Source organism: Cedecea davisae, from assembly GCF_044095835.1.
GTDB lineage: Bacteria > Pseudomonadota > Gammaproteobacteria > Enterobacterales > Enterobacteriaceae > Cedecea > Cedecea davisae.
Genome location: NZ_CP172054.1, coordinates 4,513,625 through 4,571,295 on the forward strand (window position 1 = coordinate 4,513,625; position 57,671 = coordinate 4,571,295).

Sequence of the window (57,671 nt, forward strand, 5' to 3'; positions counted from 1 at the left end):
CGGGCCGCCCTTTTTTATTCGCGTTTCAGGCGCTGGCTGTTGCAAAGCCAGAGGGTTATCACCAGCAGCAGGATCGCACCGGAGTAGATAAGAACATCGCTCGGCGACTTATGATCGATGATGATCAGCCGCACAATCGCGGTAATGCCGATATAGATGAAGTAGCGCAGCGGGAAGTGATAGCCCGACTGAAAATACTTCACTATCAAGGCGATAAATTCAAAATAGAGAAAATAGACCACCAGCCCTTCGATAAACAGATAGGAGCTGGCCTCATCGCCCGGCGTAAACAGCACGGTGGCAAGGTGAATAGTCTCTTTGCCGAGGAAGATAATCAGGATCAGGCCCAGCGCAAGCAGGCCAAGGTTAAGTACCGTCTGCATGACGGTAGAGATCCAGGCAAAACGCGGTGTCGCAGGCATAACAGCCTCTCATTATTATTGTGGTATCAGGAGGCTGTTATACGTTGAAAGTGTGATCTGGATCTAGCTTATTTACTTATCCTCACTAACGGAAATTCTCGCTGCGATCGCTGGTGACGCCGTAGAGATCGAACTTACGGCCCAGCATTTGCCCGCCGTCACGCGTCAGCGGCGTCCAGGTCACCTGCGCGCGGCTGCGGGTTGGGTAGGCGGAGAAGATATCCAGCGGGACGTTGATGTAGAAGCCTTTAGTAAAGTCCCCTTCCCCGTACTCTTTCTTCGATACGTTGGTGATGGTGGCATAAGTGCCAACTACCACGCCGCTGTCGAAGTGTTTGGAGATCTCCAGCGTGCCGCCCTTATCCTGCGCCAGATATTGGCCGATGCTGAGTTTCACTAAAACATCCTGAGCAAATGGCGGCGTCCAGTAGCCGGTGATATGCCCTGTTTTGGCGCTGTAGTCGGTAAATTTCATCATATCCTGCGAGCTGCGCCAGTCGCGCTGCTTCACATAGTTGCCGTTCACGCCAATTGCCCAGTTGCTGTCCACCGGGCGATAAAGCAGTTCGGCCCCCGCACCGCCGTACATGGTTTCCAGATAGCCCGCATAAACCTGGCCGTAAATGCCATGGCCGAAGTACTGGAAGTAGTTAGCCTGTAGATTATTGATATAGATATCATTCTCTACGTACTCACGCACATGCGTACGCACGCGCGGCAGCGAAGAGTCATTTGGCGGGTTGGTGTAATTGAATTTGTCGTAGTTATTCGCCACGTTGGCAAAGATGCTGCCGCTGGTTAACAGATGATCCGTCAGCCAGAAATCAGCATTGCCCATTATCCCGACCTGGTACATATAGAAGCTTTCCGGGCCGCCGATAGATTGGTTGAGAATCGGGTCTATCGAATAGTTAAAGCGTGATTTCTCAATGTAGTAGCCCTGTTCGGTGCTGTCCGGCACAATCGGCTCAACACGTTTTTGCACCAACTCTGTTTCATGCCCGAGCGGCTCACCGGCAAGGTGATTGCGCAGGCTGGCAACGTCGGTTTCGGTTGTCACCTGCGGCATATTGATGCGGCTTTCGGTAATGCGAATGGTGCGAATATTGTCCGGCAAATTATTCATCACGATGCGGTTTGCACGTTCGATACCTTCACGGGAGTTGCGGTATTTCACCTGCTCTCCCGTGACATACAGCGTGTCACCTTTGATCTGAATATTTGGATTAACCAGCCCGGCGTTGTATTTCAGGTCCGTAAGCTGGTTCGCCACCACGCTATGTTGCAGGATTTCATCCTGCGGGTGAGGCTGGTATTCAGGGCGACGAGCGTCGTTATAGCCTGGTTTCAGCTTATTGAAATTGGTTCGCAGCGTGACGCCAAACATAAAGGTATTGCCGCGTTCATAGCTCATGTTCACATCGGCCCAGTCGGTTACGCGGTAGATAGCACCGACGTTTACGCTGCTGCGCTGTTCTATTTTCCCCGCAAATTCATGGCTGTAGTTGTTGCCTTCATACTCCACTTTAAGGCGCAGCGGCTGCCAGGGTGTCTGATATTCCACGCCGCCAAACAGCGAGGTTGGGCCGTGGAACATGTTGCTGAAGTCAAACGAGCCGGCCATGTTATAGCTGTTATCGCGGTAGCAATATTTATTGCTGTATTCGCACAGCGGGTTCTTGATGTTGCCGCTGGTGCCTAAATAGCCCCAGCCCATGCCCAGGCTGAAATCGAACGGGCCCCAGCCTTTGCTTGCCACCACATATTCGCCGTCAAACAGGCCGGTGCCGCCTAAATCGCGTATCCCGGCAGAAACCTGCGGCAGCCAGTAACTCTCTTCCCAAAGCCGCAGCTTGACGTCGAAGGCCTTATCTTTATAGGTCTGGTCGCCCGAGAATGCCTGCACGCTGCTATAGCGTCGAGTACGCACGTCGGTATAACGCAGCGTGGTTTCCAGCCACGGGAACAGCTGCATCGAGGCCGAATAGAAGCGGTACTGATCGTTATCGCGATAGTTGAGGTTTAACTCCCCTTCCGGTGCCATGCGGGCGGTAGGCGTTTGCAGCAGCCCAACGCCGCCAAAGTCAGCCTGAGAGGGACCAACGGGTGCCGGATACGTTTCGGCGCGGCAGGCGGTAGTCACGGCCAGCGCAATCAGACTATACAGGTAACGTTTTTTCATTAATCCGGTATCCGATGGGTCAGGGAATTAAGAACTTGCTGGTTCAGCTCGTCAAAAGTGGAGCTGAAAAGATGGCTGGAGAAACCAACAAAAATAATGCTGCCGGGAGAGGGTTCGATATGGCGCCTGTTCCAGTAAGCCACTGGCGCTTTTTCCGTTTTGCCGTCGGGATAAATAACCCAGGCATAACTGTTATCCGCCCCGCTGAGGAGGCTGGTCTCGTCAAGGTATTCATCGACGCTGCGCCCCGGCTTGAACGGCTTAACGCCCGGCGCGCTGACCAGCCCCACCAGCGTAATCGTCGTCGGTTGAGGGCCGGTCCACAGGCTGTATTCCCCATGCAGCGGCACGTTGGCCTGCGGGCGCAGACGAACCCAGTCAGGGTCAAGGTTCACAAACTGCCGCCCGGTGACATAAATTGCGTTCAGCTGCTGGCGCAGCCCGTTAATGGCCGCCCCGTCATCGCCGCCTTCATCAGCGGCCAGCTCGCCAAGGCGGGTCAGCAGCTGCTGGTGTTTTTGCTCCTGAACGGCTGTTGCCTGACGCTCGCTAATTACCGCCGCGGGCCACCAGCTGCGGCTGAGATCGGGGCGTGTGACTAAATCGGCAAGCCGCCCGGCATCGTTGATGACTACCGGCTGGGCCTGCGGGGTGGCATAAACGGTAACGGTGCTTTCGGCATAGCCAAATGGGCTTATGAAGGCCAGCGCGAGGAAGATTTTTTTCATTGCTTTGCCGCCTTCACAAGAAGCGTGGTAATCGGCCAGTAGCCCGGGCCAAGGTACTGTTTTGATTTACGGATTTGTCCGTCATCATCAACCCAATAGCGGTTAGTCCAGCTTTTACCCAACGCGGTGACTTCTTCTTCCAGCACCCGAACTTTGGTGACGCTGCTACCGACTTTTATCGTGTCGGTGCCGTCATAGCTGAAGGTCGAGCTGGCGGTGGCATAGCGCACCTGCTGATGCTCGGTCCATGCAATCTGCCGCGTCCAGCCAGCGCCTTCGGTTATCTGTTTTACCTTCGCCAGAGGGTCATTACCCAGGTTCGTTGTCTCGGTCAGGTTGTCGCCAAGCCCGCTGGTTTTCACGATGCGTCCATTCTGCGTGACGATAACCGCCCGGTCCTGGGTGACCCATTTCTGCTGGTCATTTTCGTTGTAGGCCAGCACCACAAAAAGCTGCGGACCGTTGTTAATACTCATGTACTGGCTGGCGTAGCGCATCCCGGCGATTTCATCATCGGTGAGCTGCACGCCACCCCCTCCGGCAACGCTGTGCCAGAGCGAGGCACCAAGCCCCCGGGTTGTAGCTGAGCAGCCCTGAAGTAACAGGCAGACAAAAAGTATTGCGAGTCGCGACACGATGATTCCCCGGTTTAAAATAACCACACCGAAGTGTGGTTATGGTTAAAAACACCCGCAGCGTTAGCGGGTGGTGGTGCTGGTGGTGGTGGTTGTGGTGGTCCCGGTGTTAGAACCGTCGCCGCCACCGGTTGCGGCTAACGCCACACCGACCGCCGACCCAACAGTGCTGGCGCTGGTTGCAGCGGAACTGCCTGCAGACACAGAGGTCGCCTGCGCGCCGGCCGCATCACCCACTGCTACGGGATCAGCATTCGCCGCGCCGGCGGCTGCCAGCGTAAATATGGCTAAAGCGCCATAAAGGGTTTTTCTCATCACAATTTCCCTTCATTGAATGAATGGAGATTTGCCCGAAAAGGCTTTCAGGCGCCATCGAGTATACACAACACAATGTGATGATCCGGCTTGCGGGAAATAAGGAGTGAACTTTAAGAAAAAGAGTAAAAACCAAAGCGTAAGGGTTATTTAATTAAAAATAAAACGATATAAAACATATTGTTATTATTATTTTATACAGAAATATAATTCCAATTACTCTTAAATTTAAGGCCTGTGTTTAATAATGACAATCTAATTTTAGGATTAACCTCAGGTTGGCAAAATCATAAATTATGACGGCAAGGGGATAACTCTTATAAAAAATATGCCAGCACAAGGCTGGCATATTTCATACTCACGGTTTAATTAATCACGCCAGGACTTATAGCGGTTAATCAGGCCGTTGGTAGAGCTGTCGTGGCTCTCGATTTGCTTATCGTCGCCCAGCTCCGGCAGGATGCGGTTAGCCAGCTGTTTGCCAAGCTCTACGCCCCACTGGTCAAAGGTGAAGATGTTCAGGATTGCGCCCTGGGTGAAGATCTTGTGCTCATACAGCGCAATCAGCGCACCGAGGCTGAACGGAGTGATTTCACGCAGCAGGATGGAGTTGGTCGGGCGATTGCCTTCAAACACCTTGAACGGCACAACGTGATCCAGGGTTGCAGGATCTTTACCCTGGTCGCGATATTCCTGCTCAACCACTTCGCGAGATTTGCCGAACGCCAGCGCTTCGGTCTGCGCGAAGAAGTTAGACAGCAGCTTAGGATGATGGTCGGACAGCGCGTTGTGGCTAATGGCCGGTGCGATAAAGTCGCAAGGAACCATTTTGGTGCCCTGGTGAATCAGCTGATAGAACGCGTGCTGGCCGTTAGTGCCCGGCTCGCCCCAGATGATTGGGCCAGTCTGGTAATCAACCGCGTTGCCATTACGGTCAACGTACTTGCCGTTAGACTCCATGTTGCCCTGCTGGAAATAAGCAGCAAAGCGGTGCATGTATTGGTCGTACGGCAGAATCGCTTCGGTTTCAGCGCCGAAGAAATTGTTGTACCAGATACCAATCAGCGCCAGCAGCACCGGCAGGTTCTGCTCGGCTGGCGTGGTGCTGAAGTGCTTGTCCATGGCATGCGCGCCGGAAAGCAGCTCAACAAAGTTGTCGAAGCCAACGGACAGGATGATGGACAGGCCAATCGCGGACCACAGGGAATAACGACCGCCCACCCAGTCCCAGAACTCGAACATGTTGGCAGTGTCGATACCGAACTCGCCTACGGCTTTACCGTTGGTAGACAGCGCGGCGAAGTGTTTCGCTACGTGTTTTTCATCACCGGCGGCACGCAGGAACCAGTCACGCGCGCTGTGGGCGTTGGTCATGGTTTCTTGAGTGGTAAAGGTTTTTGAAGCCACCAGGAACAGCGTTGTTTCCGGGTTAACCTTTTTCAGCACTTCGGCGATGTGGGTGCCATCGACGTTGGAAACAAAGTGCATATTGAGGTGGTTTTTGTACGGACGCAGCGCTTCGGTCACCATGAATGGGCCGAGGTCGGAGCCGCCGATACCGATGTTAACTACGTCGGTAATTGCTTTGCCGGTGTAACCTTTCCAGCTGCCGCTGATAATGCTTTCAGAGAAGGCTTTCATCTTCTCCAGCACCGCGTTCACTTCCGGCATCACGTCTTTGCCGTCTACCACAATCGGCGTATTGCTGCGGTTACGCAGGGCAACGTGCAGCACCGCACGGTCTTCGGTGCGGTTGATTTTTTCACCGGCGAACATGGATTTGATGGCGCTCTGCAGGTCGGTCTCTTTTGCAAGAGCCTGCAGTTTTTCGAGGGTTTCGGTCGTGATGCGGTTTTTGGAGAAGTCCACCAGCATTAAATCATCGAAGGTGGCGGAGAATTTGGTGAAGCGGTCGTTATCTTTCGCGAAAAGCTCGGAGAGAGTAACGTCTTTCATCTCATCGTAGTGTTTCTGGAGCGCCTGCCAGGCAGAGGTCTGCTTCGGGTTGATGTTTTTCATAGCAATACTCTTCTGATTTGAGAATTGTGACTTCGGTCGATTGTAGCGCCTGCAGGCGAAAATTGTGATGGTTTTTATGCCATTAACCGGCGCTTTACCGTAACCCTCTAAAAAGCGCCAAAAAAGCGCCTGTTATAAGTTAAATTCCTGGTTATCGATTGAACATGAAAAATCCGCATAACCCCGACGTTGACATGCCATCGCCGAAGCTTTATTTATTAGGCGCTACCTGCGCATGCGCAGGCCAGAAGAGGCGCGTTGCCCAGATAATCGTATCCGAGGAACCAGTACTGTGAAGATACGTGAGGGGGAGCAACGCCGAGATGATGGAGCGTCTGGTCACGCTTATTGTCGGCTGCAGGGGCTGAATCCTCTGGGTTGTCACCAGGAACGTTCGCAGTCGAGCGTTTCATATTCGGCGCAGTCAGCCGGATAGACAAGGTGGAGCACTTCTGGGTGATCTCGTAGTTCTCCTGCTCTGCGCCCACCCGTTTATCGCTCTTCCCTTGTGCCAAGGCTGAATATTTTATTGCCAGTTGAATGGCCCCTGACACGAGGTAGTTATGTCCCAAACCGTAGTAGCCAAATTTGGCGGTACCAGCGTTGCCGACTTCGACGCGATGAACCGCAGCGCCGACGTTGTGCTTGCCGATAATAACGTCCGCGTAGTGGTGCTTTCCGCTTCCGCTGGCGTGACCAACCTGCTGGTCGCTCTTGCTGAGGGACTTGAGGCTACCGAACGCTTCGTCAAGCTCGATGCTATCCGTAAAATTCAGTACGACATCGTCGAGCGTCTGGCTAACCCGCACGTTATTCGTGAAGAGATTGAGCGCCTGCTTGAGAACATCACCACGCTCGCGGAAGCCGCATCCCTTGCCACCTCTACCGCGCTGACCGACGAGTTAGTTAGCCACGGCGAACTGATGTCTACCCTGCTGTTTGTTGAGATCCTGCGCGAGCGCAGCGTTGAGGCCCAGTGGTTCGACATCCGTAAAATCATGCGCACCAGCGACCGCTTTGGCCGCGCCGAGCCTGATATTGAGGCCCTGGCTGAATTAGCCGGGCAACAGTTGCTCCCGCGCCTTAACGACGCGCTGGTGATTACTCAGGGCTTTATCGGCAGCGAAGAAAAAGGCCGTACCACCACGCTTGGCCGCGGCGGCAGCGACTATACCGCCGCCCTGCTTGGCGAAGCGCTACATGCCGCTCGTGTAGATATCTGGACCGACGTTCCGGGGATTTACACTACCGACCCGCGCGTTGTTCCGGCGGCAAAACGAATCGACCGCATTGCGTTTGAAGAGGCCGCCGAGATGGCAACTTTTGGCGCGAAGGTGCTGCACCCCGCGACATTGCTGCCCGCCGTGCGCTGTGATATTCCGGTGTTCGTTGGTTCCAGCAAAGATCCGGCAGCCGGCGGCACGCTGGTGTGCAAAAAAACCGAAAATCCACCGCTGTTCCGCGCCCTGGCATTACGCCGCAAGCAGACGCTGTTAACTCTGCACAGCCTGACCATGCTGCACTCCCAGGGCTTCCTGGCTGAAGTGTTCAGTATCCTGGCGCGCCATAATATTTCGGTAGACCTGATAACCACTTCAGAAGTGAGCATCGCCCTGACGCTGGATACCACCGGCTCCACCTCAACCGGCGACAGCCTGCTGACCAGCGCCCTGCTGACCGAGCTTTCATCGCTGTGTCGCGTAGAAGTGGAAGAGAATCTGGCTCTGGTCGCCATCATCGGCAACAAGCTGTCCCAGGCCTGCGGCGTGGGTAAAGAGGTGTTTGGCGTGCTCGACCCGTTCAATATCCGCATGATTTGCTACGGGGCTTCCAGCTATAACCTCTGCTTCCTGGTGCCGGGCGATGACGCAGAACAGGTGGTGAAAAAGCTTCATCACAACCTGTTTGAATAATCCACCGCGCCAGAGATTCCGATAAAAGCCCGCCGATGCGGGCTTTTTTGTTTCAGTAAATCAGAAGGTTTGCTTTACACTGAAAGTCCTTTCCCAGGAGGTTTCAACGATGGCCACAGCCAGACTGACACAGCAGGACATGACGGAAAGCGAGCAGCGAGAATTAAAGACGCTGCTGGATCGCGCCCGCATTGCACACGGTCGTACGTTGACCAACTCAGAAACCAATCAGGTAAAAAAAGAGTACATCGACAAACTGATGGCGGAACGAGAGCTGGCGGCTAAAAAAGCTCGCCAGCTGAAGAAGAAAAATGCCTTAAAGCCGGATACTTCGGCGACCTTTTCATGGTCGGCCAACACCCACACGCGCGGTAAGCGCTAGTTTAACGGCCTTTTTTCTTACGGCCCGGGGCGGCAAAGCGTTTACGGGAAGCAAGCTCAGCAGGCGTTTTGGCTGAGCTTTTCGGCCCGCTGACCTGCGGCTTTTTCACCGCGGCCGTGGTAGCTTTTGGTTTCGCCTTTTTTTGAGCCGGTTTGGCTTCAGAAGAAGAATTCTCAATCAGCTTAAACAGCTCAATCAGTTCATCATCGGTCAGGTCACGCCATTCACCCAGCGGTATCCCGGAAAGACTGACGTTCATGATGCGCGTGCGCTCAAGCTTCGTCACTTCATAACCAAAATGTTCGCACATGCGGCGGATCTGGCGGTTTAATCCCTGAACCAGCGTGATGCGAAACGCAAACGGCGCTTCTTTTTTCACTTTGCATTTTTTGGTCACGGTGCCGAGGATCGGCACGCCCGCGCCCATGCCGCGAATAAACTCGTCGGTCACAGGCTTATTCACCGTTACCACGTACTCTTTTTCGTGGTCATTACCGGCGCGCAGGATCTTGTTGACCAGGTCGCCGTGATTAGTGAGGAAAATCAGCCCCTGGGAATCTTTGTCGAGACGGCCAATTGGAAACACGCGCTTGCTGTGGTTCACGTAATCCACGATGTTGTCTTTCTCACCGTCCTCGGTGGTACTCACGATGCCCACCGGCTTATTCAGCGCAATCAGCACCAGGTCTTCTTCGTCGCGAGGCTCGATTAACTGACCATTCACCTTCACGCTATCGCCGGCAAAAACCTGATCGCCCACTTTGGCGCGTTTGCCGTTGATAAAAACGTTGCCCTGTTCGATGTAGCGATCGGCGTCACGGCGCGAGCAGATACCGCTCTCGCTGATGTATTTGTTAAGACGAATAGATGAATTAGTCAGCATGGCTCCTCCGAAAACCCAGGACTATACCTTACCCGCAGGGCGTTGCGAACAGCCTTTCTGTGATTGCCCCGCGATCTTAGCCCGGCATGCGCTTTAAGCGCCTTCGTCATGAAGGCGCGGCTTAATCAATACTCGTCCCGCTCATCGTCGTCGTCCGGCTGGTCCAGCACGCTATAGGCCACCGAACAGAACAAGGAGTTCAGGCGTTTCATATCGCCCAGTAGCCCAAGGTGCAGCGAGCTGGTTTCGATGCTCTGCACGTTTTGCTGATGCAGGCGGTCAACGTGCGCGTGGGAGAAGCGGCGGTTCATAATGCGGAAGCGATGCTTGTTGCGGCGCAGGCGGCGGGCGCTACCCAGGTCGCTTGAGAAAAATACCGACAGGCTAAGCTGCAGGTTGCTGATCAACTGCTGGAGCAGGTTATCCAGCTCGGTCAGGCCATCCGGCGAGAAGGCGCGACGGGCGGCAAGGGATTTATCCGCAACTTCGCTGCCCATACGCTCAATGATATCCGCCGCCTGCTCAAGGTTAAGCGACATCTCAATAATTTCCGCCCAGCGGCGCGATTCCATTTCCGCCAAATCTTCCTTCGGCATTTGAGCAAGGTAGAGCTTGATGGCGGTATAAAGCACGTCTACGTCGTCGGCCAGCTTGCGCAGCTCTTTTTCCTGGCGCGGCTCGCCGTGCATCACCTTGCTCCAGGTCTCCAGCATCTGCTCCAGCACGTCGCCCATTCGGAGAGTTTCGCGCGCAGCGTTAGACAAACCGAGCGCCGGAGTATCCAGCGCGGTTGGGTCAAGGTGCTTCGGCTTCATGCGGGCATCCACTTCCGGCTCCTCGCTAATAACCCGGCGGCAGAAACGCGCCATGGGCTCGGCAAAGGGCACCATCACCAGGCAGCGGATCAGGTTGTAGAAGACGTGGAAGTAGATAACCAGCTCGGACTCAGGCAGCGGCAGGTGGTGCATCAGCCGGGCAAGGATATGCACAAACGGCAGCACCAGCAGGCTCCCCACCAGCTTAAACAGCAGGCTACCGAGCGCAACGCGACGAGCGGCAGCGTTAGCCGCGCTGTTATTGATCATCGCCAGCAGGCCGGAGCCGAGGTTTGCGCCAATGACCAGACAAAGCGCGACGTCAAACGAGATAACGCCGGTAGAGGTCAGCGTGGCGGTTAACAGCACGGCAGCAAGGCTTGAGTAACTGATAATCGCGAACATAGCGCCGATAAGCGCATCCAGCATGATGTCGCCGGTCAAAGAGGCGAAAATCACCTGCACGCCGTTGGCCTGGGTCATCGGCGTGACGGCCGAAACAATCAGCTCCAGCGCCAGCAGGATCAGGCCAAGGCCAATCCCCACGCGGCCAAGCTGCCCGGCACGGGTTTGCTTGCGGCTGAGGAAGAAAATGACGCCGATAAATATCAGCAGCGGCGAAAGCCACGAGAGATCGAAGGTCAGGACCCTCGCCATCAGCGCGGTCCCTACGTCGGCCCCCAGCACAATTACCAGCGCAGGCGTCAGCGCCACCAGATCCTGAGCCACGAAGGACGTGACCAGCATAGTGGTTGCGTTGCTGCTCTGCACCAGAGCGGTAACGCCGATACCGGCGCAGAAGGCGAGCGGTTTCTTTTCTACGCTGCGGCTAAGCACGCTGCGCAGGTTGGCACCGTATACCCGCATAATGCCGGTACGCACGATATGCGTGCCCCAAACCAGCAGCGAGACGGCGGACAGCAGGTGTAACAATGTCAGCACGGATTCTTGTTCTCCTTATAGTTTTTAGGGTTCCTGAGGCAAAAATAGCCACCATCCTTCAGTATAAGGGTTTAACTTCAATAAAGAGACAAGGCGCTCACAGAGCGCCTTGTAAGTTGTAAGGAAAGGTTATTTTTGGCGACTAGTCTGCGTCGTAACCCAGGTTAGGTGCCAGCCAGCGTTCTACCTCGCTAACCGGCATCCCTTTGCGCCGCGCATAGTCTTCTACCTGGTCACGCTGGATCTGCGCCACGGCGAAGTATTTGCTATCGGGGTGGCTGAAGTACCAGCCGGAAACCGACGCGCCGGGCCACATGGCGTAGGACTCGGTCAGCTTCATGCCGATAACGTTTTCCACGTCGAGCAGCGCCCAGATAGCCGCTTTCTCGGTATGTTCGGGACAGGCCGGGTAGCCGGGCGCGGGGCGAATGCCCTGGTAATTTTCGCGAATAAGCTCCTCGTTGCTGAGATTTTCCGTTGCCGCATAGCCCCAGTAAACTTTACGCACGCGCTCGTGAAGATATTCTGCAAATGCTTCAGCCAGGCGGTCCGCCACCGCTTTCACCATGATTTTGTTGTAATCATCATGTTGGGCATCATAAGCCTCCGCCAGCGCGTCCTCCTCGATGCCGCCGGTAACCGCGAACGCGCCGATGTAGTCCGCTTTGCCACTATATTTAGGCGCAACGAAGTCGGCGATGCAGTAATTTGGGAAACCGGTTTTTTCAGTTTGCTGGCGCAGATGACGGCTCACGGCCTTAACCTGGGTGCGTGTCTCGTCGGCGTAAACTTCCACGTCATCGCCCACCCGGTTTGCCGGGAACAGGCCGACCACGCCGCGCGGCGTCATCGCCTTAGTGTTATGAAGCATGTCGAGCATTTCGTTGGCGTCTTTAAACAGCCGCTTCGCCTCTTCCCCCACCACTTCATCTTCCAGGATACGCGGGTATTTACCGGCCAGAGACCAGGTCATAAAGAACGGCGTCCAGTCGATGTAGTTGCGCAGCGTTTCGATACTGGCGGTGACTTCCTGGACACCCAGGCGATGGGCAACCGGCGGGGTGTAGCTTTCCCAGTCGAAGGCGAGGTCGTTCTCACGCGCGGCCTGGAGCGTTACCGGCGGCGTGCGCGGTTTTTTGCGGGCATGCTGGGTACGCACAACCTCATACTCTTTGCGCGTGCGGGCGACAAAATCATCGTGCTGAGTTTCTGAAAGCAGGGAGGAGACTACGCCGACGGTGCGGGAGGCATTCTGCACATACACCGTCGGACCGCTGTAGTTTTGCTCGATTTTCACCGCCGTGTGGGCTTTGGAAGTCGTCGCCCCGCCAATCAACAGCGGCAGCTTAAAGCCCTGGCGCTCCATCTCTTTGGCGACGTTAACCATCTCGTCCAGCGACGGCGTAATCAGCCCGGAGAGGCCGATAATATCCGCGCCGACTTCACGGGCGGTCTTCAAAATCTTCTCACCCGGCACCATCACGCCGAGGTCGATAATTTCGTAGTTATTACATTGCAGCACCACGCCAACGATGTTTTTCCCGATGTCGTGTACGTCGCCTTTTACCGTGGCAAGCACGATTTTGCCATTCGTCGAGCCTTTTTCCTTGCTGGCTTCGATGTAAGGCTCCAGATAAGCCACCGCCTGCTTCATCACGCGGGCTGACTTCACCACCTGCGGAAGGAACATTTTCCCTTCGCCGAACAAGTCGCCAACCACGTTCATTCCCGCCATCAGCGGGCCTTCGATAACCTCTATCGGGCGCGTGGACTGCTGGCGCGCTTCTTCTGTGTCCGCTTCGATAAATTCGGTGATGCCTTTCACCAGCGAATACTCCAGGCGCTTAACAACGTCCCAGCTGCGCCATTCAGCCTGCTGCGCGTTGGCGGCTTCATCGCTTTTGCTGCCGCGATATTTCTCGGCCAGATCCAGCAGTCGCTCGGTACTGTCGTCGCGACGGTTGAGAACAACGTCCTCCACCGCGTCCCGCAGCTCGGCAGGCAGATCGTCGTAAATCGCCAACTGCCCGGCGTTAACAATACCCATATCCATACCGTTGCGGATAGCGTAGTAGAGGAAGACCGCGTGGATGGCTTCGCGCACCGGCTCATTGCCGCGGAACGAGAAAGAAACGTTGGAAACGCCGCCGGAAATCATCGCATGCGGGAGCTCACGCTTAATGTCTTCGCAGGCGCCAATAAAGTCCTGAGCGTAGTTGTTGTGTTCTTCGATGCCGGTCGCCACGGCGAAGATATTTGGGTCAAAAATAATATCTTCAGGCGGGAAACCGACCTCTTCGGTAAGGATCTTGTAGGCGCGGCGGCAAATATCAATTTTGCGCTCGCGGGTATCCGCCTGGCCGACTTCATCAAACGCCATGACTACCATGGCCGCGCCGTAGCGCCGTACCAGCCGGGCATGGTGGATAAACGGCTCAATCCCTTCTTTCATGGAAATAGAGTTGACGATGCCTTTGCCCTGGATGCATTTCAGCCCTTTTTCGATGACCTCCCATTTTGAGGAGTCGATCATAATCGGCACCCGGGCAATGTCCGGCTCACCGGCAATCAGATTCAGGAAACGCACCATTGCCGCTTCGGCATCGAGCATTCCTTCATCCATGTTGATGTCGATGATTTGTGCCCCGCTGGCGACCTGTTGCAGGGCCACGTCCAGCGCTTCGTTATATTTTTCTTCTTTAATCAGCCGCTTAAATTTTGCAGAGCCGGTCACGTTGGTACGCTCCCCGACGTTCACAAACAGGCTTTCCGCGCTGATATTGAGCGGCTCCAGCCCGGCAAGACGGCAGGCAACCGGCAGCTCGGGAAGCTTGCGTGGGGCAACGCCTTCCACCGCTTTGCTCATCGCGGCAATGTGCGCAGGCGTAGTGCCGCAGCAGCCGCCGACGATATTCAGGAAACCCGCCTGCGCCCATTCTCCAATCTGCAGGGCCATTACGTCAGCGTCGAGATCGTACTCGCCGAAGGCATTTGGCAGCCCGGCGTTAGGGTGTGCGGTAACGTAGCATTCGGCAATGCGTGACAGCTCGGCAACGTACTGGCGCAGCTCGTCCGGCCCCAAAGCACAGTTAAGGCCAAAGCTGAGCGCATCCGCATGGCGCAGCGAGTTGTAGAATGCCTCGGTCGTCTGCCCGGAAAGCGTACGGCCTGAAGCGTCGGTAATGGTGCCGGAAATCATGATGGGCAACTCGACGCCAAGCGCTTCAAATTCTGTTTTAACGGCGAATATCGCCGCTTTTGCGTTCAGGGTGTCGAACACCGTTTCGATCATAATCAGGTCAGCCCCGCCTTCCACCAGCGCTCGGGTGGATTCGCGGTAAGCTTCTACCAGTTGATCAAAAGTGATGTTACGGAATGCGGGATCGTTAACGTTAGGAGAAATTGATGCGGTACGGTTTGTGGGGCCAAGCACCCCGGCAACATAGCGCGGTTTTTCCGGCGTTCTCGCCGTCCATTCATCGGCGCAGGCTCGTGCCAGCTTCGCCGCTTCGTAGTTAATTTCTGCCGACAGGGATTCCATCTGGTAGTCGGCCATGGCGATGGTGGTGGAGTTGAAGGTGTTGGTTTCAACGATATCCGCCCCGGCCTCGAAGTAGGCGTAGTGGATCGCGGCGATAACCTCGGGCTTGCTTAGCACCAGCAGGTCGTTGTTGCCTTTCAGGTCGCACGGCCAGTCGGCAAAGCGCTCTCCTCTGAAATCACTTTCATCAAGACGATAGCTCTGGATCATAGTGCCCATGCCGCCGTCCAGTACCAGAATGCGTTCGCTTAATTGCTGATGAAGCCGTTCTACGTTGTTGCTCACTCTCACTCCCACCTGTTTTCCCGGGCCAGACAGACCTGCAGACCCATACTTGCACAAACTGCAGGGGCGGAAAAGTCGCTAGTCGGTAACATGAGAGATGTTCAGCATCACTCCTCCGATCAGTCTGCTTAGCGGTTGCAAAATCGCCAAATAAAACGAAAATGATTTCCACGATACGAAAAAGGAGTCCGCTATGGTTGCCACCGTTCCCGCTAAACGAGGTAAAAAACCGCGTGCCGCCGCCGCTGCGGCCCCACCGGCTACCGGGCAGGTTCAATCCCTCACCCGCGGGCTAAAACTGCTGGAATGGATTGCCGAGTCTCACGGCAGCGTGGCGCTCACCGAGCTGGCTCAGCAGGCTGGTTTACCGAACTCCACCACGCACCGCCTGCTGACCACTATGCAGCAGCTGGGCTTTGTTCGCCAGATTGGCGACCTTGGCCACTGGACGATTGGCGCCCACGCTTTTGTGGTTGGCAGCAGCTTCCTGCAAAGCCGTAATCTGCTGGCGATTGTTCACCCTATCCTGCGCAAGCTGATGGAAGATTCCGGCGAAACGGTTAACCTTGCCGTGCTCGACAGCAGCGACCATCAGGCGATTATTATCGACCAGGTTCAGTGTACCCAATTGATGCGCATGTCGGCTCCCATTGGCGGCAAGCTGCCGATGCATGCTTCCGGAGCCGGGAAAGCGTTTCTGGCGCACCTTAGCGACGATGAAGTTGCCGGGCTGCTGCACCGCAAAGGGCTGCACAGCTACACCCCAGCCACCCTCACCTCGCCCCTGCATCTGAAAGAAGATTTAGCCCAGACGCGCAAGCGCGGCTATTCGTTTGATGATGAAGAGCACGCCCTGGGCCTACGCTGCGTGGCCTCATGTATTTATGATGAGCATCGAGAAGCGTTTGCCGCTATTTCTATTTCCGGCCCGATTTCCCGCGTGACCGACGACCGAGTTACGGAGCTGGGCGCGCTGGTGATTAAGGCGGCGAAAGAAATTACTCAGGCTTACGGCGGCGGGCGCTAACCCGCCCGTTTTACCTCGCCAAATCGCAGGCTGAAACGCTGGCGGCGGCGATAGGCAAAGACATCTTCGACGTGGCCATTACGAATGCGGGTTTGCAGGGCACGCCAGAACTCAGCGCGGAAAAGGTCGCCGTGCATTTCATCAAATAGCGGCCGAATGCGCGGGTCAGCGCAGAGATAGTGGCGAAACTCTTCGGGGAAAACGTCGCCCGGTGAGATGCTGTACCACGGCTCAGCCGAAAGCTCGTCTTCCGGGTAGCGCGGCGGCGGGATATCGCGAAAATTCACCTCCGTCATATAACAAATCTCATCGTAATCGTAGAACACCACCCGCCCGTGGCGCGTAACGCCAAAGTTCTTAAACAGCATATCGCCCGGAAAGATATTAGCCGCCGCGAGCTGGCGAATGGCATTGCCATACTCTTCTACCGCATCACGCAGCTGCTGGCCTTCAACCTGCTCCAGCCACAGGTTAAGCGGCACCATACGCCTCTCAATGTAGAGATGGCTGATGGCGATGCGTTCACCCAAATCAGTGAGTTTCTCCGGCACTTCCTGGCGTAGCAGGGCCATTAGCTCGGGGCCTATCTGGCGTTTCTCCAGCACAAAGTTTTCAAACTCCTGGGTGTCCGCCATGCGCCCGACGCGATCGTGCTCTTTAACCAGCTGATAGCAGGCCCGCACTCTCTCAGCGCTGACCTCCTTCTGCGGCGCAAATTTATCTTTAATCACCTTAAAAACGCGGTCAAAGCCCGGCAGGGTGAACACCAGCATCACCATGCCGCGAATGCCCGGCGCCTCGATAAACTGCTCGTCCGTACCCGTAATATAAGTCAGGTATTCGCGGTAGCTTTCCGTTTTCCCGTGCTTCTGGCAGCCAATCGCCATATACAGCTCGGCGGTGGTTTTACCCGGCAGCAGCTCGCGCAGCCACTCCACCAGTGCGGCAGGGAATGGGGCGTACACCATAAAATACGAACGAGCGAAGCCGAAGACGATACTCGCCTCCGCGGAACTGGTCAGGCAGGTATCGACCATCAGCTGTCCGTCGTCGGTACGGTGGATGGGCAATAAGAAAGGGATTTTGCCCTCCGGCAGCACCAGCTTACCGACCAACCACGCCGCCTTATTGCGATAAAACAGTTCATTAGCCACTTCCAGAGACGCATGACTCAGCGCCTGGGCATCAACGGTTTCAGTAAGATGGGCAGTAATATAACTAACGTCACGAGCCAGGTCCTGCCACGGAAGGCGCAGCGGGAGGTCGGCAAGCAGAGTTGTCAGCAATTTGTTCCATCCCTGCTCGGGGAAGAAGATTTTCGCCAGCGGACGAGGCAGCGGCCGGAGCTGCTTTCCTGCCTGCGAGCTAAAAATAAAAAGCCGCTCGGGAGTAAGCGAGCGGTGGTCGAACAGCCGACAATAGACAGAGTTGAAGAAGCTCTCGGCAATTTCGAAACGAGGATAATCCGGCAATAGTCCGGTGTACTGCTCTTTCACACGCAGCAAAAAGGCCGCGTCGGTGTTCTGCCCGCCGGTGATGCAGCGAAGTTGCTCCACCACCAGGCCAACGTGATGGTCATAAAGATTGATACGGCTTTTCATCGCCTGCTGGACGGCGTGCCAGTCGGCCTGCTCAAAGCGCTGCTGAGCGCCGGCGGTCACTTCAAGGAATCGACCATATTGCGCGTCGAACCCCTGCAGGATGGTGTGGGCAATCAGAAGTTCCAGGCCGCGCGTCATAGGCTTCTCCGCCAGATTGCTCCCTCTCCCCGTAGAGAGAGGGATTTTAGGATCAGAACTGCTCTTCTTCAGTGGAGCCGGTGAGCGCGGTGACAGAGGAAGCGCCGCCCTGGATGATGGTGGTCACCCGGTCAAAGTAGCCGGTGCCAACTTCCTGCTGATGAGAAACAAAGGTGTAGCCTTCAGAAGCCGCGGCAAATTCTGGCTGCTGCACTTTCTCGACGTAGTGCCTCATCCCCTCGCCCTGAGCGTAGGCATGGGCCAGGTCGAACATGTTGAACCACATGCTATGGATACCGGCCAGGGTAATGAACTGGTATTTGTAGCCCATATTCGACAGTTCCTGCTGGAAGGCCGCGATGGTTTTGTCATCAAGGTTTTTCTTCCAGTTAAACGACGGCGAACAGTTGTAGGCCAGCAGTTTGCCCGGGAAGCGAGCATGAATAGCATCCGCAAAGCGCTTAGCCTGATCCAGATCCGGTTTAGAGGTTTCACACCAGACGAGGTCGGCATAAGGCGCGTAGGCCAGACCGCGGCTGATAGCCTGCTCAATACCGGCGCGGGTGTGATAGAAGCCTTCCTGAGTACGTTCGCCGGTCACAAACTCGCGGTCGTATTCATCGCAGTCGGAAGTGATCAGGTCGGCCGCATCGGCGTCGGTACGGGCAATCAGCAGAGTCGGAACGCCCATTACGTCAGCCGCCAAACGAGCAGCAATCAGCTTCTGAATAGCTTCCTGGGTCGGTACCAGCACTTTGCCACCCATATGCCCGCATTTCTTCACCGAGGCCAGCTGGTCTTCAAAGTGAACCCCGGCAGCACCGGCCTGAATCATCGATTTCATCAGCTCGAAAGCATTAAGTACGCCGCCGAAACCGGCTTCCGCATCGGCAACGATCGGCAGGAAGTAGTCGACATGGCGCGGATCGCCCGGCTCGATGTTTGAAGCCCACTGGATCTGATCCGCACGCTGGAAGCTGTTGTTGATCCGATCGACCACGGACGGAACCGAGTTCGCCGGGTAGAGCGATTGATCCGGGTACATGCTGGAGGCGAGGTTTGCGTCCGCCGCGACCTGCCAGCCGGAAAGATAGATAGCCTCAATACCCGCTTTTGCCTGCTGTAAAGCCTGGCCACCGGTTAATGCCCCGAGGCTGTTGACGTAACCTTTTTTCGACTCCCCGTGCAGCAGGCGCCAGAGCTTAGCCGCTCCGTGCTGCGCCAGCGTGCATTCCGGGTTCAGCGAGCCGCGCAGTTTCACCACGTCTTCGGCGCTATAGGTACGCTGAATACCTTCCCAACGAGGCTGCGTCCATTCTTGCTGTAATTGTTGAATCTGTTGGCTACGTGAGGTTTTCATTTCAGATGCTCCATATTTGTAGGGTTAGGTTCAGGCAAGCAGGCGGTAGCCCGGCAGCGTCAGGAAGTCGATTAATTCTTCTGAGGTGGTAATTTGTTCCATCAGCCGCGCAGCTTCGTCGAAGCGCCCCTGGCTAAAACGCTGGTCGCCCAGCTCTTCCTGAATCACCAACATCTCTTCGGCAAGCATCTGGCGGAACAGCGCTTTGGTCACGGTCTGGCCGTTACTCAGCGTCTTTTGGTGATGTATCCACTGCCAGATTGAAGTACGGGAAATTTCAGCGGTCGCGGCATCCTCCATCAAGCCGTAGATAGGCACGCAGCCGTTGCCGGAGATCCACGCTTCGATGTACTGAACGGCAACGCGAATATTGGCGCGCATCCCTTCTTCGGTGCGCTCTCCGGGGCAAGGCTCAAGCAGCTGAGCCGCGGTAATCGGCGCGTCTTCGCGGCGCTTAACATCCAGCTGGTTATGGCCTGAACCCAGTTTCTTGCCAAACACTTCCATTACCGTGTCAGCAAGGCCCGGGTGAGCAATCCAGGTGCCGTCGTGGCCATTGCTGGCCTCCATTTCTTTGTCCGCTTTGACCTTGTTCAGTACCCACTCATTGCGGGCGCTGTCTTTGCTTGGAATAAATGCCGCCATACCGCCCATGGCAAAAGCGCCACGGCGATGACAGGTTTTAATTAACAGGCGCGAGTAGGCGTTGAGGAATGGCTTATCCATCGTGACCGATTGACGGTCGGGCAGGACGCGATCCGCGTGATTCTTCAACGTTTTGATATAGCTGAAGATGTAATCCCAGCGGCCGCAGTTCAGACCAACGATGTGATCTTTCAGAGCGTGGAGGATCTCGTCCATCTGGAATACCGCCGGCAGCGTTTCGATAAGCAGCGTGGCTTTAATCGTGCCGCGAGGCAGGGAGAAATGATCCTCCGTAAAGCTGAACACCTCACTCCACCAGGCGGCTTCCTGCCAGGACTGCGTTTTTGGCAGGTAGAAGTATGGGCCGCTGCCCTTGGCCAGCAGCGCATCAACGTTATGGAAGAAATAAAGCCCGAAGTCGAACAGACTTCCCGGGATAGCTTCCCCGCGCCAGGTCACATGTTTTTCAGGCAGATGCAGACCGCGAACGCGGCAAACCAGCACCGCAGGATCGGGCTTTAACTGGTAGATTTTACCGGCTTCGTTGGTCCAGCTAATGGTGCCATTAACCGCATCGCGCAGGTTGATTTGGCCGTCGATCACTTTGCTCCAGCTCGGCGCAAGAGAATCTTCAAAGTCGGCCATAAACACTTTCACGTTAGCGTTCAGGGCGTTGATTACCATTTTGCGCTCAACCGGCCCGGTGATTTCCACACGGCGGTCGAGTAAGTCCTGCGGGATGCCACGAATTGTCCAGTCACCATTACGAATGGAAGCAGTTTCCGAATTGAAGTCAGGGAGTTTACCGGCATCAATAGCCTGCTGTTCAGCAATCCGAGACGCCAGCAGCTTGTTACGCTGCGGGGTGAAGCGGGCCACCAGTTCGCCGATGAATTCTACGGCTTCCGGCGTCAGGATTTGTCTCTCTTGCTCGCCAAACGGCTGGCTAAAGGCCAACTCTTCGCTAACTGTCTGTTGTGTCATTCGGTTACTCCTTCGTCTTATCCCGTCGATACGGCCAAAAGTGGATCAGGCACGGCTGTGCAGTTTTCATGCAACAGAATTAAGACTACTTCATGATTTTTTAAAATCAAAAACAATTTCCATTTTGAAATTAAAAATCATTTATCATATTGATATTTATATGATTAAAGTTTGATCGTAGAGGGAAGTGGTTTTCAGAGTACAAAAAAAGCGCCCGAAGGCGCTTGTGGTGGGAGGCTGAAACGCTTAATCCAGCGTAGGATTCATATGGCGCAGATCGAACGGTGTGATCTGGTAGACGTAGTAGTTTAGCCAGTTTGTGAACAGCAAATTACCGTGGCTGCGCCAGGTGGCGTGGGGTGTTTTACCCGGATCGTTGTCCGGGAAGTAGTTATAAGGCACTTCAGTCTCAAGCCCGGCTTCAATGTCCCGGAAGTATTCGCCGGAGAGTGTCAGAGCATCGTATTCCGGGTGGCCGGTCACAAACGCGATGCGCTTGTCCTTACTGCCAAACAGGTAAGCGTCACCCTGTTCCGTTTCGGCCAGAATCTCCAGATCGGTATAGTCACGGATCAGCTGGGCCGGGAAGTCGGCATAGCGGGAATGAGGCGCCAGGAATGAGTCGTCGAACCCACGGGTCAGCAGAGCGTGGGGATGTGTAATGTGATGCTCATAAACGCCGGAGAGTTTTTCATTGCGGGTCTGCTTCGGAATGCCATACAAAATATTCAGAGCGGCCTGTACGGCCCAACAGACAAACAGCGTTGAGGTGACGTGATCTTTTGCCCATTCCAGCACCTGCTGGATCTGCGGCCAGTAGGCAACATCGTTAAATTCGACCAGCCCAAGCGGCGCGCCGGTGACTATCAGGCCGTCATAGTTATCGTGCTGGATATCTTCGAAATTACAGTAGAAGTTATTGAGATGTTCGCTGGGCGTATTACGTGATTCACGGCTGTCGATACGCAGCAGTTGAATGTCCACCTGCAGCGGCGAGTTGGAGAGCAAACGCAGAAACTGATTTTCCGTCTCAATCTTCTTTGGCATCAGATTCAGGATCAGCACCTTTAGCGGACGGATTTCCTGATTGCTGGCGCGCGAAGATGTCATCACAAAGACGTTTTCCTCACGCAGGAAATTGACGGCTGGTAGCTCGTCCTGCACCCGAATCGGCATAACCTTATATCCTCAAAGCATACGTTTAAACGTTTAGACATCCAGACAGCTGAAGATACCGAAATTAGTGAATAATGTCGAGCCGGAAGCGAAAAGGTGAAAATGTTTCATTTAGAGACGGCAATGATAAACAGAGGGTTATGCTGGTTTTCTGGCTTAAAGGCAGCAGATTTGATTGTTTTGGAAGGCCGTTTTTTTGATGTTTTTTAAGATAGCAGAAAGCAAAAAACCCCGGCCTTTCGGTCGGGGTTATTGCTAATTTGATGCCTGGCAGTTCCCACACTACTCGTATCATCCTGATACTCGCCCCTTCGGGGCCGCCGCTCGCGGCGTTCAAACGTGTTCCCGACACGTTTGTCGCATGGCCATGCTCGTGTAGTAAATTTCCAGGGTTCTGATAAAAACAAAAAGGCCACCCGTAAGGGTGGCCTTGATGCTTTATTTGATGCCTGGCAGTTCCCTACTCTCGCATGGGGAGACCCCACACTACCATCGGCGCTACGGCGTTTCACTTCTGAGTTCGGCATGGGGTCAGGTGGGACCACCGCGCTACGGCCGCCAGGCAAATTCTGTTTACTGACCGTCACTTCGTGACCATCAGTCTAATCCTGAACTTCGCTGAAAATCGATTTGTCTCGCAAAACACCTTTGGTGTTGTAAGGTTAAGCCTCACGGGTCATTAGTACTGGTTAGCTCAACGTATCGCTACGCTTACACACCCAGCCTATCAACGTCGTAGTCTTCAACGTCCCTTCAGGGGAATCAAGTTCCCAGGGAGAATTCATCTCGGGGCAAGTTTCGCGCTTAGATGCTTTCAGCGCTTATCTCTTCCGCATTTAGCTACCGGGCAATGCCATTGGCATGACAACCCGAACACCAGTGATGCGTCCACTCCGGTCCTCTCGTACTAGGAGCAGCCCCCCTCAATTCTCCAGCGCCCACGGCAGATAGGGACCGAACTGTCTCACGACGTTCTAAACCCAGCTCGCGTACCACTTTAAATGGCGAACAGCCATACCCTTGGGACCTACTTCAGCCCCAGGATGTGATGAGCCGACATCGAGGTGCCAAACACCGCCGTCGATATGAACTCTTGGGCGGTATCAGCCTGTTATCCCCGGAGTACCTTTTATCCGTTGAGCGATGGCCCTTCCATTCAGAACCACCGGATCACTAAGACCTGCTTTCGCACCTGCTCGAGCCGTCACTCTCGCAGTCAAGCTAGCTTATGCCTTTGCACTAACCTCACGATGTCCGACCGTGATTAGCTAACCTTCGTGCTCCTCCGTTACGCTTTAGGAGGAGACCGCCCCAGTCAAACTACCCACCAGACACTGTCCGCAACCCGGATCACGGGTCTACGTTAGAACATCAAACATTAAAGGGTGGTATTTCAAGGTTGGCTCCACGCAGACTGGCGTCCACGCTTCAAAGCCTCCCACCTATCCTACACATCAAGGCTCAATGTTCAGTGTCAAGCTATAGTAAAGGTTCACGGGGTCTTTCCGTCTTGCCGCGGGTACACTGCATCTTCACAGCGATTTCAATTTCACTGAGTCTCGGGTGGAGACAGCCTGGCCATCATTACGCCATTCGTGCAGGTCGGAACTTACCCGACAAGGAATTTCGCTACCTTAGGACCGTTATAGTTACGGCCGCCGTTTACCGGGGCTTCGATCAAGAGCTTCTCCTTGCGGATAACCCCATCAATTAACCTTCCGGCACCGGGCAGGCGTCACACCGTATACGTCCACTTTCGTGTTTGCACAGTGCTGTGTTTTTAATAAACAGTTGCAGCCAGCTGGTATCTTCGACTGCCTTCAGCTCCACCCGCAAGGGGTTTCACCTACCGACAGCGTGCCTTCTCCCGAAGTTACGGCACCATTTTGCCTAGTTCCTTCACCCGAGTTCTCTCAAGCGCCTTGGTATTCTCTACCTGACCACCTGTGTCGGTTTGGGGTACGATTTAATGTTACCTGATGCTTAGAGGCTTTTCCTGGAAGCAGGGCATTTGTTACTTCAGCACCGTAGTGCCTCGTCATCACACCTCAGCGTTAACAAGAGTCCGGATTTACCTAAACTCTCCGCCTACATGCTTAAACCGGGACAACCGTCGCCCGGCTAACATAGCCTTCTCCGTCCCCCCTTCGCAGTAACACCAAGTACAGGAATATTAACCTGTTTCCCATCGACTACGCCTTTCGGCCTCGCCTTAGGGGTCGACTCACCCTGCCCCGATTAACGTTGGACAGGAACCCTTGGTCTTCCGGCGAGCGGGCTTTTCACCCGCTTTATCGTTACTTATGTCAGCATTCGCACTTCTGATACCTCCAGCAGACCTCACAGTCCACCTTCGACGGCTTACAGAACGCTCCCCTACCCAACAACACCTAAGTGTCGCTGCCGCAGCTTCGGTGCATGGTTTAGCCCCGTTACATCTTCCGCGCAGGCCGACTCGACCAGTGAGCTATTACGCTTTCTTTAAATGATGGCTGCTTCTAAGCCAACATCCTGGCTGTCTGTGCCTTCCCACATCGTTTCCCACTTAACCATGACTTTGGGACCTTAGCTGGCGGTCTGGGTTGTTTCCCTCTTCACGACGGACGTTAGCACCCGCCGTGTGTCTCCCGTGATAACATTCTTCGGTATTCGTAGTTTGCATCGGGTTGGTAAGCCGGGATGGCCCCCTAGCCGAAACAGTGCTCTACCCCCGAAGATGAGTTCACGAGGCGCTACCTAAATAGCTTTCGGGGAGAACCAGCTATCTCCCGGTTTGATTGGCCTTTCACCCCCAGCCACAAGTCATCCGCTAATTTTTCAACATTAGTCGGTTCGGTCCTCCAGTTAGTGTTACCCAACCTTCAACCTGCCCATGGCTAGATCACCGGGTTTCGGGTCTATACCCTGCAACTTAACGCCCAGTTAAGACTCGGTTTCCCTGCGGCTCCCCTATACGGTTAACCTTGCTACAGAATATAAGTCGCTGACCCATTATACAAAAGGTACGCAGTCACCCCATAAATGAGGCTCCCACTGCTTGTACGTACACGGTTTCAGGTTCTGTTTCACTCCCCTCGCCGGGGTTCTTTTCGCCTTTCCCTCACGGTACTGGTTCACTATCGGTCAGTCAGGAGTATTTAGCCTTGGAGGATGGTCCCCCCATATTCAGACAGGATACCACGTGTCCCGCCCTACTCTTCGAACTCACAGTATGTGCATTTTAGTGTACGGGAGTATCACCCTGTACCCTGCGACTTTCCAGACGCTTCCACTAACACACAAACTGATTCAGGTTCTGGGCTGCTCCCCGTTCGCTCGCCGCTACTGGGGGAATCTCGGTTGATTTCTTTTCCTCGGGGTACTTAGATGTTTCAGTTCCCCCGGTTCGCTTCGTTAAGCTATGTATTCACTTAACGATAGTGTGACGAATCACACTGGGTTTCCCCATTCGGAAATCGCCGGCTATAACGGTTCATATCACCTTACCGACGCTTATCGCAGATTAGCACGTCCTTCATCGCCTCTGACTGCCAGGGCATCCACCGTGTACGCTTAGTCGCTTAACCTCACAACCCGAAGATGTTTCGCTTCGAATTATGAAAATTTGAGAGACTCGAACACACCTCTATTCTGTTCTTATTACGGAGAACAGAAACAGTGTGTCGTTTCAATTTTCAGCTTGTTCCGGATTGTTAAAGAGCAATATCTTAAACACGACTCGAAAGTCATCTTTAAGATATTCAGTGATAATGTCTTTCACTCATTATCGGTATGGCGTCCCCAAGGGGATTCGAACCCCTGTTACAGCCGTGAAAGGGCAGTGTCCTGGGCCTCTAGACGATGGGGACTCTGGTACTACTGTTGCTCGTTAATTTCTATCAGACAATCTGTGTGAGCACTACGCGGGTTTGTATCTTTTAGGTAAGGAGGTGATCCAACCGCAGGTTCCCCTACGGTTACCTTGTTACGACTTCACCCCAGTCATGAATCACAAAGTGGTAAGCGCCCTCCCGAAGGTTAAGCTACCTACTTCTTTTGCAACCCACTCCCATGGTGTGACGGGCGGTGTGTACAAGGCCCGGGAACGTATTCACCGTAGCATTCTGATCTACGATTACTAGCGATTCCGACTTCATGGAGTCGAGTTGCAGACTCCAATCCGGACTACGACGCACTTTATGAGGTCCGCTTGCTCTCGCGAGGTCGCTTCTCTTTGTATGCGCCATTGTAGCACGTGTGTAGCCCTACTCGTAAGGGCCATGATGACTTGACGTCATCCCCACCTTCCTCCAGTTTATCACTGGCAGTCTCCTTTGAGTTCCCGGCCGAACCGCTGGCAACAAAGGATAAGGGTTGCGCTCGTTGCGGGACTTAACCCAACATTTCACAACACGAGCTGACGACAGCCATGCAGCACCTGTCTCAGAGTTCCCGAAGGCACCAATCCATCTCTGGAAAGTTCTCTGGATGTCAAGAGTAGGTAAGGTTCTTCGCGTTGCATCGAATTAAACCACATGCTCCACCGCTTGTGCGGGCCCCCGTCAATTCATTTGAGTTTTAACCTTGCGGCCGTACTCCCCAGGCGGTCGACTTAACGCGTTAGCTCCGGAAGCCACGCCTCAAGGGCACAACCTCCAAGTCGACATCGTTTACGGCGTGGACTACCAGGGTATCTAATCCTGTTTGCTCCCCACGCTTTCGCACCTGAGCGTCAGTCTTTGTCCAGGGGGCCGCCTTCGCCACCGGTATTCCTCCAGATCTCTACGCATTTCACCGCTACACCTGGAATTCTACCCCCCTCTACAAGACTCAAGCTTGCCAGTTTCGAATGCAGTTCCCAGGTTGAGCCCGGGGATTTCACATCCGACTTAACAAACCGCCTGCGTGCGCTTTACGCCCAGTAATTCCGATTAACGCTTGCACCCTCCGTATTACCGCGGCTGCTGGCACGGAGTTAGCCGGTGCTTCTTCTGCGAGTAACGTCAATCACTAAGGTTATTAACCTTAATGCCTTCCTCCTCGCTGAAAGTGCTTTACAACCCGAAGGCCTTCTTCACACACGCGGCATGGCTGCATCAGGCTTGCGCCCATTGTGCAATATTCCCCACTGCTGCCTCCCGTAGGAGTCTGGACCGTGTCTCAGTTCCAGTGTGGCTGGTCATCCTCTCAGACCAGCTAGGGATCGTCGCCTAGGTGAGCCATTACCCCACCTACTAGCTAATCCCATCTGGGTTCATCCGATGGCAAGAGGCCCGAAGGTCCCCCTCTTTGGTCTTGCGACGTTATGCGGTATTAGCTACCGTTTCCAGTAGTTATCCCCCTCCATCAGGCAGATCCCCAGACATTACTCACCCGTCCGCCGCTCGTCAGCGGAGTAGCAAGCTACTCCCTGTTACCGCTCGACTTGCATGTGTTAGGCCTGCCGCCAGCGTTCAATCTGAGCCATGATCAAACTCTTCAATTTAAAAGTGTTTGATGCTCAAAGAATTAAAACTGTTTATAAAATCAGTAGTCACTCTTCAAGACTTGATATTTTTTTGCATCCGAAGATGCTTGAGATATCAATCCTGCGAGTGCCCACACAGATTGTCTGATAAATTGTTAAAGAGCAGTGAGTTACGCGCTTTCGCTTGCTAACTCGAGGTGGCGTATATTACGCTTTCCTCTTTCAGAGTCAACCCTTAATTTCAGGATTTTTAACTCTCATCGCCGCCGTTACTCTGTGATGTTGTTCACATGTTCCGTGTCGATGGAGGCGCATTATAGGGAGTTCTCCCGGCGCTGCAACACTAAAATGACAGAAAAATGACTGACTGCTGCATTCCACAGCAAAACCCCGCCTTATACCCTTTTGCACACAGACTTATCCACAATCCGGATTTGAACTGAAAATTCGCGAGCGCGACGCAAACGTTTTCGCTACAATGCACCGCGATAAAAAGGACACCCCCGTTGGGGGCGTTAGCTGAGTTTTCGTCTCTTCTTATACATAAATTCCCTTTCCTGCACCGCCAGAGCGAAGGTGAAGACTAAAATTCAGCTAACGCTCTTCTATATGCGAACCAAAGCCAAGGGATAAAACCATGCAACAACGTCGTCCTGTACGCCGCGCTCTGCTCAGTGTTTCTGATAAAGCCGGTATCGTCGAATTCGCTCAGGCACTCTCCCAGCGCGGAGTAGAGCTGCTGTCCACCGGCGGCACCGCTCGCCTGCTGGCCGAAGCAAACCTGCCGGTTACCGAAGTCTCTGACTACACCGGTTTCCCGGAGATGATGGACGGACGCGTCAAGACGCTACACCCAAAAGTTCATGGCGGTATTCTTGGCCGTCGCGGACAGGATGATGCAATCATGGCGGAACACGCCATCGCGCCTATCGACATGGTTGTTGTTAACCTTTATCCGTTTGCCCAGACCGTTGCTCGCGAAGGCTGCTCTCTGGAAGACGCGGTTGAGAATATCGATATCGGCGGCCCGACCATGGTGCGCTCCGCCGCCAAGAACCATAAAGATGTCGCGATCGTTGTGAAGAGCAGCGACTACCAGACGATCGTAGCCGAGCTGGATGCTAATGAAGGATCCCTGACGCTCGAAACCCGATTCGATCTGGCAATTAAAGCTTTCGAACATACCGCGGCTTACGACAGCATGATTGCCAACTACTTTGGCAGCCTGGTTCCTGCTTATCACGGTGAGAGCAAAGAACCTGCCGGTCGCTTCCCGCGCACGCTGAATCTCAACTTCATTAAGAAGCAGGATATGCGCTACGGTGAAAACAGCCACCAGCAGGCCGCCTTCTATATAGAAGAAGAAATTAAAGAAGCGTCCGTCGCGACCGCCACCCAGGTTCAGGGCAAAGCGCTCTCCTATAACAACATCGCCGATACCGATGCCGCGCTGGAATGCGTGAAAGAATTCGACGAGCCGGCCTGCGTTATCGTCAAACACGCTAACCCATGCGGCGTTGCCGTCAGCGGCTCTATCCTTAATGCGTACAACCAGGCTTATAAAACCGACCCAACCTCCGCATTCGGCGGCATCATCGCCTTCAACCGCGAACTGGATGCTGAAACTGCACAAGCCATCATTTCTCGCCAGTTCGTGGAAGTGATCATCGCGCCATCCGCCAGTGAAGAAGCATTGAAGATTACCGCGGCCAAACAGAATGTGCGTGTACTGGTTTGCGGCCAGTGGCAGCAGCGCACTTCAGGCCTCGACTTCAAACGCGTAAATGGCGGCCTGCTGGTACAAGATCGCGATCTGGGGATGGTTACCGCGGCCGATCTGCGTGTAGTGAGCAAACGCCAGCCGACGGAGCAAGAGCTGCGCGATGCGCTGTTCTGCTGGAAGGTAGCGAAGTTCGTGAAATCCAACGCCATTGTTTATGCCCGTGACAATATGACCATCGGAATAGGGGCGGGCCAGATGAGCCGCGTTTACTCTGCCAAAATTGCCGGGATTAAAGCAGCCGACGAAGGTCTGGAAGTGAAAGGCTCAGCCATGGCTTCCGACGCCTTCTTCCCGTTCCGCGACGGTATTGATGCCGCAGCGGCCGTTGGCATTAGCTGCGTTATCCAGCCGGGTGGCTCAATCCGTGATGATGAAGTGATCGCCGCCGCCGACGAGCACGGGATCGCGATGATCTTCACCGATATGCGCCATTTCCGCCATTAATCCCCGGAGCGTTTATAGATGAAAGTTTTAATTATTGGTAACGGCGGGCGCGAACATGCGCTGGCCTGGAAAGCCGCCCAGTCTCCTTTAGTTCGCACGGTATTTGTTGCTCCGGGCAACGCCGGTACGGCACTGGAGCCAGCGCTGCAAAACGTGGCTATTAGCGCCACGGATATTCCGGCTCTGCTGAGCTTTGCGCAGAACGAAAAAATTGACCTGACAATTGTCGGCCCGGAAGCCCCGCTGGTGATTGGCGTGGTGGATGCGTTCCGCGCCGCTGGCCTGAAGATCTTCGGGCCAACCGAAGGTGCCGCGCAGCTGGAAGGCTCTAAAGCATTTACCAAAGATTTTCTCGCTCGCCACAATATCCCGACGGCGGAATACCAAAACTTTACCGAGGTTGAGCCTGCCCTGGCTTACCTGCGTGAGAAAGGTGCGCCAATCGTGATTAAGGCCGACGGCCTGGCGGCGGGTAAAGGCGTTATCGTCGCGATGACGCTGGAAGAAGCCGAGGCTGCGGTTAATGACATGCTGGCGGGCAACGCTTTTGGCGATGCGGGCCACCGCATTGTTATTGAAGAGTTCCTCGACGGCGAAGAAGCCAGCTTTATCGTAATGGTAGACGGCGAAAACGTTCTGCCGATGGCGACCAGCCAGGATCATAAGCGCGTTGGCGACGGCGACACCGGCCCGAACACCGGCGGCATGGGCGCTTACTCCCCTGCTCCGGTTGTCACGGATGAAGTGCACCAGCGCACGATGGAGCGCGTTATCTGGCCTACGGTTCGCGGTATGGCGGCAGAAGGTAATACCTACACCGGTTTCCTGTATGCCGGGCTGATGATCGACAAGCAGGGCAACCCGAAGGTCATTGAGTTCAACTGCCGCTTTGGCGATCCGGAAACTCAGCCGATTATGCTGCGCATGCAGTCTGACCTGGTTGAGCTGTGTCTCGCCGCCTGTGACGGCAAACTTGATGAGAAAACCTCTGAATGGGACGAACGTCCTGCGCTGGGGATCGTTATAGCCGCTGGCGGATATCCTGCCGATTACCGCAACGGCGACGTTATCCACGGCCTGCCGCTGGAAGAGGTCGCCGACGGTAAAGTCTTCCATGCCGGAACAAAGCTGAGCGATGACGAGCAGGTGCTCACAAACGGCGGACGAGTGCTGTGCGTGACCGCTTTGGGCAATACCGTCGCAAAAGCCCAGCAGCGTGCTCTGGAGCTGAAAAAGACGATTCACTGGGACGGCTGCTTCAGCCGCTCGGATATCGGCTATCGCGCCATAGAGCGTGAAAACGCTAAGTAAAACGAAACCGCCCTCGAGGCGGTTTTTTTAACTCAGAAATCGCCGGGTTTGGGCTGCCAGCTACAGAAGTCCTGGTTCGCCACCAGCAACAGCTGTGAGCCTTCCGGCGCTTCCAGCCATGCAATGCTGACCTCAAGCGAGGAGTTATTCTGCCGACGCTCAATATGGCTGAGCGAGGCGGCGTCGAGTTTAGGGCTAAGAGTTTCACCTTCGCAGGTGGTTACCGTGCCGTTCCGATGCCAACGCCCCTGTCGCAAAACCACATGGCCAATGCGCAAAGCTTCGCTGGTCGCTCTTATCCTGTCCGCGTTGTACTGATAGAGCGCGATTTGGTCGTTTGAGAGCTGCTGCTTCTGGTTATTCACTTCTTGCTGCATAAAGCTCAGCTCGCCGCGGTCATCAAAGCGAACTTTGACATGCTCCGGCTGCTTGCCCTGAATATTCAGCTCGATAAAGATAAGTTTGTCGCCCTGCCAGCGGTATTCGCCGGTGGTGGTTGCGCCGTGCTGCCACGGGCTAAACGCCGTAAGCATATGGGTGGATTCATCGGCATTATCTTTGCGCCAGATGCGCACCACGCCCTGGTCAGCTACATAACCAGTCGCGGTAAAGGGAGGGAGTTTGTTACTGCTGCATGCGGTAAGCACCACGACACCCACCAGCGCCAGCAGCGGACGCCAGACGGACAAAAGGGGCGTAAACGCCCCTCTGTTAAAACTGTTCACCGACACGCGTTAACTTACTTAACCGCGTCTTTCAGTGCTTTACCAGAAACAAATGCCGGCACGTTAGCAGCAGCGATTTTGATTTCTTTACCGGTCTGTGGGTTGCGGCCTGTGCGCTCAGCACGGTGGTTCACCTTGAAGGTACCGAAACCAACCAGTTGTACAGCATCACCTTCTTTCAGAGACTCAGTAATTGCAGCCAGAGTGGATTCCAGAGCAGCTTTAGCCTGTGCTTTAGACAGGTCAGCCTTGTCAGCAATTACATCAATCAGTTGAGTCTTGTTCATAAGTTATCCTTACAATGTGTTTATCGCTTGCTAAGCATCGAGTGCGACGGAAATGGCTGAAAAGCACTCTCCTGCATACACGCACCGATAGCCACTTTTATTCGCCCCACAAATGTAGACCAGACGGGGGGTTAATTGGAAGCCTCCAGGGAGGACAAATCAGACTGTATGTCACGTTTTACTGTCTTATTGCTGCAAATTTATACCGATATTGCTGATACCCGCCTCACGGAGGTCGGCACGTAGCCCTTTGATGAGCTCAATATCGCGTTCTTCGCAGTCCGCCAGCAGCCGGAAAATCTCCCACTGAATGTCCCATTCTTCTTCTACCGCCGGGTTTGCTCTCAACTCCTCATCGGTCATTTCACGACCAGCCTGAGTCATTTCCAGCATCGCCACCGAAGTGATTGAACATTTACTGACTTCGATCGCATGCTCCAGCGTTTCGCCTGAGAGACGAGAGTGAATCAGTTCACTCAGCGCCACGCAGGCGTCAATCGCCGGATAGACACCGTAAATATCATAGTCGTCAGCGGCGGGAATTGCCTCTTCAAGTTTCTCAAGCTGGCTATCAAAGTTTACTTTGGCATCTTTTACCGTTTGGGTTTCCCAAATCAGGTCAAGAATTTTGCGATACAGCTGGGCATCGCCAAAGCCAGTTTGCTGGCAAAACATGGCGTAGTTCGGATACATACGCTCGCACAAAGAAGCCATAAAAGTGACGTGCTGCCAGCTTTCCAGCTTCTCCAGGCGTAAATGAATTGGGTTCTGTAACATGACGATGTCTCAAAGACGGAAAATTAGCGGCAGTTTACCTGAATCACCTGCCAATTGCTTGCAGGCGCTTAAAGGCCGGGCGTCCGGAGGCAACGGCATCGGCCCAGCGGGTAGGCTCCGGCAGGCGATAACCCGCCATACAGCGCTGTACCCAAAACAGAGCGCTATCCAGGCTAACGCGATGCCCGGTAGAGATAAATAACGGATTACAGCGTTTTTTGCTGCGCCAGACCCACGCCAGCTGCTCGCCTTTATCCATCAGCGGCGCGCAGGCACCCGGCTCGTCGCTGAGCGGCTCAAACTTGCCGCACAGCCGCTTTTTGGCCACGCCGATAGTAGGAACATCCACCAGCAGGCCAAAATGACTGGCGACGCCAAGGCGGCGAGGATGAGAAATGCCGTGGCCATCGACGAATACCAGATCCGGTTTCTGAGACAGCATTCCCCACGCCTCCAGCAGCGCCGGATATTCGCGGAAAGACAAAAAGCCGGGAATATAGGGCATGGTGGTGGCAATGCGGGCCACCCGGTGCTCAACCAGCTCGAGGGAGGGATATTTCAGCAAAACAATAGCGGCCCGGGTCACTTCCCCGCCCTGCTCAAAGCCAACATCGGCCCCGGCTATCAGCCCCGGAGGAGACTGTTCAAGCTCGTCCTCGCGGATGACCTTTGAGGCCAGTTCAAGCTGCTGCTCTCGTAATGCGGCGAGATCCATCTCTTCCCTCCCCGTCAGGAACGGTGATATTGCGCTGATAGGCGGTGTACGGCTTCAACGAAGACGCCAGCATGTTCAGGCGGCACATCCTGATGAATGCCGTGCCCAAGGTTGAAGACGTGGCCTTCTCCCTGCCCGAAACCGGCCAGAATGGTAGCAACTTCTTCTTCGATACGCGCCGGCTGAGCGTAAAGCATCGACGGGTCCATATTACCCTGCAGAGCCACTTTGTGGCCTACGCGACGGCGAGCGTCGGCGATGTCCGTGGTCCAGTCCAGGCCCAGGGCATCACAGCCGGTTTCCGCCATCGCCTCCAGCCACTGCCCGCCGCCTTTGGTGAACAAAGTCACCGGCACGCGGCGGCCTTCGTTTTCACGCAGCAGGCCGTCGACAATTTTATGCATGTAGTAAAGCGAGAACTCTTTATAGTCACGCCCGCTGAGCGCCCCGCCCCATGTATCGAAAATCATCACCGACTGCGCACCCGCACGGATTTGCGCATTCAGGTAGAGCGTCACGCTCTGAGCCAGCTTGTCCAGCAGCAGATGCAGCGCTTTCGGATCCGCAAACATCATCTTTTTAATCACGGTAAAGGCTTTGCTGCTGCCACCTTCAACCATATAGGTCGCCAGCGTCCACGGGCTGCCGGAGAAGCCAATCAGCGGGACTTCGCCCTTCAGCTCGCGGCGGATAGTCCGCACCGCGTTCATCACGTAGCCCAGTTCGCCTTCCGGATCGGGGATCGGCAACTTTTGAATGTCGGCCATGTTCTTAATCGGCGAACTGAAGCGCGGGCCTTCACCGGCTTCAAAGTAGAGCCCAAGCCCCATCGCGTCAGGAATAGTCAGGATATCGGAGAAGAGGATCGCGGCGTCCAGCGCATAGCGGCGCAGAGGTTGCAATGTGACTTCGCAGGCCAGTTCCGCATTTTTGCACAGCGACATAAAATCGCCGGCCTGGGCGCGGGTTGCCTTATATTCCGGCAAATAGCGGCCCGCCTGGCGCATCATCCACACCGGGGTAATATCAACGGGCAGGCGCTGCAGGGCGCGCAGGTAACGATCGTTCTTCAGTTCAGTCATTTTTAGAATTTCCTTTGGCTGTATGCGGGCAGTTTATCACTCATACTCTGCCCGACACAGGGCGACGGTATCTTCAATCAATCGGCGCGCAACGGTTCCCGGCGGCGGAAGCAAAGGCAGCTGGTCGTAGCGATACCAGCCCGCATCCAGCAGCTCCTTCGGATCGATTTTTATCTCACCGCTGTGGTAGTCCGCCGTAAAAGCGGTCATCAGCGACTGCGGGAAAGGCCAGGGCTGAGAAGTGACATACTTCAGGTTTTTCACCTGGATACTGCTCTCTTCCATCACTTCCCGGGCGACGGCCTGCTCCAGCGTTTCTCCTACCTCGACAAACCCGGCCAGAACGGTATACACGCCGCCTCTATGCCGGGTGTGTTGCGCCAGCAAGATATGATCATCTCGGCGGATGGCCACGATGATGCATGGCGCAATTTGCGGGTAATAACGCTCGCGGCAGTGGCCGCAAAGCATGGCCCATTCGCTTTTGCTGGGGTGCATTTCATGGCCACAGTAGCCGCAAAACTTGTGCGAACGGAAGAATTCCGTTAGCTGAACGCCGCGCCCGGCAAGCTGGAAAAGACCGACATCCTGGTCCAGTAATTGCCGTAAAGAACCCATATCTGCCCGGCGATTTTCACGCACCAGCCAGACCGGCTCGCCTTCCCATTCGCCAATCAACCTGCCGCTGGCGCCAATAAGCTGGAACTCGGCGGCGTTACCGTGAGGTAAATCACCTTGTGGCAGCCATATTTTTTGCTCATGGCTGACTATCCACCAACCATGATCTAAGTTTTGAATAACACGTTCCATAACCTGGTGCACATCCCCGAGTTCACTGATATAAACAATTAGTTAATACATTTTGGGTTAGTTTGCGTTCAATCTTTTAACTCACGGAGTCTCGATCATGCTTAACCAGTTAGCCAATCTGACTGAGCGCGTTGGTGGTAGTAATGAGTTAGTTGACCATTGGCTCCAGGCCCGTAAACACCTGTTGGTTGCCTATTACAACATGGTCGGGATCAAGCCTAACAAGGAATCGCACACCGCGCTCGACGAAAAAGCGTTAGATAATTTCTGCCATGGCCTGGTGGATTACCTCTCTTCCGGTCATTTTAGTATTTACGAGCGAATTATCAGCAACCTGGAAGGGAGCAGCCCGCTGCTGAGCGCCGCCCAACTTTACCCCCAGCTGGAAGCCAATACCCAGCAGATCATGGATCTTTATGATTCGCACCTCGAAAACGCCATCGACCGCGACAGCTGGGTCGAGTTTCAGCAGGCGCTTTCCGAGATAGGCGAATGCCTGGAATCTCGCTTCTCGCTGGAAGACAGGCTGGTTTTACTGGCTATCGATAACAATCTGGATAGCAGCGCCAGCGATCCTGCCGGGGTGGCAAGTCCCGCTTGAGTTGTTAGCTATTAACGAGTAATTTACAACTTCCCCGCCGCAAGGCGGGAAGCATTCTTGTCGGAGTGCCGAGTGTGTTATGCACCGGCTGAGACCGTTAATTCGGGATCCGCGGAACCTGATCAGGTTAAAACCTGCGAAGGGAACAAGAGTAATTCTGATTTTGGGTACCCCCGGTTCGGGCGGCCCACATCCAGTACTCCCTCCGTCCTCCCGGCAAGCCACTTCCTGATAAATACTGGAATGCGCTATGTCTGCATCTGAGAAAAATTCTGGTCGCCGCGAATCGCGCGCCCTTGCTACGATAAAACCCTATCCCGCCACCTCAAAGAGGCTCGGCCTGTACCCGGTTGTTGATAGCGTTGAGTGGATTGAGCGTCTGTTAGACGCCGGTGTACGCACCCTCCAGCTGCGAATAAAAGACAAGCGAGATGAAGAGGTTGAAGCGGATGTTGCCGCGGCCATAGCCCTCGGCAAACGCTATAACGCTCGCTTATTTATTAACGACTACTGGAAGCTTGCCATTAAACACGGCGCTTACGGTGTCCATCTCGGCCAGGAAGATATGGACGTAGCCAACCTCGTCGCCATTAGCGAGGCCGGATTACGTCTTGGTCTTTCCACGCACGACAATATGGAAATGGATCGCGCTCTGAGCGCCAGTCCTTCCTACATCGCACTCGGCCACGTTTTCCCGACGCAAACTAAACAGATGCCATCCTCTCCGCAGGGTCTGACTAAGCTGGCAGAGCATATTCAAACGCTCGGCGAGTATTCCACCGTCGCCATCGGCGGCATCAGCATTGACAGAGTACCCGCCGTTCTGGCGACCGGCGTCGGCAGCGTTGCCGTGGTCAGCGCGATCACTCAGGCCGCAGACTGGCGTGCCGCCACCGCCACGCTGCTTGAACTGGTGGGAACCGGCGATGAATGACGCGGACTTTATGCGCTACGGCCGTCAGCTTCTGCTGGAGGATGTGGCTATCAAAGGGCAGGAAAAACTGCTCGCCAGCCGGGTTTTGCTTATCGGGCTTGGTGGTCTGGGCTCTCCGGCGGCGCTGTACCTGGCCGCTGCGGGCGTTGGCACGCTGACCGTGGCGGACGATGACAAAGTGCATATCAGCAACCTGCAACGCCAGATCCTGTTTACTTCCGAAGATATCAATCAGCCAAAGTCTGCCGTAGCCCACCAGCATTTGCAGCGCCTGAACCCGGGCGTAACAGTTGTGCCCTTGCAGGAGAGATTAACCGGCGAAACGCTGCATAACGCGGTAAATGAAGCCGATGTGGTGCTGGACTGTAGCGACAATATGCCCACCCGCCAGGCGGTGAACGCAGCCTGCGTGGCAACCGGTACGCCGCTCGTTACCGCCAGCGCGGTCGGTTTTAGCGGCCAAATGATGGTTCTCGCCCCGCCCTGGGAGCATGGCTGCTACCGCTGCGTCTGGCCGGATGAAAGCGAGCCGGAACTCAACTGCCGTAACGCCGGAATTATAGGTCCGGTCGTTGGCGTGATGGGAACACTCCAGGCGCTGGAAGCAATCAAATTACTTACCGGCATGGCTCCGGCTACCGGCTTATTGCGCCTGTTTGACGCCCGCCAGCACGGCTGGCAGACGCTGAAGATGCAGAAGTCGGCAAATTGCCCGGTTTGCGGAGGGCGAAATGCGCATTCAATTTAATGATGAACCTCTGGAATGTGCCGCTGGCCTGACGCTCGCCGCCCTGCTCGCTCAGCTTGAGCAGGGTAAAACGGGCGTCGCGCTGGCGGTGAACCACATTATCGTGCCGCGTGAGCAATGGAGCGACCATTTGCTGCGTGAGGGCGACTCTATTTTGCTGTTTCAGGCGATTGCCGGAGGCTGATATGTTAAAAATTGCCGATAAAACCTTTTCTTCCCGCCTGTTCACCGGCACCGGAAAATTCGCCTCCAGTCAGCTGATGATCGCGGCGATCCAAGCTTCCGGCTCCCAGCTTGTCACTATGGCGATGAAACGCGTTGACCTGCGCACCCGCAGCGATGAAATCCTGCAGCCGCTTCTGGAGGCGGGTATTCAGCTGCTGCCTAATACCTCCGGAGCAAAAACGGCAGAAGAGGCCATATTTGCAGCTAAACTTGCTCGCGAGGCGCTGGGCACCCACTGGGTGAAGCTTGAGATCCATCCTGACGTACGCTACCTGCTTCCCGACCCTATCGAGACGCTAAAGGCGGCCGAAGCGCTGGTCAAACAGGGTTTTGTGGTGCTGCCTTACTGCGGCGCAGATCCGGTTTTGTGTAAACGTCTGGAAGAGGTTGGCTGCGCGGCGGTGATGCCTCTTGGGGCACCCATCGGTTCGAATCAGGGGCTACAAACTCGTGCCCTGCTGGAAATAATCATCGAGCAGGCCAGAGTGCCGGTAGTTGTGGATGCCGGAATTGGTGCGCCAAGCCACGCCGCAGAAGCGCTGGAAATGGGGGCTTCTGCGGTACTGGTCAATACGGCGATAGCCGTTGCGCGCGATCCGGTGCAGATGGCAAATGCCTTCCGCCTGGCCGTGGAAGCAGGAAGCTTTGCCGCCGGGGCAGGCTTAGGCCCGCGCCACCAGCAGGCGCAGGCATCCAGCCCGCTGACCAGCTTCCTGCAATTCAGCGAGGACAACGGCTAATGACGGAAACTTTTAGCGATCGCTGGCGGCAGCTCGACTGGGATGACATCAATCTGCGTATCAACAGCAAAACTTCTGCGGATGTAGAGCGGGCGCTGGCCGCCCCACGCCTGACGCAGGATAATCTTATGGCCCTGCTCTCTCCGGCCGCCAGCCGCTATCTTGAACCGCTGGCCCGGCGGGCACAGCAGCTTACCCGCCAGCGTTTTGGTAACACCGTTAGCTTCTATGTTCCGCTTTATCTTTCCAATCTCTGCGCCAACGACTGTACTTATTGCGGCTTTTCCATGAGCAACAAGCTCAAGCGTAAAACGCTCGACGAGGCGGAGATTGAGCGCGAATGTGCGGCTATTCGGGCGCTGGGTTTTGAGCACCTGCTGCTGGTCACGGGTGAGCATCAAACCAAAGTTGGGATGAACTATTTCCGCCAGCACCTTCCCGCAATCCGCAGCAGGTTCAGTTCGCTGCAAATGGAAGTCCAGCCGCTGGACGAGCACGAGTATGCCGAACTGAAAACGCTCGGTCTGGACGGCGTGATGGTGTATCAGGAAACCTATCACCCCGCGACCTACGCGCAACATCACCTGCGCGGCAATAAACAAGATTTCTTCTGGCGGCTGGAAACGCCTGACCGGCTGGGCCGCGCCGGGATAGACAAGATAGGGCTGGGAGCGCTTATTGGGCTGTCGGATAGCTGGCGAACCGACTGCTTTATGGTGGCGGAGCATTTGCTGTGGCTCCAGCAGCGTTACTGGCAAACCCGCTATTCCATCTCCTTCCCGCGTTTGCGCCCGTGTACCGGCGGCGTGGAACCGGCATCCATCATGACCGAGCAGCAGCTGGTTCAGGTGATTTGCGCCTTCCGCCTGCTGGCTCCGGACGTGGAGCTGTCGCTTTCAACGCGCGAATCGCCATGGTTTCGCGACCACGTTATTCCGCTGGCGATTAACAATGTCAGCGCATTTTCGAAGACGCAGCCCGGCGGCTATGCCGACAACCATCCTGAGCTGGAGCAGTTTTCCCCGCATGATGGCCGAACGCCGCAGGAAGTTGCGGCCGCGCTTCGTGATTCAGGCCTACAGCCGGTATGGAAAGACTGGGACAGGTTTTTGGGGAGAGGCACACAACCCTGATGTAACACACCGCAAGGGCGACGATTATTTACGGCCCTTTCCGAAAGAAGGCAGGAGGATGATTGCTGACCTCCGGTCGATAAAATAGTGTCCTCCGGTCGGAATGAACACCTGACCGGAGCGTCACCTTCCTCTTCTCTGCGCCGCTCCGCCTCCCCGCTCGTCGTCTTGATTCCTCAGGGAAAAGCAAAAATGTAACCGGTTTCAGTTTTCTGCAGTTTCTTTTGTGATACCTGACACACAATCAGGTTAAAGCGGTTGTTGCCGCCCCCCTCGACGGATAAATATCACTGTATCCTTCGGACATTGAGAGCGGAATATGAAAAATATCGTGTTGTGTTGTGCTGCTGGTATGTCTACCAGCATCCTGGTTCAACGTATGGTGGATGCCGCACAAAAGAAAGGCATCGAGGTCGCTATTAAGGCCGTTCCCGTTGCCGAGTTTAAAGAGAACATCGAGCGCGCTGACATCGTATTGCTCGGTCCGCAGGTAAAATACGAGCAGGCCAAGTTGCAGGCCATCGCCGATCCTCTGGGTAAGAAAGTCGTCGTTATCGACATGATGGATTACGGCCTGATGAAGGGCGACGTGGTGCTTGAGAAAGCCCTGAAAATGATGGAGTAAGATGTGGAAGATTTAGAGTCGATTATTATGGAACTGCTGGTTAACGCCGGCAGCGCGCGTAGCCAAGCCCTGACTGCTTTGCAGCTGGCACGTAAAGGTGATTTTGACGGTGCCGAAAAGGCGATGGAAGAGTCACACGAATTCGTGAAACACGCTCATAAAATACAGACCCAGCTTATCGGTCTGGATGAAGGCACCGGCAAGCTGCCGGTAAACCTGATTACCGTTCACTCTCAGGATCACCTGATGAATGCGATGGTTATTCAGGACCTTGCCGGTGACATGATTGAGCTTTATCGTCGTCTGCCGCTGATTAAATAATTTTTCATTTATACAGACGAAAAAAAACCCGCCGAGGCGGGTTTTTTATTTCAGGCGTTTCGCACGATTACTCGTCGTTACCGCCGAGGTTTCCTGCGTTCAGCAGCTCTGCCAGGCTGGCAGTTGCATCTTCAGCAGTGACCTGCGGTGCAGCAGGAACTTCACCCGCTGCGCGACGGCGCATACGATCCTGGTGGTACGCATAACCGGTACCGGCCGGGATCAGACGACCCACGATAACGTTCTCTTTCAGGCCGCGCAGTTCGTCACGTTTACCCGCAACGGCTGCTTCGGTCAGCACTCGAGTAGTCTCCTGGAACGATGCCGCGGAGATGAAGGACTCGGTTGCCAGAGAGGCTTTGGTGATACCCAGCAGATCGCGTGCAAAGGTCACGTTGATCTTACCGTTCGCTTCAATTTCGCGGTTAGCGATCTTGATGCGAGAGTATTCAGCCTGCTCGCCTTCCAGGAAGTCGGAGCTGCCGGCGTTAACGATGGTTGCTTTACGCAGCATCTGACGCACGATGACTTCGATGTGTTTATCGTTAATCTTAACGCCTTGCAGACGGTAAACGTCCTGCACTTCGTTGGTGATGTAACGAGTTACAGCATACACGCCACGCAGACGCAGAATGTCGTGCGGAGACTCTGGACCATCGGAAACCACGTCACCACGTTCTACGCGTTCACCTTCGAACACGTTCAGCTGACGCCATTTCGGAATCATCTCTTCGTAAGCATCGCTGCCGTCGATTGGGGAGATAACCAGACGGCGTTTGCCTTTAGTTTCTTTACCAAACGAAATGATACCGCTGATTTCAGCCAGGATAGCAGGCTCTTTCGGACGACGCGCTTCGAACAGGTCAGCAACGCGCGGCAGACCACCGGTGATATCCTTGGTACCGCTGGATTCCTGAGGAATACGTGCCAGCGCGTCACCCGCACTGATCTGGATCCCATCTTCCAGCTGTACAATTGCTTTGCCCGGCAGGAAGTACTGAGCAGGCATATCGGTGCCTGGGATCAGAACGTCGTTGCCCTGTGCATCAACAATTTTCAGCGCCGGACGCAGGTCTTTACCGCCCGCGGTACGTTCTGCAGAATCCAGAACAACCAGGGATGACAGGCCGGTTAATTCATCGGTCTGACGGGTAATGGTCTGGCCGTCAATCATGTCAGTAAAGCGGATGAAACCACTGACTTCGGAGATAACCGGCATGGTGTGTGGATCCCAGTTTGCAACGGTTTCACCGCCAGCAACCTGCTCGCCATCACCCTTGGCCATAACAGCACCGTAAGGCACTTTATAGCTCTCTTTGGTACGACCGAATTCGTCGATCAGCTTCAGCTCGGTGTTACGAGAAGTCACAACCAGCTTGCCGGTAGAGTTAACAACCGACTTCGCATTGCTGAGCTTGATGCTACCTTTGTTCTTAACCTGAATGCTGGACTCAGCAGCAGAACGAGATGCCGCACCACCGATGTGGAACGTACGCATCGTCAGCTGTGTACCAGGTTCACCGATGGACTGTGCCGCGATAACCCCGATAGCTTCACCTTTGTTGATGATGTGGCCACGAGCCAGGTCACGACCATAGCAGTGCGCACATACGCCAAAGTCAGTTTCGCAACCTACTACGGAACGAACTTTTACGCTGTCAACAGAGTTAGCTTCCAGCAGGTCACACCACTGCTCGTGCAGCAGAGTGTTGCGTGGAACCAGAATATCCGCAGTACCCGGCTTCAGAATGTCTTCTGCCGTTACACGACCCAGAACGCGGTCACGCAGAGGTTCTTTAACGTCGCCACCTTCGATAACCGGAGTCATCGTGATGCCTTCCAGGGTGCCACAGTCGTCTTCGGTAACAACCAGGTCCTGCGCAACGTCTACCAGACGACGAGTCAGGTAACCGGAGTTAGCCGTTTTCAGTGCGGTATCCGCCAGACCTTTACGAGCACCGTGAGTAGAGATGAAGTACTGGAGTACGTTCAGACCTTCACGGAAGTTCGCGGTGATTGGCGTTTCGATGATGGAGCCATCTGGCTTAGCCATCAGACCACGCATACCAGCCAGCTGACGAATCTGCGCCGCGGAACCACGAGCACCGGAGTCGGCCATCATATAGATGCTGTTGAAGGAAACCTGCTGCTCTTCTTCGCCATTACGGTTAATAACGGTTTCAGTTTGCAGGTTGTCCATCATCGCCTTGGATACGCGGTCGTTCGCTGCTGCCCAAATATCGATAACTTTGTTGTAACGTTCGCCAGCGGTAACCAGACCGGACTGGAACTGTTCCTGAATCTCAGCAACTTCAGCTTCTGCTTCGCTGATGATTTCGTATTTTTTCTCCGGGATGACCATGTCATCAATACCAACGGATGCACCTGAACGCGCTGCATAAGCAAAGCCGGTGTACATCGTCTGGTCCGCAAAAATAACGGTCGGTTTCAGGCCCAGAATACGGTAACAGGTGTTCAGCATCTTAGAGATTGCCTTTTTACCCAGCGCCTGGTTGACGATGGAGAAAGGCAGGCCTTTCGGCACGATCATCCAGAGAATCGCACGACCAACGGTGGTGTCGATAAGGCTGGTTTTCGCAACGAATGTGCCCTGAGCATCTTTTTCGTATTCGGTGATACGCACTTTAACGCGCGCATGCAGAGAGGCCAGGCCAGCGCGATAAATACGCTCAGCTTCTTTCGGGCCAGTCAGCACCATGCCTTCGCCTTTGGCGTTAACACAGTCACGGGTCATGTAGTACAGACCCAATACAACGTCCTGAGAAGGAACGATGATTGGCTCGCCGTTCGCTGGTGACAGGATGTTGTTGGTAGACATCATCAGCGCACGCGCTTCCAGCTGAGCTTCAAGCGTCAGCGGAACGTGTACTGCCATCTGGTCACCATCGAAGTCGGCGTTATATGCCGCACAAACCAGCGGGTGCAGCTGGATAGCTTTACCTTCGATCAGAACAGGTTCAAATGCCTGGATACCCAAACGGTGCAGGGTTGGTGCACGGTTCAGCAGTACCGGGTGTTCGCGGATAACTTCGTCCAGGATATCCCAAACGACAGCTTCTTCGCGCTCAACCATTTTCTTAGCAGCTTTGATGGTGGTCGCGAGACCACGCAGTTCCAGCTTGCCGTAGATAAACGGTTTGAACAGCTCCAGCGCCATTTTCTTAGGCAGACCGCACTGATGCAGACGCAGGTATGGACCTACGGTGATTACAGAACGACCGGAGTAGTCAACACGTTTACCCAGCAGGTTCTGACGGAAACGACCCTGCTTACCTTTGATCATATCGGCCAAAGATTTCAGAGGACGTTTGTTAGAGCCGGTGATGGCACGACCGCGACGGCCGTTGTCCAGCAAGGCATCTACCGCTTCCTGCAGCATACGTTTTTCGTTGCGTACGATGATATCTGGCGCAGCCAGATCCAGCAGACGCTTCAGACGGTTGTTACGGTTGATAACACGACGGTACAGATCGTTCAGATCTGAAGTCGCGAAACGACCACCATCCAGCGGAACCAGCGGACGCAGGTCTGGCGGCAGAACCGGCAGAACGGTCAGGATCATCCACTCTGGCTTGTTACCAGACTGAACGAACGCTTCCAGCAGCTTGATACGCTTGGTCAGCTTTTTACGCTTGGTTTCAGAGTTGGTTTCGTTCAGCTCTTCACGCAGAGTTTCACACTCTTGCTCCAGATCCATGCTTTTCAGCAGGGCCTGAATAGCTTCCGCACCCATCTTCGCGTCGAACTCGTCACCGAACTCTTCCAGCGCGTCCAGATACTGCTCTTCAGTCAGGATCTGACGACGCTCGAGGTTGGTCATCCCGCCTTCGATAACCACATAGGATTCGAAGTACAGTACGCGTTCGATATCACGCAGCGGCATATCCAGCAGCAGGCCGATACGGGATGGCAGAGATTTCAGGAACCAAATGTGGGCAGTTGGAGATGCCAGTTCGATGTGACCCATACGCTCACGACGAACTTTAGTCTGGGTAACTTCTACGCCACACTTCTCACAAATAACACCACGGTGTTTCAGGCGCTTGTACTTACCGCACAGGCACTCGTAGTCTTTTACTGGCCCAAAAATACGGGCGCAGAACAGGCCGTCACGCTCAGGTTTGAACGTACGGTAGTTAATGGTTTCCGGCTTTTTAACTTCACCGAAAGACCATGAACGGATCATGTCTGGCGAAGCCAGAGCAATTTTGATCGCATCAAACTCTTCGGTTTTAGTTTGCGCTTTCAGAAACTTTAATAAGTCTTTCACGGATTTGCTCCCGTCGGAGTTAGCACTCTGTGATGCCCGGCGTTAGCCGGGCACCCTGGACCTTTTGAGCAACGATTACTCGTCTTCCAGCTCGATGTTGATACCCAGCGAGCGGATCTCTTTCAACAGAACGTTGAAGGATTCCGGCATGCCCGGTTCCATCTGATGGTTGCCGTCCACGATGTTTTTATACATCTTAGTACGGCCGTTCACGTCATCAGACTTAACGGTCAGCATTTCCTGCAGGGTATACGCAGCGCCGTATGCTTCCAGCGCCCACACTTCCATCTCACCGAAGCGCTGACCACCGAACTGAGCCTTACCACCCAGCGGCTGCTGAGTAACGAGGCTGTAAGAACCGGTAGAACGCGCGTGCATCTTGTCATCAACCAGGTGGTTCAGTTTCAGCATGTACATGTAACCTACGGTTACCTGACGCTCGAACTGTTCACCGGTACGGCCGTCGAACAGGGTGATCTGGCCAGAAGATGGCAGACCGCCGAGTTGCAGCAGTTCTTTGATTTCAGACTCTTTTGCACCGTCGAATACCGGAGTAGCAATCGGCATACCTTTTTTCAGGTTTTCAGCAAGGCGCAGAACTTCTTCATCAGTGAAGGTGTTCAAGTCGACTTTCTGACGAACGTCTGTGCCCAGGTCATACGCTTTCTGGATGAATTCGCGCAGTTTGGCGACTTCCTGCTGCTGTTTCAGCATGGCGTTGATTTTCTCGCCGATACCTTTAGCAGCCATACCCAGGTGGGTTTCCAGAATCTGACCGATGTTCATACGAGATGGTACGCCCAGCGGGTTCAGGACGATGTCTACCGGCGTGCCGTTTTCATCGTAAGGCATATCTTCGATCGGGTTGATCTTGGAGATAACACCTTTGTTCCCGTGACGACCTGCCATCTTGTCACCAGGCTGAATCTGACGTTTAACGGCCAGATACACTTTAACGATTTTCAGCACGCCAGGTGCCAGGTCATCGCCCTGAGTGATTTTGCGGCGCTTAGCTTCGAGTTTCTTCTCAAACTCGTGCTTCAGCTCGTCGTACTGCTCGGCCAGCTGCTCGAGCTGGTTTTGTTTTTCTTCGTCGGTCAGGCCCAGTTCCAGCCAGCGGTCGCGCGGCAGTTTGTCGAGCTTGTCAGCTTCAACACCACCGGAAACCAGCACGGCATAGATACGGCTAAACAGGCCAGCTTCGAAGATTTGCAGTTCTTCAGACAGGTCTTTCTTAGCCTGCTTCAGCTGCATCTCTTCGATTTCCAGCGCACGTTTGTCTTTTTCCACGCCATCGCGGGTGAAGACCTGAACGTCGATTACGGTACCGGAAACGCCGTTTGGTACACGCAGGGAAGAGTCTTTAACGTCAGACGCTTTCTCACCGAAGATTGCACGCAGCAGCTTCTCTTCTGGCGTCAGCTGGGTTTCACCTTTCGGCGTTACCTTACCAACCAGAATGTCGCCACCGGTCACTTCAGCACCGATATACACGATACCGGACTCATCCAGTTTGGAGAGCGCAGCTTCACCCACGTTAGGGATGTCAGCCGTTATCTCTTCTGGCCCCAGTTTGGTGTCACGGGACACACAAGCCAGTTCCTGAATGTGGATGGTAGTGAAGCGGTCTTCCTGAACAACACGCTCGGAAACGAGGATGGAGTCTTCGAAGTTGTAACCGTTCCACGGCATGAACGCTACGCGCATGTTCTGACCCAGCGCCAGCTCACCCAGGTCGGTAGATGGGCCATCTGCCAGCACGTCGCCGCGCTCGATTGGCTCACCCAGAGACACACATGGCATCTGGTTAATACAGGTGTTCTGGTTAGAACGCGTGTATTTGGTCAGGTTGTAAATGTCGATGCCGGCTTCGCCCGGGTACATCTCGTCTTCGTTAACTTTGATAACGATACGGGAAGCATCCACGTACTGAACGGTACCGCCACGTTTGGCTACGGCAGTAACACCGGAGTCAACGGCTACAGCACGTTCCATACCGGTACCAACCAGCGGCTTATCAGCACGCAGAGTTGGAACCGCCTGACGTTGCATGTTCGCACCCATCAGGGCACGGTTGGCGTCATCGTGTTCCAGGAACGGGATCAGGGACGCACCGACGGAAACCACCTGCTGGGTGGAAACGTCCATGTAGTCAACCTGGTCGTTGCTGAACAAGCTGGATTCGCCTTTGCTACGGCAGGTAACCAGGTCGTCTACGAAACGGCCTTCTTCGTCCAGGTTGGTGTTCGCCTGAGCGATTACGTAGTTACCTTCTTCGATAGCAGACAGGTAATGAATTTCGTCGGTCACGATGCCGTCAACTACGCGACGATACGGGGTTTCTAAGAAGCCGTATTCGTTAGTCTGCGCATAAACAGACAGGGAGTTGATCAGGCCGATGTTCGGACCTTCTGGGGTTTCGATTGGACACACACGACCGTAGTGGGTTGGGTGTACGTCACGTACTTCGAAGCCCGCACGCTCACGGGTCAGACCGCCCGGGCCCAGTGCAGAGATACGACGTTTGTGCGTAATCTCGGACAACGGGTTGTTCTGGTCCATGAACTGAGACAGCTGGCTGGAGCCGAAGAACTCTTTCACTGCCGCAGAGATTGGCTTGGCGTTGATCATATCCTGAGGCATCAGGGTATCCAGATCGCCCAGAGACAGACGCTCTTTCACCGCACGCTCAACACGCACCAGGCCAACGCGGAATTGGTTTTCCGCCATTTCGCCTACGGAACGGATACGACGGTTGCCGAGGTGGTCGATGTCATCCACTTCGCCCTGACCGTTACGAATACCGATCAGTTTTCTCATCACTTCGATGATGTCGTCTTTGCTCAGGATGCCGGAGCCTTCGATTTCATCACGCAGCAGAGAACGGTTGAACTTCATACGACCAACCGCAGACAGGTCATAGCGGTCTTCTGAGAAGAACAGGTTCTCGAACAGGCTTTCAGCTGCTTCACGCGTTGGTGGCTCACCAGGACGCATCATGCGGTAGATCTCAACCAGCGCGCTCAGGCGGTCATTGGTTGGGTCGACGCGGATGGTCTCGGAAATGTAAGCACCGTGATCAAGATCGTTGGTGAACAGCGTTTCGATACGTTTGTGGCCAGACTGGCTCAGCTTAGCCAGCAGGTCCAGTGACAGCTCCATGTTCGCCGGGCAAATCAGCTCGCCGGTAGAAGTGTCAACGTAGTCTTTAGCCGCAACTTTACCGGCAATGTACTCAACTGGAACTTCGATATGTTTGATATCGTCTTTTTCCAGCTGGCGAATGTGGCGCGCGGTGATGCGGCGGCCTTTTTCAACGTACACTTTGCCGTCAGCTTCGATGTCGAAGGATGCGGTTTCGCCACGCAGGCGTTCCGGCACCAGCTCCATCTGCAGCTTGTTGTCACGGATTTCGAAATTAACTTTCTCAAAGAACAGGTCAAGGATCTGCTCAGTGGTGAAGTTCAGCGCGCGCAGGATGATGGTCGCAGGCAGTTTGCGGCGACGGTCGATACGCACGAACAGGTTATCTTTCGGGTCGAATTCGAAGTCCAGCCAGGAACCACGGTAAGGAATGATACGTGCGTTATACAGTACCTTCCCTGAGGAGTGGGTTTTACCTTTGTCACTGTCAAAGAACACGCCCGGGCTACGGTGCAACTGAGAAACGATAACGCGCTCAGTACCGTTGATAACAAAAGTCCCGTTGTCGGTCATGAGCGGAATTTCGCCCATGTAAACTTCTTGTTCTTTAATGTCTTTAACGGTGCCTTCCGGCGCTTCGCGCTCGTAGATCACCAGACGCAGTTTTACACGCAGCGGAGCAGAATACGTCACGCCACGGATCTGACATTCTTTAACGTCAAATACAGGTTCGCCCAGGCGATAGCTAACATACTGCAGCTCAGAATTGCCGCTGTAGCTTGCGATCGGGAATACGGAGCGGAATGCCGCTTCCAGGCCGTATTGACCTTCGGGATCTTGCTCGATGAACTTCTGGAACGAGTCAAGCTGGATAGAAAGGAGATAAGGAATGTCCAGCACTTGCGGACGTTTTCCAAAATCCTTACGAATACGTTTTTTCTCGGTATAGGAGTAAACCATTAGGGTTCCTCAGCTCGCTGACAAGTCGACCCATCTGCCCGTCGAAAGGGGCAGTTTATGCAACACTATTTTGTGGACCGGAAAGTGGAACACTTCCCGCAATACTTGTTTCTATCACTCTTAAACCATTTCGTTACGCTTTGCCCCGGAACTCCCGGCGCAGAAAGTCGCAATATATTAAGGCGTCGATAGGAACAAACATTGGGAGGTAATCAGCAGTCAAACAGCGTGAAACGCTACTGATACCCTACAGCGCAAAAAGGCTGGTGACTAAAAAGTCACCAGCCATCAGCCTAATTTCTCAGGCTGCAACCGGAAGGGTTGGCTTATTTAACTTCAACTTCAGCGCCAGCTTCTTCCAGAGATTTTTTCAGTGCTTCAGCGTCATCTTTGCTCACGCCTTCTTTCAGTGCAGCTGGTGCAGACTCAACCAGGTCTTTAGCTTCTTTCAGACCCAGGCCAGTTGCGCCGCGAACTGCTTTGATTACGGCAACTTTGTTAGCGCCAGCAGCTTTCAGAATAACGTCGAACTCAGTTTTCTCTTCAGCAGCTTCAGCTGGGCCAGCAGCAACAGCTACAGCAGCAGCAGCAGAAACACCGAATTTTTCTTCCATTGCAGAGATCAGTTCTACAACGTCCATTACGGACATAGCGGATACTGCTTCAATGATTTGATCTTTAGTGATAGACATTTAAATTGTTCCTGAATATCAGAATAAGTTTATACGTAAGCAGATGCTTGATAAAGAAAGCGGCAATTAAGCAGCTTCTTTTGCATCGCGAACAGCAGCCAGAGTACGAACCAGTTTGCCAGCCGAAGCTTCTTTCATGGTTGCCATCAGGCGTGCAATTGCTTCTTCGTAGGTCGGCAGAGTTGCCAGGCGGTCGATCTGAGACGCCGGGATCAGCTCACCTTCAAAGGCAGCGGCTTTGACCTCAAATTTTGCATTCGCTTTCGCGAAATCTTTGAACAGACGAGCAGCAGCGCCCGGGTGTTCCATAGAATATGCAATCAGGGTCGGACCAACGAACGCGTCTTTCAGGCACTCAAACTGAGTACCTTCAACAACACGGCGCAGCAAGGTGTTGCGAACAACACGCATGTAAACGCCGGCTTCGCGACCTGCTTTACGCAGTTCGGTCATTTTGTCTACAGTAACGCCACGGGAATCCGCAACTACTGCAGACAGCGCGCCTTTGGCTACTTCGCTGACTTCAGCAACAATCGCTTGTTTGTCTTGAAGATTTAAAGCCATTAGCTTTTGCTCCTGGGTTTTAGCCGGGACATTACGTCCCGAAACTCACTTCGCGTTTACCCACAATGGAAAAACGCGTCTACATACGGTGAGCAGAAACAAGCTAAAGACTATCTAAAAATATTCTTCAGGTTCTGTCACCGTCTACGCAGGCAATTAAGTTTCTTGCGAAACACCTGCGGTCTTGGACGGAGGCCTGGATAAGGCCAGGCTCCAACCGAAAATTCTTGTGCCCTGCATAAGCAGAACAACGGGCGTAAGATATTAGACTAATCTTTCGCCCGCGTAAAGGCGATTATTAGTTCGCCACTGCGTTCAGACCAGCCTGGTCAACCGCAACACCTGCACCCATGGTGGTAGACAGGCTAACTTTCTTGATGTACACGCCTTTCGCCTGAGATGGTTTTGCTTTTTTCAGCGCAACCAGCAGAGATTCCAGGTTTTCTTTCAGTTTGTCAGTGTCAAAGTCCACTTTACCGATGGTGGTGTGGATGATGCCGTTTTTGTCGTTACGATAACGAACCTGACCCGCTTTAGCATTCTTAACTGCTTCAGCAACGTTAGGGGTTACGGTACCAACTTTCGGGTTTGGCATCAGGCCGCGTGGGCCCAGAACCTGGCCCAGCTGGCCAACAACGCGCATTGCATCCGGGGAAGCAATAACAACGTCAAAGTTCATTTCGCCTTTCTTGATCTGGTCAGCCAGATCTTCCATACCTACCAGCTCTGCGCCAGCAGCTTTAGCTGCTTCAGCGTTAGGGCCCTGGGCAAATACGGCTACGCGAACTGAACGGCCAGTACCGTGCGGCAGTACAGTTGCACCACGTACGTTCTGGTCAGATTTACGAGCGTCGATGCCGAGGTTAACGGCAACGTCTACGCTTTCAACGAATTTAGCAGTGGCCAGCTCTTTCAGCAGAGCAATGGCTTCGTTGATGTCGTACTGTTTGGTCGCATCAACTTTGTCACGGATCACGCGCATGCGCTTGGTCAGTTTAGCCATTTCTTAATCCTCCACTACCAGGCCCATGGAACGAGCAGTACCTTCAATGGAGCGAGTCATCGCTTCAATGTCGGAACCAGTCATGTCCGCAGCTTTGGTTTCTGCGATTTCGCGTACCTGAGCACGGGTTACTTTACCCACTTTGTCTTTGTTCGGCTTGCCGGAACCAGACTTGATGCCAGCAGCTTTCTTCAGCAGAACAGCAGCCGGTGGGGTTTTAGTAACGAAAGTGAAAGAACGGTCAGCATAAACGGTAATAACAACCGGAATTGGCAGACCTTTCTCGATGGAATCAGTTTTGGCGTTAAACGCTTTACAGAATTCCATGATGTTAACACCCTGCTGACCCAGAGCTGGACCAACTGGTGGACTTGGGTTCGCCATACCAGCTGCAACCTGCAGCTTGACGTAGGCTTGTACTTTCTTAGCCATCTAAATTTCCTCTAGTGGGTTATAGCGCCTCTTACAAGGCTCCCCGTGAATAAATCGTTTTATGTGTACGAGACACATAAAAACAAAAGGCGCGAAATTGTATGTCAATTTCGCGCCCTTCGCAACGAAAAATCGCTGCATTAACGATCAAATTATCAGGCTTTTTCGACCTGAGCAAAGTCCAGTTCAACCGGCGTTGCACGACCAAAGATCGATACGGAGACCTTCAGGCGGCTCTTCTCGTAATCCACTTCCTCGACCACACCGTTAAAGTCAGCAAACGGACCATCGTTAACACGAACCATTTCGCCCGGCTCAAACAGCGTTTTCGGACGCGGTTTGTCACCAACCTGCTGCAGGCGGTTCATGATCGCATCAACTTCTTTGTCGCTGATAGGCGCTGGACGGTCAGAGGTTCCACCGATGAAACCCATCACGCGTGGAACGCTGCGCACCAGGTGCCAGCTTGCATCGTTCATCACCATCTGAACCAGAACGTAACCCGGGAAGAATTTACGCTCGCTTTTACGACGCTGGCCACCACGGATTTCAACAACCTCTTCGGTCGGAACCATGACTTCGCCAAACAGCTCTTCCATGTTATGTAATTTGATATGCTCACGCAGCGAGGTCGCTACGCGGCCTTCAAAACCGGAAAACGCCTGAACGACGTACCAACGCTTTTTAGGGGCTTCAGACATCTCAGAACCTCAGGCCAGTAATAAAAGATACCAGGCGGACCAGAATACCATCCAGCCCCCACAAAATCAGTGACATCACAGCGGTAACGGCTGCCACGATTAAAGTGGTGTGCAGAGTTTCCTGGCGGGTAGGCCAAATAACCTTGCGTACTTCAGTTCTCGCTTCACGGGCAAAGGAAACGGTCGCCTTGCCTTTCGTGGTCAGCAGAGCAACACCGCCCGCCGCTGCAATCAGAATTACCACAGCCAGCGCACGCAGAGGCAGAGTGATATCACGATAAATGTAGTTGCCCACGATTGCCACGAGCAGCAAAACGACTACTGCCAGCCACTTCATCGCTTCGAGGCCACGCCCGCTCCCTTGAGCTTCGGTATTCGCACTCATAAACCAACCTGTCACAATAAATCAGACAAACATTTTTGCCCCGCGCAGGCGAGGCAAACCAAACCGAATGGCTCTTTTCAGGCGCAATCCGGCATAAACGCCATCTTCAGAGCCTGTCTCAGCAATGATTATCGGTAAAAAATCACTGATGAGCCAGGTTCTGGTTCGAAAGCGTACAAAAAGGGCATCAAATGATGCCCTTTTCTTGCACATTGCGTCAAATATTATCCGCGATTAAGCGATAACTTTGGCAACAACGCCCGCGCCAACGGTACGGCCGCCTTCACGGATTGCGAAACGCAGACCGTCATCCATCGCGATTGGGTGGATCAGGGTAACAACCATTTTGATGTTGTCGCCAGGCATTACCATCTCAACGCCTTCTGGCAGTTCGATGGTACCGGTCACGTCAGTTGTACGGAAGTAGAACTGTGGACGGTAGCCTTTGAAGAACGGAGTATGACGGCCGCCTTCGTCTTTGGACAGGATGTACACTTCAGATTCGAACTTGGTGTGTGGCTTGATAGAGCCTGGCTTAGCCAGTACCTGACCACGTTCGATTTCTTCACGTTTGATACCACGCAGCAGAACACCAACGTTCTCACCAGCACGGCCTTCGTCCAGCAGTTTGCGGAACATTTCAACGCCGGTACAGGTAGATTTCGCAGTATCTTTGATACCAACGATTTCAACTTCTTCACCAACTTTGATGATACCGCGCTCTACACGACCGGTAACAACGGTACCACGGCCGGAGATGGAGAATACGTCTTCGATTGGCAGCAGGAACGGCTTATCGATAGCACGCTCTGGCTCAGGGATGTAAGAATCCAGGTAGCCAGCCAGCTCAACGATTTTAGCTTCCCACTCTGCTTCGCCTTCCAGCGCTTTCAGAGCAGAACCACGAACGATTGGAGTATCGTCGCCCGGGAAGTCGTACTGGGACAGAAGTTCACGAACTTCCATTTCTACCAGTTCCAGCAGCTCTTCGTCATCAACCATGTCGCATTTGTTCAGGAACACGATGATGTACGGAACGCCAACCTGACGACCCAGCAGGATGTGCTCACGGGTCTGTGGCATTGGGCCATCAGTCGCAGCAACAACCAGGATAGCGCCGTCCATCTGAGCAGCACCGGTGATCATGTTTTTAACGTAGTCGGCGTGCCCTGGGCAGTCAACGTGCGCGTAGTGGCGAGTCGGGGTGTCATATTCAACGTGGGAAGTGTTGATGGTGATACCACGAGCTTTTTCTTCCGGTGCGTTATCGATCTGGTCGAATGCACGAGCAGAACCACCGTAGGTTTTAGCCAGAACGGTAGTGATTGCAGCGGTCAGCGTTGTTTTACCATGGTCAACGTGGCCGATAGTACCGACGTTAACGTGCGGTTTTTTACGTTCAAACTTTTCTTTAGACATCGATTGTCCCTCTAAGACACGGATAAATCGGTGGTATCACCACATCAACCAGGCATATGCCTGAATTAGCTGAATGCATTAACAGAAGAGAAACAGGGAGGAGATAAAGAAGTGGTGCTGATAGGCAGATTCGAACTGCCGACCTCACCCTTACCAAGGGTGCGCTCTACCAACTGAGCTATATCAGCACATCTTGTTGGAGCGGGCAGTGGGAATCGAACCCACATCATCAGCTTGGAAGGCTGAGGTAATAGCCATTATACGATGCCCGCATCCTGGAACTCGGCTACCTGAATCTTTCTGTAGTGAATATGAGAGGAAGCCTCTCAGTATTCGAGCCGACAAACTAAGTGCTTATCGTCTCGGGCCACGCAATGCGTTGCCGAATATGGTGGTGGGGGAAGGATTCGAACCTTCGAAGTCGATGACGGCAGATTTACAGTCTGCTCCCTTTGGCCGCTCGGGAACCCCACCTGGGGTACTTGATGGTGCCGGCTACCGGAATCGAACTGGTGACCTACTGATTACAAGTCAGTTGCTCTACCTACTGAGCTAAGCCGGCATCAAGTAGCGCGCATTCTAGGAAGACAGAGCCGCTCATGCAACAAAAAAATCGCATAAAATGCACTACCGCTCACATTTTGCGCGAGATCTCGAAAATCTGGCGACTAAAGAAGCAACCCGGAGCAAATTTAACCCACTTCGAATACGTTTTTTCATACCTCAGCTTTTAGCCGCGCAATATTCGCCGGCTTTTTCCCGATCAAAGAGGGAATCAGGGCAAACGGACTCATAAGACTGATGTTCTGGCCTAACTGACAACGTGATGTATCCATCGTAATACATCACTGCCGTCGATTTTTTCTTATCGATCTCTCCCTTCCGGTGTTACCCTCCTGCCACTATTGAAAAGTTAAATACGCTACATACCTTTAATCCACGGCGTTTGATTGCATTCGTTAGTGGGTGTAGTGCGTAAATTTTGTCCTGAATTACAGGCAGAAGCATGCTTATGAGTAATAAAGAGCAAATGTTAGCAACGACCCCTTATTTAGAATTTAACCGGAGCCAGTGGGCAGCTTTGCGCGACTCGGTCCCCATGACCCTGACAGAAGGGGAAATCGCACGGTTAAAAGGCATTAACGAAGACCTTTCCCTTGAGGAAGTGGCGGAGATTTACCTGCCGCTGTCTCGTCTGCTTAATTTTTATATCAGTTCGAATCTGCGCCGCCAGGCCGTGCTTGAGCAATTCCTCGGCACTAATGGGCAGCGTATTCCGTATGTTATCAGCATCGCCGGAAGCGTTGCCGTGGGGAAAAGTACGACAGCTCGTGTCTTACAGGCCCTGTTAAGCCGCTGGCCTGAGCATAGACGGGTTGAGCTGATTACCACCGATGGCTTCCTTCATCCGAACAAAGTGCTTAAAGAGCGCAATCTGATGAAGAAGAAAGGCTTCCCTCAGTCCTACGATATGCATCGTCTGGTGAAGTTTGTGTCTGATATTAAATCCGGTGCAACCAACGTCACCGCTCCGGTCTATTCGCACCTGGTATACGATGTTATCCCGGATGGAGATAAAATCGTCGCTCAGCCGGATATCCTAATTCTTGAAGGGTTAAACGTTCTGCAAAGCGGCATGGACTATCCACACGATCCTCACCATGTATTTGTTTCGGATTTTGTGGACTTCTCTATTTATGTGGATGCGCCTGAAGAATTATTACAGAATTGGTATATCAATCGTTTCCTGAAATTCCGTGAAGGTGCGTTTACCGATCCTAACTCTTATTTCCATAGCTACGCAAAACTCTCAGAAGATGAGGCAATTAATATTGCGACTCAGCTCTGGAAAGAAATTAACCTTCTGAATTTAAATCAGAACATACTCCCAACACGCGATCGCGCTAGCCTGATTATGACAAAGAGCGCCAATCACGCCGTGGACTGCGTTAAATTGCGGAAATAGAAAATAAAGGGGGAATATCCCCCTTTATTAATTTGCGCCTCTCAACGAGATCTCACCGCCAACCCAGGCCTTTATTATTCCGTCCTGCTCCAACAATAACCCACCCTGCTCATTAATACCGCGGGAAATACCAAGAACTTCTCGTTCCCCGATAATCAATTTAACCGGTCGATTAATGAAATTATCCAGTTTTTCCCAGCGAGGAAGGAATGGAACCAGACTTTCCTGCTCAAACAGCTGAAGCGCTGTACGCAGCTCCTGGATCAGGGTCACTGCCAGCGTATTTCTATTAATACTTATCCCGGCTTCCTGCAGGTTGATCCAGCCCTGATTAATGACATCGGCCGCTACATTTCTCATGGCGAGATTAATTCCTGCGCCAATGACAATCTGCGCGGCATCGCCGGTTTTACCGGTCAATTCTACCAGGATCCCGGCAAGTTTGCGGTCGTTGAGATAGAGATCGTTTGGCCATTTAACTCTGACATCTTCGGCCCCAAGCCGTTGCAACACTTCGGCCATAACGATGCCGATGACTAAACTCAGACCAATAGCCGCCGCTGGCCCCTGCTCAAGACGCCAGTACATAGAAAGATAGAGATTGGCGCCGAAGGGGGAAAACCACTGGCGCCCTCTTCTACCGCGACCGGCTTGTTGATATTCGGCTATACAAGCATCACCAGACTGGAGCGTATCGAGCCGGTTAAGCAAATATTGGTTGGTTGAATCAATCACCGGTAATACGGCAACTGTTCCTTCAGCAACCTGAGATTTAATAAATGATTCATCCAGGAGTTGAATAGGCTCCGGCAGGCTGTAGCCCTTACCCGGTACGGTAAAGACATCAATACCCCAGTCCCGCAGGGTTTGAACATGCTTATTGATTGCGGCCCGGCTCATGCCAAGCTGCTCACCCAGCTGTTCGCCAGAGTGAAACTCACCGTCGGCCAGAATGCTAATTAGCGTCAGAGGGACTTTATTATCTTTCACGCAATCGTCTCCACAGCGCTGACTTCACCCGTGCTGCCAATAAAGCGAACTTCAGGCTCAAGCCAGACATCAAATTTCGCCCCGACCTGTTGGCGGACGTAATGTGCCAAAGCAATAACATCGGCGCTGCTTGCGCCATCTTCATTAATTATCACCAATGCCTGGTGGCGATGAACCACAGCCCCACCTATGCGATGACCTTTTAGCTGACATTGATCGATAAGCCAGCCGGCAGCAAGTTTCACGCTGCCGTCCAGCTGAGGATAATGTGGTACGTTAGAAAAGCTGGATAATAACTTTTCAGACTGCTCGGCGGTAATAACCGGGTTTTTAAAGAAGCTACCCGCGTTGCCATTTACTTTAGGATCGGGAAGCTTCGACATTCTCATGTGGCAAACACTATCAAATATTTGTCGTGGGGTTA

General features: G+C 53.9%; 44 protein-coding genes, 5 tRNA genes, 3 rRNA genes and 2 riboswitches (1 of these 54 cut by a window edge). Of the genes, 14 read left to right on the top strand and 38 right to left on the bottom strand.

Annotation, left to right across the window (positions count from 1 at the left end; all coding sequences use genetic code 11):
* Positions 1–14: 14 nt before the first annotated feature.
* From psiE to pgi, 6 genes are all read right to left on the bottom strand, one after another.
* Positions 15–422 (bottom strand): phosphate-starvation-inducible protein PsiE, encoded by a 408-nt coding sequence (gene psiE, locus ACG1VR_RS21590; RefSeq protein WP_016517415.1) that lies wholly within the window; start codon positions 420–422, stop codon positions 15–17.
* Between the two features lie 85 nt (positions 423–507).
* Positions 508–2,604, bottom strand: coding sequence for a YjbH domain-containing protein (locus tag ACG1VR_RS21595; protein WP_395489772.1), 2,097 nt, complete (start codon positions 2,602–2,604; stop codon positions 508–510).
* Complete coding sequence (locus ACG1VR_RS21600; RefSeq protein ID WP_395489773.1) at positions 2,604–3,332, bottom strand: capsule biosynthesis GfcC family protein; 729 nt, start codon at positions 3,330–3,332, stop codon at positions 2,604–2,606. Before ACG1VR_RS21600 ends, ACG1VR_RS21595 begins: the two co-directional genes overlap by 1 nt.
* Positions 3,329–3,967 carry a YjbF family lipoprotein gene (locus ACG1VR_RS21605; RefSeq protein ID WP_039897791.1) on the bottom strand — a complete coding sequence of 213 codons (639 nt, stop codon included), beginning with the start codon at positions 3,965–3,967 and terminating at the stop codon, positions 3,329–3,331. The genes ACG1VR_RS21600 and ACG1VR_RS21605 overlap by 4 nt, the downstream gene beginning before the upstream one ends.
* Before the next feature lie 63 nt (positions 3,968–4,030).
* The gene (gene yjbE / locus ACG1VR_RS21610) at positions 4,031–4,282 is read right to left on the bottom strand and encodes an exopolysaccharide production protein YjbE (protein WP_008455862.1); all 252 of its coding nucleotides are present in this window, start codon (positions 4,280–4,282) and stop codon (positions 4,031–4,033) included.
* Between the two features lie 369 nt (positions 4,283–4,651).
* Positions 4,652–6,301, bottom strand: coding sequence for a glucose-6-phosphate isomerase (gene pgi / locus ACG1VR_RS21615; RefSeq protein ID WP_016517411.1), 1,650 nt, complete (start codon positions 6,299–6,301; stop codon positions 4,652–4,654).
* Between the two features lie 240 nt (positions 6,302–6,541).
* Positions 6,542–6,761: riboswitch (Lysine riboswitch) on the top strand.
* Between the two features lie 103 nt (positions 6,762–6,864).
* On the opposite strand from pgi, the gene lysC reads away from it, so the two are divergent.
* On the top strand, positions 6,865–8,214 hold the full coding sequence (lysC, locus tag ACG1VR_RS21620) for a lysine-sensitive aspartokinase 3 (RefSeq protein ID WP_395489774.1): 1,350 nt from the start codon (positions 6,865–6,867) through the stop codon (positions 8,212–8,214).
* A 109-nt stretch (positions 8,215–8,323) separates the two neighbouring features.
* Entirely contained in the window at positions 8,324–8,596 is a 273-nt protein-coding gene (locus tag ACG1VR_RS21625; protein ID WP_016517408.1) for a DUF3811 domain-containing protein, read from the top strand.
* 1 nt (position 8,597) lies between these two features.
* Here the strand turns inward: ACG1VR_RS21625 and rluF are convergent, their stop codons facing one another.
* From rluF to metH, 3 genes are all read right to left on the bottom strand, one after another.
* Positions 8,598–9,479: a 23S rRNA pseudouridine(2604) synthase RluF gene (gene rluF / locus ACG1VR_RS21630; RefSeq protein WP_016517407.1), complete on the bottom strand. Its 882-nt coding sequence runs from the start codon at positions 9,477–9,479 to the stop codon at positions 8,598–8,600.
* 125 nt (positions 9,480–9,604) lie between these two features.
* Positions 9,605–11,236, bottom strand: coding sequence for a Na/Pi cotransporter family protein (locus ACG1VR_RS21635; RefSeq protein WP_016517406.1), 1,632 nt, complete (start codon positions 11,234–11,236; stop codon positions 9,605–9,607).
* A gap of 142 nt (positions 11,237–11,378) precedes the next feature.
* On the bottom strand, positions 11,379–15,062 hold the full coding sequence (gene metH, locus ACG1VR_RS21640; protein WP_395489775.1) for a methionine synthase: 3,684 nt from the start codon (positions 15,060–15,062) through the stop codon (positions 11,379–11,381).
* A gap of 193 nt (positions 15,063–15,255) precedes the next feature.
* On the opposite strand from metH, the gene iclR reads away from it, so the two are divergent.
* Entirely contained in the window at positions 15,256–16,089 is an 834-nt protein-coding gene (gene iclR, locus ACG1VR_RS21645) for a glyoxylate bypass operon transcriptional repressor IclR (RefSeq protein WP_016517404.1), read from the top strand.
* Here iclR and aceK read toward each other — a convergent pair.
* The 8 genes from aceK to ACG1VR_RS21685 all read right to left on the bottom strand — a co-directional run bounded on the left by aceK (position 16,086) and on the right by ACG1VR_RS21685 (position 27,457).
* On the bottom strand, positions 16,086–17,828 hold the full coding sequence (gene aceK / locus ACG1VR_RS21650; RefSeq protein ID WP_395489776.1) for a bifunctional isocitrate dehydrogenase kinase/phosphatase: 1,743 nt from the start codon (positions 17,826–17,828) through the stop codon (positions 16,086–16,088). The genes iclR and aceK overlap by 4 nt on opposite strands.
* Before the next feature lie 52 nt (positions 17,829–17,880).
* On the bottom strand, positions 17,881–19,188 hold the full coding sequence (aceA, locus tag ACG1VR_RS21655) for an isocitrate lyase (protein WP_395489777.1): 1,308 nt from the start codon (positions 19,186–19,188) through the stop codon (positions 17,881–17,883).
* Positions 19,189–19,218: 30 nt separating this feature from the next.
* Positions 19,219–20,817 (bottom strand): malate synthase A, encoded by a 1,599-nt coding sequence (gene aceB, locus ACG1VR_RS21660; RefSeq protein WP_395489778.1) that lies wholly within the window; start codon positions 20,815–20,817, stop codon positions 19,219–19,221.
* A gap of 246 nt (positions 20,818–21,063) precedes the next feature.
* Positions 21,064–21,993, bottom strand: a complete 930-nt coding sequence (gene metA / locus ACG1VR_RS21665; RefSeq protein WP_395489779.1) for a homoserine O-succinyltransferase — start codon at positions 21,991–21,993, stop codon at positions 21,064–21,066.
* Positions 21,994–22,440: 447 nt separating this feature from the next.
* Positions 22,441–22,556, bottom strand: a 5S ribosomal RNA gene (gene rrf / locus ACG1VR_RS21670).
* Between the two features lie 95 nt (positions 22,557–22,651).
* Positions 22,652–25,559: ribosomal RNA gene (locus ACG1VR_RS21675) — 23S ribosomal RNA — on the bottom strand.
* A gap of 206 nt (positions 25,560–25,765) precedes the next feature.
* Positions 25,766–25,841: transfer RNA gene (locus tag ACG1VR_RS21680), tRNA-Glu, on the bottom strand.
* Positions 25,842–25,915: 74 nt separating this feature from the next.
* Positions 25,916–27,457: ribosomal RNA gene (locus tag ACG1VR_RS21685) — 16S ribosomal RNA — on the bottom strand.
* The 16S, 23S and 5S rRNA genes sit together here with 1 tRNA gene alongside, the layout of an rRNA operon.
* A gap of 619 nt (positions 27,458–28,076) precedes the next feature.
* Between ACG1VR_RS21685 and purH the strand changes: the two genes are divergently transcribed.
* Both purH and purD read left to right on the top strand, forming a co-directional pair.
* Positions 28,077–29,666, top strand: a complete 1,590-nt coding sequence (gene purH, locus ACG1VR_RS21690; RefSeq protein WP_016517398.1) for a bifunctional phosphoribosylaminoimidazolecarboxamide formyltransferase/IMP cyclohydrolase — start codon at positions 28,077–28,079, stop codon at positions 29,664–29,666.
* An 18-nt stretch (positions 29,667–29,684) separates the two neighbouring features.
* Positions 29,685–30,977: a phosphoribosylamine--glycine ligase gene (purD, locus tag ACG1VR_RS21695; RefSeq protein ID WP_395489780.1), complete on the top strand. Its 1,293-nt coding sequence runs from the start codon at positions 29,685–29,687 to the stop codon at positions 30,975–30,977.
* A gap of 32 nt (positions 30,978–31,009) precedes the next feature.
* Here the strand turns inward: purD and ACG1VR_RS21700 are convergent, their stop codons facing one another.
* The 6 genes from ACG1VR_RS21700 to nudC form a co-directional block, all read right to left on the bottom strand.
* On the bottom strand, positions 31,010–31,702 hold the full coding sequence (locus ACG1VR_RS21700) for a DUF1481 domain-containing protein (RefSeq protein WP_395489781.1): 693 nt from the start codon (positions 31,700–31,702) through the stop codon (positions 31,010–31,012).
* Positions 31,703–31,716: 14 nt separating this feature from the next.
* Positions 31,717–31,989 carry a nucleoid-associated protein HU-alpha gene (gene hupA, locus ACG1VR_RS21705; protein ID WP_002884342.1) on the bottom strand — a complete coding sequence of 91 codons (273 nt, stop codon included), beginning with the start codon at positions 31,987–31,989 and terminating at the stop codon, positions 31,717–31,719.
* A gap of 186 nt (positions 31,990–32,175) precedes the next feature.
* Entirely contained in the window at positions 32,176–32,766 is a 591-nt protein-coding gene (locus tag ACG1VR_RS21710) for a YjaG family protein (RefSeq protein WP_016517395.1), read from the bottom strand.
* Between the two features lie 43 nt (positions 32,767–32,809).
* Positions 32,810–33,481, bottom strand: a complete 672-nt coding sequence (nfi, locus tag ACG1VR_RS21715) for a deoxyribonuclease V (protein WP_016517394.1) — start codon at positions 33,479–33,481, stop codon at positions 32,810–32,812.
* A 14-nt stretch (positions 33,482–33,495) separates the two neighbouring features.
* Positions 33,496–34,563 carry a uroporphyrinogen decarboxylase gene (hemE, locus tag ACG1VR_RS21720; protein ID WP_016517393.1) on the bottom strand — a complete coding sequence of 356 codons (1,068 nt, stop codon included), beginning with the start codon at positions 34,561–34,563 and terminating at the stop codon, positions 33,496–33,498.
* 36 nt (positions 34,564–34,599) lie between these two features.
* Complete coding sequence (nudC, locus tag ACG1VR_RS21725) at positions 34,600–35,373, bottom strand: NAD(+) diphosphatase (protein ID WP_216374765.1); 774 nt, start codon at positions 35,371–35,373, stop codon at positions 34,600–34,602.
* Between the two features lie 97 nt (positions 35,374–35,470).
* Between nudC and ACG1VR_RS21730 the strand changes: the two genes are divergently transcribed.
* From ACG1VR_RS21730 to ACG1VR_RS21765, 8 genes are all read left to right on the top strand, one after another.
* The gene (locus ACG1VR_RS21730; RefSeq protein ID WP_016517391.1) at positions 35,471–35,974 is read left to right on the top strand and encodes an Rsd/AlgQ family anti-sigma factor; all 504 of its coding nucleotides are present in this window, start codon (positions 35,471–35,473) and stop codon (positions 35,972–35,974) included.
* A 51-nt stretch (positions 35,975–36,025) separates the two neighbouring features.
* Positions 36,026–36,136: riboswitch (TPP riboswitch) on the top strand.
* A gap of 88 nt (positions 36,137–36,224) precedes the next feature.
* Positions 36,225–36,908 carry a thiamine phosphate synthase gene (thiE, locus tag ACG1VR_RS21735; protein ID WP_016517390.1) on the top strand — a complete coding sequence of 228 codons (684 nt, stop codon included), beginning with the start codon at positions 36,225–36,227 and terminating at the stop codon, positions 36,906–36,908.
* Positions 36,901–37,656, top strand: coding sequence for a HesA/MoeB/ThiF family protein (locus tag ACG1VR_RS21740; protein ID WP_016517389.1), 756 nt, complete (start codon positions 36,901–36,903; stop codon positions 37,654–37,656). Before thiE ends, ACG1VR_RS21740 begins: the two co-directional genes overlap by 8 nt.
* Positions 37,640–37,840, top strand: a complete 201-nt coding sequence (gene thiS, locus ACG1VR_RS21745) for a sulfur carrier protein ThiS (RefSeq protein ID WP_016517388.1) — start codon at positions 37,640–37,642, stop codon at positions 37,838–37,840. Before ACG1VR_RS21740 ends, thiS begins: the two co-directional genes overlap by 17 nt.
* Before the next feature lies 1 nt (position 37,841).
* Entirely contained in the window at positions 37,842–38,621 is a 780-nt protein-coding gene (thiG, locus tag ACG1VR_RS21750) for a thiazole synthase (protein ID WP_016517387.1), read from the top strand.
* Positions 38,621–39,754 carry a 2-iminoacetate synthase ThiH gene (gene thiH / locus ACG1VR_RS21755; protein ID WP_395489782.1) on the top strand — a complete coding sequence of 378 codons (1,134 nt, stop codon included), beginning with the start codon at positions 38,621–38,623 and terminating at the stop codon, positions 39,752–39,754. The genes thiG and thiH overlap by 1 nt, the downstream gene beginning before the upstream one ends.
* 319 nt (positions 39,755–40,073) lie before the next feature.
* A complete protein-coding gene (locus tag ACG1VR_RS21760; RefSeq protein ID WP_016517385.1) occupies positions 40,074–40,379 on the top strand; it encodes a PTS sugar transporter subunit IIB in 306 nt (101 codons plus the stop codon).
* Positions 40,380–40,382: 3 nt separating this feature from the next.
* On the top strand, positions 40,383–40,700 hold the full coding sequence (locus ACG1VR_RS21765) for a PTS lactose/cellobiose transporter subunit IIA (RefSeq protein ID WP_016517384.1): 318 nt from the start codon (positions 40,383–40,385) through the stop codon (positions 40,698–40,700).
* Positions 40,701–40,767: 67 nt separating this feature from the next.
* Here the strand turns inward: ACG1VR_RS21765 and rpoC are convergent, their stop codons facing one another.
* From rpoC to ACG1VR_RS21830, 13 genes are all read right to left on the bottom strand, one after another.
* Complete coding sequence (gene rpoC / locus ACG1VR_RS21770) at positions 40,768–44,991, bottom strand: DNA-directed RNA polymerase subunit beta' (RefSeq protein WP_016517383.1); 4,224 nt, start codon at positions 44,989–44,991, stop codon at positions 40,768–40,770.
* Between the two features lie 75 nt (positions 44,992–45,066).
* Positions 45,067–49,095, bottom strand: a complete 4,029-nt coding sequence (gene rpoB / locus ACG1VR_RS21775) for a DNA-directed RNA polymerase subunit beta (protein ID WP_016517382.1) — start codon at positions 49,093–49,095, stop codon at positions 45,067–45,069.
* Positions 49,096–49,421: 326 nt separating this feature from the next.
* Positions 49,422–49,787, bottom strand: a complete 366-nt coding sequence (gene rplL, locus ACG1VR_RS21780; RefSeq protein ID WP_000028882.1) for a 50S ribosomal protein L7/L12 — start codon at positions 49,785–49,787, stop codon at positions 49,422–49,424.
* Between the two features lie 66 nt (positions 49,788–49,853).
* Entirely contained in the window at positions 49,854–50,351 is a 498-nt protein-coding gene (gene rplJ / locus ACG1VR_RS21785; RefSeq protein ID WP_007704673.1) for a 50S ribosomal protein L10, read from the bottom strand.
* Positions 50,352–50,649: 298 nt separating this feature from the next.
* Positions 50,650–51,354 carry a 50S ribosomal protein L1 gene (gene rplA, locus ACG1VR_RS21790; RefSeq protein ID WP_016517381.1) on the bottom strand — a complete coding sequence of 235 codons (705 nt, stop codon included), beginning with the start codon at positions 51,352–51,354 and terminating at the stop codon, positions 50,650–50,652.
* 3 nt (positions 51,355–51,357) lie between these two features.
* Positions 51,358–51,786, bottom strand: coding sequence for a 50S ribosomal protein L11 (gene rplK, locus ACG1VR_RS21795; protein WP_016517380.1), 429 nt, complete (start codon positions 51,784–51,786; stop codon positions 51,358–51,360).
* Positions 51,787–51,941: 155 nt separating this feature from the next.
* A complete protein-coding gene (gene nusG, locus ACG1VR_RS21800; RefSeq protein WP_003862341.1) occupies positions 51,942–52,487 on the bottom strand; it encodes a transcription termination/antitermination protein NusG in 546 nt (181 codons plus the stop codon).
* 1 nt (position 52,488) lies between these two features.
* Positions 52,489–52,872: a preprotein translocase subunit SecE gene (secE, locus tag ACG1VR_RS21805; protein WP_016517379.1), complete on the bottom strand. Its 384-nt coding sequence runs from the start codon at positions 52,870–52,872 to the stop codon at positions 52,489–52,491.
* 234 nt (positions 52,873–53,106) lie between these two features.
* On the bottom strand, positions 53,107–54,291 hold the full coding sequence (gene tuf, locus ACG1VR_RS21810; protein WP_115586309.1) for an elongation factor Tu: 1,185 nt from the start codon (positions 54,289–54,291) through the stop codon (positions 53,107–53,109).
* A gap of 112 nt (positions 54,292–54,403) precedes the next feature.
* Positions 54,404–54,479, bottom strand: a tRNA-Thr gene (locus tag ACG1VR_RS21815).
* 9 nt (positions 54,480–54,488) lie between these two features.
* Positions 54,489–54,563 (bottom strand) — tRNA-Gly (locus ACG1VR_RS21820).
* A 117-nt stretch (positions 54,564–54,680) separates the two neighbouring features.
* Positions 54,681–54,765: transfer RNA gene (locus tag ACG1VR_RS21825), tRNA-Tyr, on the bottom strand.
* 12 nt (positions 54,766–54,777) lie between these two features.
* Positions 54,778–54,853 (bottom strand) — tRNA-Thr (locus ACG1VR_RS21830).
* 450 nt (positions 54,854–55,303) lie between these two features.
* On the opposite strand from ACG1VR_RS21830, the gene coaA reads away from it, so the two are divergent.
* On the top strand, positions 55,304–56,257 hold the full coding sequence (coaA, locus tag ACG1VR_RS21835) for a type I pantothenate kinase (protein WP_071704126.1): 954 nt from the start codon (positions 55,304–55,306) through the stop codon (positions 56,255–56,257).
* A 27-nt stretch (positions 56,258–56,284) separates the two neighbouring features.
* On the opposite strand, the gene birA is transcribed toward coaA, so the two are convergent.
* Positions 56,285–57,247: a bifunctional biotin--[acetyl-CoA-carboxylase] ligase/biotin operon repressor BirA gene (birA, locus tag ACG1VR_RS21840; RefSeq protein ID WP_172568601.1), complete on the bottom strand. Its 963-nt coding sequence runs from the start codon at positions 57,245–57,247 to the stop codon at positions 56,285–56,287.
* Positions 57,244–57,671 carry the final stretch of a UDP-N-acetylmuramate dehydrogenase gene (murB, locus tag ACG1VR_RS21845; RefSeq protein WP_395489784.1) on the bottom strand. 601 nt of this gene lie beyond the right edge of the window, so the window shows 428 of its 1,029 coding nt (coding positions 602–1,029); its start codon lies beyond the right edge, outside the window; the stop codon is at positions 57,244–57,246. The genes birA and murB overlap by 4 nt, the downstream gene beginning before the upstream one ends.

Excerpts from the sequence above, each read along its gene's own strand:
- psiE (WP_016517415.1), bottom strand. The coding sequence starts at position 422 with ATGCCTGCGACACCGCGTTTTGCCTGGATCTCTACCGTCATGCAGACG.
- ACG1VR_RS21595 (WP_395489772.1), bottom strand. The coding sequence starts at position 2,604 with ATGAAAAAACGTTACCTGTATAGTCTGATTGCGCTGGCCGTGACTACC.
- ACG1VR_RS21600 (WP_395489773.1), bottom strand. The coding sequence starts at position 3,332 with ATGAAAAAAATCTTCCTCGCGCTGGCCTTCATAAGCCCATTTGGCTAT.
- yjbE (WP_008455862.1), bottom strand. The coding sequence starts at position 4,282 with ATGAGAAAAACCCTTTATGGCGCTTTAGCCATATTTACGCTGGCAGCC.
- pgi (WP_016517411.1), bottom strand. The coding sequence starts at position 6,301 with ATGAAAAACATCAACCCGAAGCAGACCTCTGCCTGGCAGGCGCTCCAG.
- lysC (WP_395489774.1), top strand. The coding sequence starts at position 6,865 with ATGTCCCAAACCGTAGTAGCCAAATTTGGCGGTACCAGCGTTGCCGAC.
- ACG1VR_RS21625 (WP_016517408.1), top strand. The coding sequence starts at position 8,324 with ATGGCCACAGCCAGACTGACACAGCAGGACATGACGGAAAGCGAGCAG.
- rluF (WP_016517407.1), bottom strand. The coding sequence starts at position 9,479 with ATGCTGACTAATTCATCTATTCGTCTTAACAAATACATCAGCGAGAGC.
- iclR (WP_016517404.1), top strand. The coding sequence starts at position 15,256 with ATGGTTGCCACCGTTCCCGCTAAACGAGGTAAAAAACCGCGTGCCGCC.
- aceK (WP_395489776.1), bottom strand. The coding sequence starts at position 17,828 with ATGACGCGCGGCCTGGAACTTCTGATTGCCCACACCATCCTGCAGGGG.
- aceA (WP_395489777.1), bottom strand. The coding sequence starts at position 19,188 with ATGAAAACCTCACGTAGCCAACAGATTCAACAATTACAGCAAGAATGG.
- aceB (WP_395489778.1), bottom strand. The coding sequence starts at position 20,817 with ATGACACAACAGACAGTTAGCGAAGAGTTGGCCTTTAGCCAGCCGTTT.
- metA (WP_395489779.1), bottom strand. The coding sequence starts at position 21,993 with ATGCCGATTCGGGTGCAGGACGAGCTACCAGCCGTCAATTTCCTGCGT.
- purH (WP_016517398.1), top strand. The coding sequence starts at position 28,077 with ATGCAACAACGTCGTCCTGTACGCCGCGCTCTGCTCAGTGTTTCTGAT.
- purD (WP_395489780.1), top strand. The coding sequence starts at position 29,685 with ATGAAAGTTTTAATTATTGGTAACGGCGGGCGCGAACATGCGCTGGCC.
- hupA (WP_002884342.1), bottom strand. The coding sequence starts at position 31,989 with ATGAACAAGACTCAACTGATTGATGTAATTGCTGACAAGGCTGACCTG.
- ACG1VR_RS21710 (WP_016517395.1), bottom strand. The coding sequence starts at position 32,766 with ATGTTACAGAACCCAATTCATTTACGCCTGGAGAAGCTGGAAAGCTGG.
- nfi (WP_016517394.1), bottom strand. The coding sequence starts at position 33,481 with ATGGATCTCGCCGCATTACGAGAGCAGCAGCTTGAACTGGCCTCAAAG.
- hemE (WP_016517393.1), bottom strand. The coding sequence starts at position 34,563 with ATGACTGAACTGAAGAACGATCGTTACCTGCGCGCCCTGCAGCGCCTG.
- nudC (WP_216374765.1), bottom strand. The coding sequence starts at position 35,373 with ATGGAACGTGTTATTCAAAACTTAGATCATGGTTGGTGGATAGTCAGC.
- ACG1VR_RS21730 (WP_016517391.1), top strand. The coding sequence starts at position 35,471 with ATGCTTAACCAGTTAGCCAATCTGACTGAGCGCGTTGGTGGTAGTAAT.
- thiE (WP_016517390.1), top strand. The coding sequence starts at position 36,225 with ATGTCTGCATCTGAGAAAAATTCTGGTCGCCGCGAATCGCGCGCCCTT.
- ACG1VR_RS21740 (WP_016517389.1), top strand. The coding sequence starts at position 36,901 with ATGAATGACGCGGACTTTATGCGCTACGGCCGTCAGCTTCTGCTGGAG.
- thiS (WP_016517388.1), top strand. The coding sequence starts at position 37,640 with ATGCGCATTCAATTTAATGATGAACCTCTGGAATGTGCCGCTGGCCTG.
- thiG (WP_016517387.1), top strand. The coding sequence starts at position 37,842 with ATGTTAAAAATTGCCGATAAAACCTTTTCTTCCCGCCTGTTCACCGGC.
- thiH (WP_395489782.1), top strand. The coding sequence starts at position 38,621 with ATGACGGAAACTTTTAGCGATCGCTGGCGGCAGCTCGACTGGGATGAC.
- ACG1VR_RS21760 (WP_016517385.1), top strand. The coding sequence starts at position 40,074 with ATGAAAAATATCGTGTTGTGTTGTGCTGCTGGTATGTCTACCAGCATC.
- rpoB (WP_016517382.1), bottom strand. The coding sequence starts at position 49,095 with ATGGTTTACTCCTATACCGAGAAAAAACGTATTCGTAAGGATTTTGGA.
- rplL (WP_000028882.1), bottom strand. The coding sequence starts at position 49,787 with ATGTCTATCACTAAAGATCAAATCATTGAAGCAGTATCCGCTATGTCC.
- rplJ (WP_007704673.1), bottom strand. The coding sequence starts at position 50,351 with ATGGCTTTAAATCTTCAAGACAAACAAGCGATTGTTGCTGAAGTCAGC.
- rplA (WP_016517381.1), bottom strand. The coding sequence starts at position 51,354 with ATGGCTAAACTGACCAAGCGCATGCGCGTGATCCGTGACAAAGTTGAT.
- rplK (WP_016517380.1), bottom strand. The coding sequence starts at position 51,786 with ATGGCTAAGAAAGTACAAGCCTACGTCAAGCTGCAGGTTGCAGCTGGT.
- nusG (WP_003862341.1), bottom strand. The coding sequence starts at position 52,487 with ATGTCTGAAGCCCCTAAAAAGCGTTGGTACGTCGTTCAGGCGTTTTCC.
- secE (WP_016517379.1), bottom strand. The coding sequence starts at position 52,872 with ATGAGTGCGAATACCGAAGCTCAAGGGAGCGGGCGTGGCCTCGAAGCG.
- tuf (WP_115586309.1), bottom strand. The coding sequence starts at position 54,291 with ATGTCTAAAGAAAAGTTTGAACGTAAAAAACCGCACGTTAACGTCGGT.
- coaA (WP_071704126.1), top strand. The coding sequence starts at position 55,304 with ATGAGTAATAAAGAGCAAATGTTAGCAACGACCCCTTATTTAGAATTT.